The 43,460-nt window shown below is 37.2% G+C and carries 50 protein-coding genes, 2 tRNA genes, 1 pseudogene and 1 other annotated feature; of the genes and pseudogenes, 23 read left to right on the top strand and 30 right to left on the bottom strand.

Translation table 11 applies throughout. The features are described 5' to 3' along the window. Positions 1 to 60: 60 nt before the first annotated feature. From CY0110_RS20175 to CY0110_RS20160, 4 genes are all read left to right on the top strand, one after another. The gene (locus CY0110_RS20175; RefSeq protein WP_008277397.1) at positions 61 to 504 is read left to right on the top strand and encodes a DUF29 domain-containing protein; all 444 of its coding nucleotides are present in this window, start codon (positions 61 to 63) and stop codon (positions 502 to 504) included. Between the two features lie 85 nt (positions 505 to 589). Further along, positions 590 to 916, top strand: a complete 327-nt coding sequence (locus tag CY0110_RS20170; protein ID WP_035800142.1) for a DUF433 domain-containing protein — start codon at positions 590 to 592, stop codon at positions 914 to 916. 116 nt (positions 917 to 1,032) lie between these two features. Continuing rightward, on the top strand, positions 1,033 to 1,293 hold the full coding sequence (locus CY0110_RS20165) for a hypothetical protein (protein WP_008277395.1): 261 nt from the start codon (positions 1,033 to 1,035) through the stop codon (positions 1,291 to 1,293). After that, entirely contained in the window at positions 1,294 to 1,683 is a 390-nt protein-coding gene (locus tag CY0110_RS20160; protein WP_332306410.1) for a PIN domain-containing protein, read from the top strand. 24 nt (positions 1,684 to 1,707) lie between these two features. On the opposite strand, the gene CY0110_RS20155 is transcribed toward CY0110_RS20160, so the two are convergent. The 5 genes from CY0110_RS20155 to CY0110_RS20135 all read right to left on the bottom strand — a co-directional run bounded on the left by CY0110_RS20155 (position 1,708) and on the right by CY0110_RS20135 (position 5,772). After that, positions 1,708 to 3,411, bottom strand: coding sequence for a helicase HerA domain-containing protein (locus CY0110_RS20155; protein ID WP_008277393.1), 1,704 nt, complete (start codon positions 3,409 to 3,411; stop codon positions 1,708 to 1,710). 137 nt (positions 3,412 to 3,548) lie between these two features. Further along, complete coding sequence (locus CY0110_RS20150) at positions 3,549 to 3,785, bottom strand: hypothetical protein (protein ID WP_008277392.1); 237 nt, start codon at positions 3,783 to 3,785, stop codon at positions 3,549 to 3,551. A 95-nt stretch (positions 3,786 to 3,880) separates the two neighbouring features. Next, positions 3,881 to 4,741: a prephenate/arogenate dehydrogenase gene (locus tag CY0110_RS20145; RefSeq protein WP_008277391.1), complete on the bottom strand. Its 861-nt coding sequence runs from the start codon at positions 4,739 to 4,741 to the stop codon at positions 3,881 to 3,883. Between the two features lie 2 nt (positions 4,742 to 4,743). Then, a complete protein-coding gene (locus CY0110_RS31550; protein ID WP_008277390.1) occupies positions 4,744 to 4,875 on the bottom strand; it encodes a hypothetical protein in 132 nt (43 codons plus the stop codon). Positions 4,876 to 5,214: 339 nt separating this feature from the next. Then, entirely contained in the window at positions 5,215 to 5,772 is a 558-nt protein-coding gene (locus CY0110_RS20135) for a late competence development ComFB family protein (protein ID WP_008277389.1), read from the bottom strand. Between the two features lie 364 nt (positions 5,773 to 6,136). Here CY0110_RS20135 and proS point away from each other — a divergent pair, with 364 nt between their 5' ends. Then, a complete protein-coding gene (gene proS, locus CY0110_RS20130; RefSeq protein ID WP_035800131.1) occupies positions 6,137 to 7,948 on the top strand; it encodes a proline--tRNA ligase in 1,812 nt (603 codons plus the stop codon). A gap of 100 nt (positions 7,949 to 8,048) precedes the next feature. After that, positions 8,049 to 9,002, top strand: coding sequence for a spondin domain-containing protein (locus tag CY0110_RS20125; RefSeq protein ID WP_008277386.1), 954 nt, complete (start codon positions 8,049 to 8,051; stop codon positions 9,000 to 9,002). 44 nt (positions 9,003 to 9,046) lie between these two features. On the opposite strand, the gene CY0110_RS20120 is transcribed toward CY0110_RS20125, so the two are convergent. From CY0110_RS20120 to CY0110_RS20065, 12 genes are all read right to left on the bottom strand, one after another. Next, on the bottom strand, positions 9,047 to 10,417 hold the full coding sequence (locus CY0110_RS20120; RefSeq protein WP_008277385.1) for an alkaline phosphatase family protein: 1,371 nt from the start codon (positions 10,415 to 10,417) through the stop codon (positions 9,047 to 9,049). Positions 10,418 to 10,435: 18 nt separating this feature from the next. Beyond that, positions 10,436 to 11,665, bottom strand: coding sequence for a metabolite traffic protein EboE (gene eboE, locus CY0110_RS20115; protein WP_008277384.1), 1,230 nt, complete (start codon positions 11,663 to 11,665; stop codon positions 10,436 to 10,438). 6 nt (positions 11,666 to 11,671) lie between these two features. Beyond that, entirely contained in the window at positions 11,672 to 12,910 is a 1,239-nt protein-coding gene (locus tag CY0110_RS20110) for a 3-dehydroquinate synthase (protein WP_008277383.1), read from the bottom strand. 65 nt (positions 12,911 to 12,975) lie between these two features. Further along, on the bottom strand, positions 12,976 to 13,908 hold the full coding sequence (gene eboC, locus CY0110_RS20105) for a UbiA-like protein EboC (protein ID WP_008277382.1): 933 nt from the start codon (positions 13,906 to 13,908) through the stop codon (positions 12,976 to 12,978). Positions 13,909 to 13,943: 35 nt separating this feature from the next. Then, a complete protein-coding gene (locus tag CY0110_RS20100) occupies positions 13,944 to 14,870 on the bottom strand; it encodes a TatD family hydrolase (RefSeq protein WP_008277381.1) in 927 nt (308 codons plus the stop codon). Between the two features lie 212 nt (positions 14,871 to 15,082). After that, entirely contained in the window at positions 15,083 to 15,988 is a 906-nt protein-coding gene (locus CY0110_RS20095) for an EboA family metabolite traffic protein (protein ID WP_008277380.1), read from the bottom strand. 57 nt (positions 15,989 to 16,045) lie between these two features. Then, positions 16,046 to 16,468: a transmembrane 220 family protein gene (locus tag CY0110_RS20090; RefSeq protein ID WP_008277379.1), complete on the bottom strand. Its 423-nt coding sequence runs from the start codon at positions 16,466 to 16,468 to the stop codon at positions 16,046 to 16,048. 173 nt (positions 16,469 to 16,641) lie between these two features. Next, positions 16,642 to 17,454, bottom strand: coding sequence for a hypothetical protein (locus tag CY0110_RS20085; RefSeq protein ID WP_008277378.1), 813 nt, complete (start codon positions 17,452 to 17,454; stop codon positions 16,642 to 16,644). Positions 17,455 to 17,964: 510 nt separating this feature from the next. Next, complete coding sequence (gene trxA / locus CY0110_RS20080; RefSeq protein ID WP_008277377.1) at positions 17,965 to 18,285, bottom strand: thioredoxin; 321 nt, start codon at positions 18,283 to 18,285, stop codon at positions 17,965 to 17,967. A 350-nt stretch (positions 18,286 to 18,635) separates the two neighbouring features. Further along, positions 18,636 to 19,277: a hypothetical protein gene (locus CY0110_RS20075; protein ID WP_008277376.1), complete on the bottom strand. Its 642-nt coding sequence runs from the start codon at positions 19,275 to 19,277 to the stop codon at positions 18,636 to 18,638. Between the two features lie 58 nt (positions 19,278 to 19,335). Next, entirely contained in the window at positions 19,336 to 20,148 is an 813-nt protein-coding gene (locus CY0110_RS20070) for an alpha/beta fold hydrolase (protein ID WP_008277375.1), read from the bottom strand. A gap of 104 nt (positions 20,149 to 20,252) precedes the next feature. Next, entirely contained in the window at positions 20,253 to 20,663 is a 411-nt protein-coding gene (locus tag CY0110_RS20065) for a hypothetical protein (RefSeq protein WP_008277374.1), read from the bottom strand. A 94-nt stretch (positions 20,664 to 20,757) separates the two neighbouring features. Here CY0110_RS20065 and petN point away from each other — a divergent pair, with 94 nt between their 5' ends. The 3 genes from petN to CY0110_RS30485 all read left to right on the top strand — a co-directional run bounded on the left by petN (position 20,758) and on the right by CY0110_RS30485 (position 21,352). Beyond that, on the top strand, positions 20,758 to 20,847 hold the full coding sequence (petN, locus tag CY0110_RS20060; protein WP_008277373.1) for a cytochrome b6-f complex subunit PetN: 90 nt from the start codon (positions 20,758 to 20,760) through the stop codon (positions 20,845 to 20,847). 4 nt (positions 20,848 to 20,851) lie between these two features. Then, positions 20,852 to 20,995 carry a hypothetical protein gene (locus CY0110_RS30490; RefSeq protein ID WP_198139221.1) on the top strand — a complete coding sequence of 48 codons (144 nt, stop codon included), beginning with the start codon at positions 20,852 to 20,854 and terminating at the stop codon, positions 20,993 to 20,995. A gap of 213 nt (positions 20,996 to 21,208) precedes the next feature. Beyond that, positions 21,209 to 21,352 (top strand): hypothetical protein, encoded by a 144-nt coding sequence (locus CY0110_RS30485; RefSeq protein ID WP_198139219.1) that lies wholly within the window; start codon positions 21,209 to 21,211, stop codon positions 21,350 to 21,352. 329 nt (positions 21,353 to 21,681) lie between these two features. On the opposite strand, the gene glnA is transcribed toward CY0110_RS30485, so the two are convergent. Continuing rightward, positions 21,682 to 23,103 (bottom strand): type I glutamate--ammonia ligase, encoded by a 1,422-nt coding sequence (gene glnA / locus CY0110_RS20055; RefSeq protein ID WP_008277372.1) that lies wholly within the window; start codon positions 23,101 to 23,103, stop codon positions 21,682 to 21,684. Between the two features lie 361 nt (positions 23,104 to 23,464). On the opposite strand from glnA, the gene CY0110_RS20050 reads away from it, so the two are divergent. Next, positions 23,465 to 24,073, top strand: a complete 609-nt coding sequence (locus CY0110_RS20050) for a hypothetical protein (RefSeq protein ID WP_232285757.1) — start codon at positions 23,465 to 23,467, stop codon at positions 24,071 to 24,073. A 72-nt stretch (positions 24,074 to 24,145) separates the two neighbouring features. Next, a complete protein-coding gene (locus tag CY0110_RS20045) occupies positions 24,146 to 26,461 on the top strand; it encodes a WD40/YVTN/BNR-like repeat-containing protein (protein WP_008277370.1) in 2,316 nt (771 codons plus the stop codon). Between the two features lie 98 nt (positions 26,462 to 26,559). Here the strand turns inward: CY0110_RS20045 and CY0110_RS20040 are convergent, their stop codons facing one another. The 5 genes from CY0110_RS20040 to CY0110_RS20020 form a co-directional block, all read right to left on the bottom strand. After that, positions 26,560 to 28,152 carry a glycosyltransferase family 39 protein gene (locus CY0110_RS20040; RefSeq protein ID WP_008277369.1) on the bottom strand — a complete coding sequence of 531 codons (1,593 nt, stop codon included), beginning with the start codon at positions 28,150 to 28,152 and terminating at the stop codon, positions 26,560 to 26,562. A gap of 65 nt (positions 28,153 to 28,217) precedes the next feature. Then, on the bottom strand, positions 28,218 to 29,063 hold the full coding sequence (locus CY0110_RS20035; protein WP_008277368.1) for a sulfotransferase: 846 nt from the start codon (positions 29,061 to 29,063) through the stop codon (positions 28,218 to 28,220). Between the two features lie 54 nt (positions 29,064 to 29,117). After that, positions 29,118 to 30,143: a hypothetical protein gene (locus CY0110_RS20030; protein WP_008277367.1), complete on the bottom strand. Its 1,026-nt coding sequence runs from the start codon at positions 30,141 to 30,143 to the stop codon at positions 29,118 to 29,120. Positions 30,144 to 30,207: 64 nt separating this feature from the next. After that, the gene (locus CY0110_RS20025; RefSeq protein ID WP_008277366.1) at positions 30,208 to 30,537 is read right to left on the bottom strand and encodes an MBOAT family O-acyltransferase; all 330 of its coding nucleotides are present in this window, start codon (positions 30,535 to 30,537) and stop codon (positions 30,208 to 30,210) included. Positions 30,538 to 30,670: 133 nt separating this feature from the next. After that, positions 30,671 to 31,585, bottom strand: a complete 915-nt coding sequence (locus CY0110_RS20020) for a branched-chain amino acid transaminase (protein ID WP_008277365.1) — start codon at positions 31,583 to 31,585, stop codon at positions 30,671 to 30,673. Between the two features lie 302 nt (positions 31,586 to 31,887). Here CY0110_RS20020 and CY0110_RS20015 point away from each other — a divergent pair, with 302 nt between their 5' ends. From CY0110_RS20015 to rplL, 11 genes are all read left to right on the top strand, one after another. After that, positions 31,888 to 32,118 carry a DNA-directed RNA polymerase subunit omega gene (locus CY0110_RS20015; RefSeq protein ID WP_008277364.1) on the top strand — a complete coding sequence of 77 codons (231 nt, stop codon included), beginning with the start codon at positions 31,888 to 31,890 and terminating at the stop codon, positions 32,116 to 32,118. An 11-nt stretch (positions 32,119 to 32,129) separates the two neighbouring features. Beyond that, a complete protein-coding gene (locus tag CY0110_RS20010; protein WP_008277363.1) occupies positions 32,130 to 32,750 on the top strand; it encodes a hypothetical protein in 621 nt (206 codons plus the stop codon). A gap of 60 nt (positions 32,751 to 32,810) precedes the next feature. Further along, complete coding sequence (locus tag CY0110_RS20005; protein WP_008277362.1) at positions 32,811 to 33,299, top strand: hypothetical protein; 489 nt, start codon at positions 32,811 to 32,813, stop codon at positions 33,297 to 33,299. 50 nt (positions 33,300 to 33,349) lie between these two features. Beyond that, positions 33,350 to 33,718: a DUF1818 family protein gene (locus CY0110_RS20000; RefSeq protein WP_008277361.1), complete on the top strand. Its 369-nt coding sequence runs from the start codon at positions 33,350 to 33,352 to the stop codon at positions 33,716 to 33,718. A gap of 47 nt (positions 33,719 to 33,765) precedes the next feature. Beyond that, positions 33,766 to 33,839 (top strand) — tRNA-Pro (locus tag CY0110_RS19995). Between the two features lie 180 nt (positions 33,840 to 34,019). Continuing rightward, the gene (gene secE / locus CY0110_RS19990; RefSeq protein WP_008277360.1) at positions 34,020 to 34,247 is read left to right on the top strand and encodes a preprotein translocase subunit SecE; all 228 of its coding nucleotides are present in this window, start codon (positions 34,020 to 34,022) and stop codon (positions 34,245 to 34,247) included. After that, positions 34,247 to 34,867: a transcription termination/antitermination protein NusG gene (gene nusG, locus CY0110_RS19985; RefSeq protein ID WP_008277359.1), complete on the top strand. Its 621-nt coding sequence runs from the start codon at positions 34,247 to 34,249 to the stop codon at positions 34,865 to 34,867. The genes secE and nusG overlap by 1 nt, the downstream gene beginning before the upstream one ends. 2 nt (positions 34,868 to 34,869) lie before the next feature. After that, positions 34,870 to 35,295 carry a 50S ribosomal protein L11 gene (rplK, locus tag CY0110_RS19980; protein ID WP_008277358.1) on the top strand — a complete coding sequence of 142 codons (426 nt, stop codon included), beginning with the start codon at positions 34,870 to 34,872 and terminating at the stop codon, positions 35,293 to 35,295. A gap of 62 nt (positions 35,296 to 35,357) precedes the next feature. Next, entirely contained in the window at positions 35,358 to 36,077 is a 720-nt protein-coding gene (rplA, locus tag CY0110_RS19975) for a 50S ribosomal protein L1 (RefSeq protein ID WP_008277357.1), read from the top strand. 10 nt (positions 36,078 to 36,087) lie between these two features. Next, positions 36,088 to 36,215: a sequence feature (ribosomal protein L10 leader region), on the top strand. Between the two features lie 67 nt (positions 36,216 to 36,282). Then, positions 36,283 to 36,849, top strand: coding sequence for a 50S ribosomal protein L10 (gene rplJ / locus CY0110_RS19970; protein ID WP_008277356.1), 567 nt, complete (start codon positions 36,283 to 36,285; stop codon positions 36,847 to 36,849). A 74-nt stretch (positions 36,850 to 36,923) separates the two neighbouring features. Beyond that, positions 36,924 to 37,325 carry a 50S ribosomal protein L7/L12 gene (rplL, locus tag CY0110_RS19965; RefSeq protein ID WP_008277355.1) on the top strand — a complete coding sequence of 134 codons (402 nt, stop codon included), beginning with the start codon at positions 36,924 to 36,926 and terminating at the stop codon, positions 37,323 to 37,325. Positions 37,326 to 37,440: 115 nt separating this feature from the next. Here the strand turns inward: rplL and CY0110_RS19960 are convergent. The 4 genes from CY0110_RS19960 to CY0110_RS19950 form a co-directional block, all read right to left on the bottom strand. Next, positions 37,441 to 37,522: transfer RNA gene (locus CY0110_RS19960), tRNA-Leu, on the bottom strand. After that, positions 37,501 to 38,376 carry a M48 family metallopeptidase gene (locus tag CY0110_RS28790; protein ID WP_008277354.1) on the bottom strand — a complete coding sequence of 292 codons (876 nt, stop codon included), beginning with the start codon at positions 38,374 to 38,376 and terminating at the stop codon, positions 37,501 to 37,503. Before CY0110_RS28790 ends, CY0110_RS19960 begins: the two co-directional genes overlap by 22 nt. A 2-nt stretch (positions 38,377 to 38,378) precedes the next feature. Beyond that, positions 38,379 to 38,804, bottom strand: coding sequence for a tetratricopeptide repeat protein (locus CY0110_RS19955; protein WP_008277353.1), 426 nt, complete (start codon positions 38,802 to 38,804; stop codon positions 38,379 to 38,381). A 93-nt stretch (positions 38,805 to 38,897) separates the two neighbouring features. Continuing rightward, positions 38,898 to 39,254 carry a HesB/IscA family protein gene (locus tag CY0110_RS19950; protein ID WP_008277352.1) on the bottom strand — a complete coding sequence of 119 codons (357 nt, stop codon included), beginning with the start codon at positions 39,252 to 39,254 and terminating at the stop codon, positions 38,898 to 38,900. Between the two features lie 176 nt (positions 39,255 to 39,430). Here CY0110_RS19950 and CY0110_RS19945 point away from each other — a divergent pair, with 176 nt between their 5' ends. Beyond that, positions 39,431 to 40,600 (top strand): lipid-A-disaccharide synthase-related protein, encoded by a 1,170-nt coding sequence (locus tag CY0110_RS19945; protein ID WP_008277351.1) that lies wholly within the window; start codon positions 39,431 to 39,433, stop codon positions 40,598 to 40,600. Here the strand turns inward: CY0110_RS19945 and CY0110_RS28785 are convergent. The 3 genes and pseudogenes from CY0110_RS28785 to CY0110_RS19935 form a co-directional block, all read right to left on the bottom strand. After that, positions 40,565 to 40,759, bottom strand: a pseudogene (locus tag CY0110_RS28785) (transposase); the annotation flags it as partial. The gene CY0110_RS19945 and the pseudogene CY0110_RS28785 overlap by 36 nt on opposite strands. Before the next feature lie 127 nt (positions 40,760 to 40,886). Further along, entirely contained in the window at positions 40,887 to 41,336 is a 450-nt protein-coding gene (locus CY0110_RS19940; RefSeq protein ID WP_008277349.1) for a YlqD family protein, read from the bottom strand. Positions 41,337 to 41,371: 35 nt separating this feature from the next. Next, positions 41,372 to 43,288 carry an AMP-dependent synthetase/ligase gene (locus tag CY0110_RS19935; RefSeq protein ID WP_008277348.1) on the bottom strand — a complete coding sequence of 639 codons (1,917 nt, stop codon included), beginning with the start codon at positions 43,286 to 43,288 and terminating at the stop codon, positions 41,372 to 41,374. Positions 43,289 to 43,460: the final 172 nt, after the last annotated feature.

Genomic DNA, 43,460 nt, shown 5'->3' with positions numbered 1-43,460 from the left:
TTTTTGTTATAATTAATTAGGTGAATCATAATAAATTAGAAAAATAAAAGTAACCGACTTATGAAAACAAAAATCAAAACCCTTTATGAACAAGATTATTATCTTTGGTTAGAAGAAACCGCGAACCTGTTACGAAATAATCAATTAACTGATTTAGATATTCCTAACCTTCTTGAAGAAATTGAAGCAATGGGTAGAAGTGAAAAGCGATCGCTTTATAGTAATCTAAAAATTCTCCTGATGCACTTACTAAAATATCGTTATCAACCTGAAAAACGTTCTAATAGTTGGCGATATACCATAGAAGAACATCGTCAAAGAATTACAGAAGCATTTGAAGATAGTCCAAGTTTAAGAAGATATGCGTTAGAAATGTTTGATAAATGTTATCAAGATGCTAAAAAATTAGCCAGTAAAGAAACAGGTTTGTCTATAGAAGCATTTCCTAATAGTTCTCCGATTAATCTTGAGAAAACATTACACAGTGATTATTTACCTGAATAATAATTTTTTGGTTATTAAGATTACATATTTTTGCTGTATAATTATAAATAGGTACTATAAAAAAAGTTAGAAACCAATTATGACAATTAATTTAGAAAATTATTTTGATTTTTTGTCTAATGATGACATCAGAATAAAAGGCCATCGTATTGGAATTGAAGATGTCCTAAAATATTATTTACAAGGTTATTCTGCCGAGGAAATTATCAGTGAATTACCTACATTAAACTTAGAGAAAATTTATGCAACTTTAACCTATTATTATCAAAATAAACAGTATCTTGACAATTATTTACTACATTTAGAAGAAAAAAGAGAACAAAACTATCAAGAATGGTTAACTAAACCATCACCATTAATTGAACGCTTAAGAGAAGCTAAAGCCAATAAAAGATCAGAAAAATTAGTTTAATTGTGTACTATAATTTTATTATTATATAAAAAATAATTAGATTTAACAAATTTATCTAAACTAATATTAATATTGTTAAGTTAAAATTAAGATATTAGATTACAAAGATAAAGTTCATGAAAATTAATATTGAAATACCAAAAGAATTAGAGCAAGAGTTATCTCAAGAAGCATCCCAAATCAACTTATCCCTATCAGACTATGTTATACATCTTCTTTTAACTAGAAAAGTTTTAAATGAGACACCGAAAACAGGAAAAGACTTAATTGCTTATTGGCAACAAGAAGGTTTAATTAATTGTCGTTCTGATATTAAAAATAGTCAAGAATATGCACGTCAAATACGTTATGAAGCAGAACATCGTAACGAGATATAAATTAGTTCTATATATGTACTAGATACCGATATTTTAATTGATGTTCTTAGAGGTCATCAACCTGCAATTACATGGTTTACAACATTGCAAGATATCCCAAGTATTCCAGGTTTTGTCGTCATGGAACTTATTCAAAATGCAAAAAATAAACAACAAGTTAATCAAGTGTTTAAATTAATTTCACCATTATCAATTATCTGGTTAAATGAGAGTGATTGCAACCAAGCTTTATTAGATTTTAGTCAGTATCATTTATCTGATGGTGTTGGTTTACTAGATGCTTTAATTGCTCATTGTGTTATTAGTAATAACGGGACACTTTGTACTTTTAATGTTAAACATTATAGAGTTATTCCTAATCTAAAAATTATACAACCTTATACTCGTTAAAAATATTTTAGTTGTATTAAACAATTAAAATCCTAATTCTGCTCTTGCGGTTTCGGCTGCTGCAAACACTTCTTCATCAGGTAATTCAGACCAATCTGTTTCCCCGATTTCTGCATAGAATTGTTGATCATAAGCACGAGTTCTAATAACAACTGGCATCGGAACCGCATGACCTAAGATTAAAGCTTGTTGTTTAGAATCTAACTTTGCTAATACTGATCTTAAATTTTGTCCCCCAGAAACTCCCGTAAAAATAGCATCTATATCCTTTTCATCGTTTAATAAACAGGTGATTCTTGTCCCGACTTGTGACATCACTTCATTATCAATTCCTGATGGTCTTTGATCTACGATTAACAGGGTTACAAAATATTTTCGCATCTCCCTAGCAATGGTTCCAAAGATAGTTTGATGCACAATTTTAGAGTCTAAAAAGCGGTGTGCTTCTTCAATAGTAATCACTAATTGTCGAGGGCGATCGCTTGGACTTTTTGTTTGTAGAAATTTCTCAGCTTTCTTGACATAACTGCCATGAATGCGTCGAGTAATCATATTCGTTGCTAACATATAAGAAAGCATATTAGACTGTGAGCCAAACTCAATAACTACGTGCTTTCCTGCATCCAAAGACTCTAACACTTGATTAATATAATTATGAGGGCAAGCTGTGCGTAAATATTTTAAATTATCTAACCGCATCAACTTTCTTTGCAGAGACATAATTGAACCAGCATGACCCTGTTTTTCTTGACAAAATAGTTTAATATCTTCATTAGTCATGTTTAATAATTGCATAATCCATGACTTACCATATTCCGCTTCTAAAATGTTGGCATTATCTAAACTTGCCTCAGAAATTCCTAATTCATGACCCACTAAACGGATGTCTTCGATATCAATTTGATCGTAACTTAAATACAATTCTTGAGCATCACTTACCCCTCTTCTTTTAGTCGACTCAGGATCTAAAGTATAAATTTCTACCTGTCCAGGAAACAATTGACGCAACCCTTTAACGGTAGAAACTTCTTTCCCTTCTTTCATTGCTTCCCACCCATATTCTGAGTGCATATCAAACATTAAATTAACCGCAGCTTGCTTACGAATAATCCCAGAAATTAACAAGCGAGTTAAAAAAGATTTTCCCGTTCCTGACTTCCCAAAAACTCCATTACTTCGCTCAACAAACCGATCTAAATCAATACAAATGGGGACATCCATATCTAAGGGTTTTCCAATGGCAAAATTGCGCCGTGTGGGGTCATCTTCCCAACCAAAAACCGCGCGAAAATCTCTTTCTGACGCTTCATAAACTTGACTAAAATGAGTTGGTATGGTTTTGACGGGAAGGAGTTCGATATCTGCGTTGGTTTGCGCTTGAAACGATCCTAAAGAGGTATCTTCCGGTTGGGAAGGGTTATTTTCTTCTTCTTCTGTGGGGGTAAACATTAACATGGGTGCTAATTCTACGTTTCCATAGGTAGCACTTCCAGCTAACACATCTCGCATAAAAGTGTCTTGGAAACTGGGAGGGTTGGCTAAAATACGGGGGTTAGCAGTTCCTAAAGAAACATCCGTCAGCAAACAGAAAAACCGCGATCGCACCCCTTGTACAACCAAAAATTTTCCCACTCGCATTTGTTCGACGGACACATCAGAATGTAAGCGAACTTCTAACCCTTGTGAAAGGGAACCTTGAACAACCGCACCGAGGGGATGATCTGTCATCGTTAACAGTAACTCATACACTACATATAGGGTTATTACTGATCAGTACAACCCTAGGGGTATTGTATCGCAGAGAACAGGATTATTAATGAATAATGAAGAATTAACAATTAATAGTGAATTATGATTGACTCAGGTTACTTATGCTGATTTATACCTGAAGAAATAGCTTTTTTTTCAGCTTTTTTACTGATATTTTCCGTATTTAAGGTAAATTTATCTTTTTGACTACCTAACCAGCCTAAAACGACTGTTCCTAGGAGAAATGTTACCATTAGAGAGAAAAAGGTTGCATTAGCAGAAATTCCTAGACAAATTAAGCTAATATTGACAAAAATCTTTTGGGTGGAGTTAATACTGGTTTTGTTATTCATTAAGAGTATAATTTTGTTTAAAATATATCCGATTATATACGCACTTAAGTATTTTTGCGGTAAACTTTTTGAAAAGATAAATAATTTTCTTAGAATTAGATAAACGGCGATCTCGAAGAGATCCGCCAAGCGTTACGCTCCTTTTTTGTCATTATCAGTAATTGTTCTAAGGAGTCCCATTGTTCGGTATTAATGTCTTCAATAACCTCATCGAGTTGCTGACGATAACCTTGTAAAGCTTTGAGTAAAGCAGTTTTATTGTATTGAGCCATCATTAACCCTAATTCGGGGTTGCCTCCGCCGACACGACTGGTATCTCTAAACCCGGAACTGGCTAATTGTTGAGCTAAGTTTAATACTGTTGTCTCTTTTTCTCCTAAACAAGCAGCAATTAAACTAGCACTAATCATCACGGGTAAATGGGAAATCCAAGCGACTGCTTGATCGTGATTTTCTGGGGAGCAAGTATAAACTTTTGAGCCTAAAGATTGAACTAAATTTTCTAAAATTTTGATGCTAGTTTTTGGAGTTTTTTCTGTGGGAGTAATGACATAAGGAGCATTTTTAAATAAGTTTTTTTGTGCTGCTTCAATTCCTTGCTCAGCCGTTCCGGCCATGGGATGTCCCCCAACAAAATTAGACCACAAAGGCTCACATTCTTTGACAATAGCTGTTTTAACTGATCCCACATCAGTAATAATAACCTCTGGTCGTAAATTAAAAGTTAACTGTTTCAAGGTTTGATAAATTAAGCCAATGGGAGTACAAAGAAAAATAATATCTACAGTTGATAAAGAATTTATATGAATACTTGCGTGATCAACCACTCCCCTTTCTATTGCTCGCTGACAGGTGCTTTCTTTACGAGAAACACCATAAATAATATGTCCGCGATCGCGTAAATCAAATCCTAGGGAACCCCCAATTAATCCTAAACCAATAATTCCGATTTTCATGTTTAATATTCTCTCATCTGATAATCTTTACAATTAATCGCTTCTTCTGTATTAGCTTGAAAAGGATTGACTGGACATTTTAGACGATAATTATTGGTGAAATATTGGCAATGACTACAAGGAATTTCGTGCATTTTTTTTGCTCTTTTTATAACATCAGCGATTATTCCTATCACACTACTCCCTAACATTATAATAAAAACCCAGGCTATTACGAAACATAGGGGAATGATTAACGGTTGTATAAGGTCAATGAAGCGTACAATTAATGATAACACTTGATTATTTAATCCTCTTCATTTCTATAACTATCTACAGTTTCAACATTAACATTTTTTCTACTGTATCAAGTTAAGAAAATCTGGAGAATTATTATTTTTATAATTAACTGGTAGGTAGAAGATATAGTTTGAAAATTTATGTTTACTCAGCCTACCAGTACCCAGAGTTAAAACTTCTATTCTTTTCTATTCCTAACATTCAAATAAATTAGGATTCTTAGAGAAGTCTTCATTTAGCTGCTTTGAAACATAGGCTAATGATTCAAATCCTGAAGGAATTATTTCTCTTTTTTTTGTTTTTTCTTTATTGATTAATGGATAAAGCAAGGTATATAATTCATTCCAAGAAAGCTCTTTGTGATTGGGAATTATTTTCTTGAATTTTAGAAGATTTTCTATCTTTTTTAAAGCTATTTTTGCTAGTTCATGCTGAGTATAGGTTTCTGAAATAAGGGGAACAGATTTTTTAATTGGATCTCTTTCAATGGCAGCTAAAGCACGACGAACTGCTGAGACGATTTGTGATTTATATTTTCGTTGTCCTGTCCGTTTTTGATACTCTTTTCCGATAGCACTAGAGGCATAAAGAGGAGGTAAACGATTAAGCGCATAGGTAGCTACTTCAACCTTATTGATATAATTTTGGAGTTTTTGGGGATAAATTTTTAGTTGATTTTCAATTTCTTCTTGAACTAATAATTCCATAATATTTACATGAATTTCAGCCCGATTATCTAGAGTAGTTTTCATGAGTTGCTCCTCAAAATAAAAATGATAAACAATCCTAAACTCTCAGTTAGTTTCTAACAAAGTAGAAACTAAACTAAAAATAACTTTAAAAAATAAAACAGCCTTAAAAATACGGTTGTTAATTTTTTTTTGTTTTGTACTTTCCATAATTATACGCAAGAAATCAAAAATTGTCTAATAGTTTTTGAAGAAATTAACTTTACAAAATCTTGATAAAAATCTCCCTTAAGTTTATAAAATCTTTAAAAAAAATACGAGTTTTTACTGAATAACTAATAATCATCAGGATATAATTCTTAACAACTTGGTAGAAACCCCCAAAAAATGCGATAATAGCTATTCGGTAATTGCGAGGAAACCCCGAATGCGACTGTCTCAGATGCTCTTTGTCACCCTACGCGAAGATCCTGCCGAAGCAGAAATACCTAGTCATAAACTGCTATTGAGAGCGGGTTATATTCGTCGTATTGGTAGCGGTATTTATGCTTATTTACCTTTAATGTGGCGTGTATTGCAAAAGGTTTCTCAAATAGTACGAGAAGAAATGAACGCAGCAGGGGCCCAAGAATGTCTCTTACCTCAGTTGCAACCATCGGAGTTATGGAAAGAGTCAGGACGATGGGAAACTTATACTAAAGCAGAAGGAATTATGTTTTCCTTAATTGATCGCCAAGAAAGAGAATTAGGGTTAGGGCCAACCCACGAAGAAGTGATTACAACAGTGGCCAAAGATATGATCCGTTCCTATCGACAATTACCCGTTAATTTATATCAAATTCAAACAAAATTTAGGGATGAAATTCGCCCTCGGTTTGGTTTAATGCGCGGACGAGAATTTATCATGAAAGATGCCTATTCTTTCAACGAAAACGAGGCTAGTTTACAGAAAAGTTACGATGCAATGGATCAAGCTTATCGTAATATTATTAGTCGTTGTGGATTAGCTTATAGAGCCGTAGAAGCTGATTCTGGAGCCATTGGCGGATCAGCTTCCCAAGAATTTATGATCCTAGCAGAAGCAGGAGAAGACGAGGTTTTATATACAGAAGATGGTAAATATGCAGCTAATGTTGAAAAGGCTGTTTCTCTTCCAAAAGATGTCGAACAATCTCCTTTTACTACTTATGAAAAAAAAGAAACTCCCGATTGCAATACTATCGAAAAACTGTGTAAATTTTTAGAATGTTCTTCGACAAATATTGTTAAAAATGTTCTCTATGAAGCGGTTTATGATAATGGAAAAATACTATTGGTTTTAGTTAGTATTCGAGGCGATCAAGAAATTAATGAAGTCAAATTAAACAATGAATTAGTAAAAGTTGCAGATCAGTATCAAGCTACCACCTTATTAGCTTTAACAGTTCTTGATGAAAATGCTCAGAAAAAATGGACAAATAAACCCTTACCAATGGGTTATATTTCCCCTAATTTAGAAGATGAATATATTGCCTCTGGAGAATATATAGAAGGGAAGTTTTTAAGAATCGTTGATAAAACTGTTGTTGACTTAGAAAACTTTGTAACAGGAGCCGATGAAATCAATTATCATATAGTTGGAGGAAACTGGAACAAAGACTTTAAATTACCTCAATTAGTTTGTGATATTAGAACCGCAATGATCGGCGATCGCGCTATTCACGATCGCAGTCAAACCTTAGCCAGTGCAAGGGGGATTGAAGTGGGACATATTTTCCAATTAGGCACTAAATATTCTGAAGCAATGGGAGCAACCTTTACCGACGAAAATGGAGAAGAAAAACCTATTGTAATGGGATGTTACGGTGTAGGAGTGTCCCGTCTAGCGCAGGCTGCCGTCGAACAATCCTATGATAAAGATGGCATTATTTGGCCAGTCGCGATCGCTCCTTATCATGTGATTATTATTGTCCCGAATATTAAAGATAAAAATCAAATAGAAGTAGCAGAAAATCTCTACAATGAATTGAATAAAATCGGCATAGAAACAATGTTAGATGATCGGGATGAACGAGCAGGCGTTAAGTTTAAAGACGCTGATTTAATTGGTATTCCTTATCGGGTAGTGACAGGGCGATCCTTAAAAGCAGGTAAAGTTGAAGTTGTTACTAGAAAAAGCAAAGAATCACAAGAAATTGAAGTAACAAATTTGGTCGAAACTTTACACAATTGGGTAGAACAAGCAAAGGTTAACGATTAATAAAATTTAGATGAGAAAACTTTTTGCATTTTCTCAGGCAGTTCTCAGATAGTCTCACTAACTTGTTGGAAAGATTATCAACTCAATTGTGAATTCTGCCATGATTAATGTATCTACAAATAGTAAAGCATTGTTAACCTTTTTAACTCTTGGTTCCATTGCTACGACAGTATCAACAGCCGAAGCATTGACCCTGAAAGTTGAAATAGAAAATCTTGGCCCTGATGGTGGTGTTGCGCTGACCCCTGTTTGGGTTGGATTTCATGACGGTAGCTTTGATAGTTACAACGGGGGATTATCTTCACAACGTGGTTTAGAGCAAATTGCCGAAGATGGCAATCCTATGACCATATCCGAAGACTTCCTCGATAATTTGACCTATATTGATGATAATGGTACTCCTAGTGATTCTAGTGATGACATTAGTGGCATCTTTTCAACCAATCAAGTCGGAACTCGTGTCGATGGTTCTATTGGTGGAAGTCCTATAGCACCAGGAACTTCAGCGATGAATCTATTTGAAGTAACCCCCGATGATTCTAATCGTTACTTCTCCTATGTGTCGATGGTTCTTCCCTCTAGTGATTATTATGTCGCCAATGGTAATCCTTTAGCCCATAGTTTAACCACTTTATTTACAGGAGAAGAAACCTCAATTTCCTTTGAAATCGGACTTCCTGGAACTGTTGACGACGCAGGAACCGAAATCAATGATTTTGAAACCTCTGCTGGTAATGGGTTATTCGGAATTCCTGGGGGACAAACTGGAGGAAATCAGGGAGCGGATGAAAATGGAGTTAACACCACTGTTAGCGATCCTTTTGCCAATTTCCTCAATAGACCAGCTAATTTTGATATAGACTTTGCTAACCTAGATTTCAACAATGAGGATCTCTATCCCAATGGAATTGCTCGTGTCACTATTAGTGCAGTACCAGAAAACCCCGGACAAGAAATTGAGTCCGTTCCTGAATCATCCACTACTGTTGGTTTAATGGCGATCGCAGGATTATTTTTCTTTGGCAACGGTCTACGTCGTCGTCAAACTCACTAAGTTTCTTAACAAGATACAGAATAGAAGTCAACTTGAGTTGGCTTCTAGTTTAAATGATCAAGCATCAGTTGAAATACATCCACTGAGTTGATAGCCTCTTGTTCTAATAAGTGTGACTGATGGGTAATGAACACGGGACAATCTTGAGGAGACTGGGGTAGGTGTCCATGAGAACCCTTAACCAAATTAGCATCTAAAGGAATCACATCCATTAGATAGCGAAATCCTAATTTCTTCTGCAATAACTTTAAGGCAATTTTGCTCTGAGGAACGGGAATTTGAGGATCAATAAAGAGTTCTACAGGATCATAACCCGGTTTACGATGGATATCAACGGTTCTGGCAAAATCTGGGGCATATCTATCGTCTAACCAGTAATAATAAGTAAACCATGCCTCCGGTTTAGCCACCGCCACCAGTTCCCCTGCACGCTCATGATCGAGATGGTATTTTTGCTTACCCGTCTCATCCAGCACCCAATCAATGCCGTCTATCTCTTCTAACAAACCCTTTACCCTGGGTAATACTGTCGGTTCATTAACATAGACATGAGCGAGTTGATGATCAGCCACGGCAAACGCTTGACTTGCACCAGCATCAAGGAGTTCTAACCCCAACTCCTCACGAATCTGTAATAGTCCGGCTTCCCTCAAGATGCGGTTAATATGAATGGGTTTATTTACAGGGGTGATGCCATATTCAGAGAGAATAATCACCTGAACCCCTTTTTCTTCATAGAAATTGATCAATTCTCCACATAAAGTATCAATTTCTTGGAGATCCTGACTCACTTGTCCCACGTCACAGCCAATTTTTTGCAGACAATAATCGAGATGCGGTAAATAAATTAACGTTAAGGTAGGACTAACCCGATTTTCTACCCATTTCGCTGATTCAGCAATCCATTGACTAGATTCAACGGAGGTTGCTGGTCCCCAAAACTTAAACAAGGGAAACGATCCGAGTTCAGCCTGAAGTTGGGGGCGTAAATCGGCAGGTTGAGTGTAAATATCAGGAATTTTACGCCCATCGGCAGGATACATAGGACGAGGCGTTACTCCATAGTCCACCGTGGAGTACATATTGTACCACCAAAACAAATTAGCGCAGGTAAAGGAAGGATCGATTTTTCGGGCTACATCCCAAATTTTAGGAGCTTGTACCAGCTTATTAGACTGTCGCCAAAACTTAACTTCACATTCATCCCGAAAATACCAACCGTTGCCCACAATACCAGTTTTGTTCGGCCATTGTCCAGTTAAATAGGTACTTTGGGCGGTACAAGTAACGGCCGGGAGAACGGGTTTAATGGTCGCAACCTGTCCTTGGCTCATCCAACGTTTGAGGTTAGGGGTTTGTTCACTTATTAATCGTAAACTCAAACCAACCACATTGATAACAACTGTTCTTTTCATATTATTTAAACCAAAGTCTTATAAAGAGGCTAAAATCCATTCATATTCCCGTTTGATAGAGGTAAATATATCCAGTTTCATTTCTGGTGGCAAAACTTCCCAAGTGTAGGTTTCAATTTCGAGGTGGTTGCACTGGGGAGCTTGGGACAGTTGTTGAAGAATGTCAATAATATGATCTTGGGTAGAAGCAAACGGGGGATAGCGATCGATGAAAATGGGAACATGGAAATGGGTTCGCCATTCCGTTGCAGAGGTATTCATTAACTTAGGGAGCGCATCCTGAAGGTCTGGATAATGATGCAGTGTCCCAGATGACCCTTTTTCAATGACCTGATGGAGATACGTGGACTCAGCAAACGGTTTTAGGTGTTGTCTTAAAACTTTTCGCTGTGCTTGATCTGGGGGAATAGGAATACGAATGGCTGAACTGATTTGAAACTTACCAATGGCAATACCAGCCTTCTGAAACTTGGCTAAAGCGATCGCAGGATCTTCATATTCCACTGCAAAATGACAGGTATCATAACAGACTCGAATGTGTCGTCGGAGCCATGTCTCGGCTATGGTGCTTGTCACCCCATACTTTTGCTGGAGGTATCTTGGCCCTACCGATAAAAGCCAGTTTTGGAAAAAGGCGATCACTTCATCGGTGTTTTCAAGGAGCGCATCGGGTTCGGGTTCGAGATCCAAATGCAGCAGTTTTCCTGTCTCCTCTTCTACTTGAGCCATCTGTGCAGCCATTTCGGCTAATTGAAAGCTACTCCCCTCAAAAATCGTCGGAAGTTGATCGGGGTTAGACTGCCACCAAGGTTTATAGGATAAAGGCATGGTAGAAATGCCTCCATCTATGGCTTCTGGCAACAATTTTGCTAATATTTTCACCAAACTTTGAGTATAGGTCAAGCGATCGCCTTCGGACCAGTCGGGACGATAAACCTGATCTTTGACCACTTGACGATGAAAGCCACCGTAAGGAAATCCGTTTAAAGTAAAGACATAACAGTCTTCACTGGTTAACCAATACTTGAGTTGGTCTAAATTATCTTCCTGTAGTAGTTCCTCGCTTGCTGTACTGGCCAAACGGAGTCCAATGCCAAAAGGTGCATCGGGAGCCAGTTCGTTTTTGAGTTTTGGGATATAAGTTTTTAGGTTGTCAAAGACATTCTCCCAATCTTCTCCTGGGTGAATGTTACTGCAGTAGGTTAGATGATAAGGGCGATCGCCGTTTTTAGTTGGATGTATCAACATTTTCAGTTAAGACGATTTTAACGACAGAGTTTCTAAAATTGCGATCGCTTCTCGATAACGATCAAAACTAACATGGTGAACTTCTAACCCGGTACCGATGTCTTGAAGCAGCATCAACGTCAGTTCCCCTCCTAAATGTTCCTGAAATTCCTTTAACCCAGCAAACAAGGAGTCAGGATGATCAGGACGATCAAGATGTGTCGAAAGTTCTGGCACATAAAGGGCAAACCCCAGAGTTTTTAAAGTATGACAAATGCTTTCCCAGTCAGCTTTTGAGAGCAGTTGAGAGAGATAAGAATAAGTACAGTCGAGGGCAATGCCAATGGCTACAGCTTCCCCGTGACGGAGACTATAACGGGTGAGAGACTCTAAACGATGGGCTACCCAATGGCCAAAATCGAGAGGCCGAGATGATCCCATTTCAAACGGATCCCCTTGTCCTGCAATGTGAGCCATGTGTAGTTGGGCGCAGCGATAGATTAGCTGTTGCATCGGAGCCATAGCTCGATTAGCGATCGCTTTAGCTTGTGCCTCTATTTCCTCAAAAAAACCGGCATCCTTGATCAGAGCAACCTTAATCGCTTCAGCTACGCCACCCCGCCAGTCCCGATCATCGAGGGTTGTTAAAAAGGTGAAATCGTTTAACACCGCATAGGGTGGGGCAAAGGTTCCTAAAAAGTTCTTTTTGCCGAAGGTATTGACCCCATTCTTCACCCCTACCCCAGAGTCATTCTGAGCCAATACCGTTGTAGGAACCCGAATGAGACGAATACCTCGATGGGTGGTGGCCGCTACATAACCGACCAGATCCAGCATTGCACCTCCTCCGATGGCCACGACGTAAGAGTGACGACATAACCCTGTGCGATTCAGTTGGTTTTGTAAATATTTAATCAAAGCTGGTTCATTTTTGGCCGTTTCCCCACCAGGGACAACAATGGGAGCAGCCTTTAACTTGAGTAAGTTAGGGTGTTTTTGGCTATACTGCTCGATTTGGCCCGATAGATGAGGATGATGAGGGAGTAACCCCTCATCAACAATGACAACCAACTTTCTAGCACCTTTTTGACCATCCGCAGCAATCATTTCAGCAAACAGAGGATTGTTAGGGTGAAATAATTGTTCTGTAAAATAAACATCGTATTGAAACGTTACGGCAAACTGTTGTCGAATGGGTGAAGGAATATTGGATTTAAGGGACTGATTAATAGACGATTTAAAGGGTTTAGAAAAACTGGTGATCACAAGGAACCTCTAGGAAATTTAAGGAATACAGAAGTCAGAAGATAAATAGAAAAGAAGGGGATAAACTAGGTGACAGCAAATAAATTCCCTAAGAGACGGGATAGGATTAGAAGAAAGAGGACGGCTAAACCATAAATCCAGCCAGCAAAACCGGCAGCCACAGCAGAATCTAAAACAATTAAGGAAAGTACCCCCGATTTCACAGCTTTCTGCACTGTCATCGGACTGGGATCTTGGGCTGCTTTGATAAAAGCTGGTAACACCAACCAAGCAAACAACACAGCAAAAGGAAAACAATAACGCCAGTGGTAAACTTCTAGAGTTCCTAACCCTAAAACACCAAAGACCACCAGCAAAGCTAGGATAATAGCCAAGAGTCCTGTTGACTGTTTTCCCCCTTGCACTTCCCCCTGGCTAACTGCAGTGACGGCAGCAATATAAACAATAGGAATGAATACCAAAAACCATCGTTCCGATAGCATTGTCGGCATGACACTGATTCCCAGGAGTAGATTTCCTCCTCGGCATAAACCCATATTCAACGGTCCCAACCACTGATGATGCTTGCCGAAACCATCATAAATCAAGGCAGCCATAGCGACAGCGATCGCAATGACGGCACTAACTATCCCTACTTGGGCGGCCGCTAAAATACCTATCCCTAGTAATCCACTTCCTAAAATAATGGCTGCTCTCAAAGAAACATTACCCCTAGGCAGTGGACGTTCAGGCCGTTCAACCCGATCTAATTCCAGGTCAAAAACATCGTTAAAGACCACACCACCCCCATAAAGCCCACTGGTAGCAAGCAGTAACCAGAGCAAGGGGGTAAGTTCGTCGGTTGTCAAATTACCAGCCCAGACATCGGCCATAATACTCACTCCCCCAGCAGCAGCATAACCCACTAAAATATCTGCCCAAGCCGTCACAATATTAGCCGGTCGCATCAACTGTAAATAACCCCAGATCGAGGGTGACTTAATTGCTTGTGTTTGCATCATTAATTACCTCGCCTTTTCACTCCTGCCTTCTTTTAACGAATAATGATTGATTCTTGAAACGGTTTCTCTACCATAGGGGTTTGTCCTCGCAGCACTGAGTTACCCTCATAGAGTTGTCGCTGATCGATCGCCGTAGGTTCGAGCCAGTGTTCTTCTTTCATTTCTCCGCTTTGACCATAGGCTTTAAGGGCGTTGCCGTAACAAACTGCTTTGACCTGAGTTTCGGGAATATTGCTTTCTAACATCAGTTGAGCGGTTTTCGGAACAGCCAGAGGATCGCTCATTCCCCAGTCTGCTGCACTATCAATAATGATGCGATCGCTTCCATACTTCTTAACCAGTTCTACCATGCGCTCGTTGCCCATTTTTGTATTGGGATATATAGAAAAAGCACACCAGAAACCGCGATCAAGCACTTCGTCTACCGTTTCTTCATTAGCATGATCAATAATCACCTGCAACGGGTCTAACCCTTCGTCTAGACAAATATCCATGCTACGACTGGTTCCTTCTTTTTTGTTACGGTGAGGAGTGTGGACTAAAACCAGTTTGTCTAGTTCTTTGGCCAGTTTTAACTGGAGACGAAAATATTTTTCTTCGGCCTCGGTCATATCATCAAAGCCGACTTCTCCTAAGGCCACGACTCCTTCTTTGCAAGCATACAAAGGCAACAACTCCATCACCTGTTCGGCCAATGGTTCGTTATTGGCTTCTTTGGGGTTAATAGAAATGGTGCAGTAATGTCGAATGCCAAATTGTTCGGCTCGAAACCGTTCCCACCCAATCAAGCTATTAAAATAATCTTGAAAGGTTCCTACGTGGGTACGAGGTTGGCCCAGCCAAAATGAGGGTTCAATAATAGCAACTACTCCGTACTCTTTCATGACGAGATAGTCGTAAGTGGTACGTGAGGTCATGTGAATGTGGGGATCAATGACCATCATATTGTCGATTAGCATTGTATTTTCTCCAGTTTTATTATGAATCAGTTTTATAAGTAGTCGGACATGAACATAGTTAACTGTCTCAAGAAATGTAAATAACTTTTGAAAGCAAAAGGCAAATTAAAGCCCTGTTTCTCATTGTTTATACAGTTTCCCTGCTCCCTGCTCCCTTGCCCACTTCACAGTAACGTTTATTGTTGTCCTGATACTTATTGCTTGGGGCTTAATTAAAGATGGGTTCTACTAAAACCATCCCAGGTGAGTTGCCCCTGTTCAATTTCTTGTTTTATGGTGGGGACAATATTTAATAGGATTTGTGCCTCAGCAGAACCCCCAAAACAAGCCAAAGCAGCAGCTTGCTGCTCAAACCGTTCCCCTTCCTTGAGTACCTTTTCTAAGTCTGCAAGGATTTGACCTTCTGTAAATGAACCCATCCCTCGCCACAATTGGGGGTTAACGCTACGACCCGCAGACCATCGCTCATGGGCATAGTCAGAAAGCATTTTTGCTAATTTAGCATTGACACGGGAGTCCAGTCCTTGAATTTGACTGAGATGACTCTCCACAAACAAGGCTTTAAGAACCATTTGGTTCCAAGCTGCTTCTTCAAAATAGTCCGCCGGATAGGGATTGTGCAGTGCGATCGCATTGAAAACCGTTACCATATTGGTGCGTAGTCCTTCAATGGCTCTTGCTTTAAACTGTTCTGGATAGGGCAACACGGGAAGACTTTGATACAAGGCGATTTGTTCAGCCACATCCGCAGCCGAAAAGAGCTTTTCAACAGAAGCTAGATAATCATCAGCATCCTCTTTATGAAAATTCAGCAGTAAAAGGGTTCGCACTGTTTGATCCACAGTCCAATGCCCTGGCATCCATCCTGAGCGAAGTTGATGGGCTATGGCCAACTCCTCTTGGCTTAAACTTAAGTTGGCTTTACCTACTTGACGAGCCGTTTGACTAAACCCGATGAATAAGGTTTGTTGTGATTGGTTTTCTGACAACTTCTCTATTGTCCAATGCAGCCAAGTTAAGGCGGACTTATTTAACTGCTTTTCTAAGCAACTCTGAAGATAGTTAATAATGCTCTTGGTTTGTGGTGTTTTGGTAGGGTGTTGAATAGATGCAATCATAATGGTTTAAATTTGTGTAAAAAGTTATCAAGAAACAGAATGATTGTGTGATAATTTTCAATTCAGGATTTTTCTGGTCTTACCCCGTTGCCACCACAAGAAACCCACTGCAGCTAATGCAATCAGCGTTCCTAAAAATTCCCTAGTTAGTTCCACTTGGGGATTGACTGGGGACATACTATGATTGGCTATACTAAAACTTCCACTGGTTAGATTAGCCATAAAGCCAGGTATGGTAACACTTAATTGATAGGAACAAAAAAAAGCAAACAACAGATAGAGTAGTTTAGGAAAAAGCTTTCTTATGGCCAACCCAAACAGGAATGCCACCAGTCCATAAAATATCATCCACATCCATACATCCATAACGCTAGGATTGAAATAGACTTCAGCGTTATTGTCCTCATGCTGTAGCCAGGCAAAAATAACAAATGATATAACTCCAAAAGAGTTTAATACATTGAAAATTTTTCGATTCATAGGATTTCACTCTCTCACCACTGAATGGTTACCGATTTGGTAGAATTAAATTAATAGTTAAGATGCGCTCTTAGTAGAGTTCGGTTTAAGAAAGGGAGGAAATAGGAGAGAATTGTTACTCCAACCCCCACACCTTTGTCGTATAATTTTGTCTTATGGCGAACTCAAGTTACTTAAGAGCGTTTGCCTTTTTTTCTAAGAAGTGTCATTAAACCGAATGCAACTGTCGTACCAAGAACACCGGTAGGTTCAGGTACTGAGACTGTCTCAAAATCTAATTCTACAGAAATCGGATTTGCATTACCTTGTCTTAACCACATGGAATAGGTTCCCGCTTTTAAAGGAAGATCAAATCCTATTGCTCCTGCTTGCGAGTTTTGAGGTAAAGCTAAGTTAAGCAGGCTCTGTTCAAGTGTGGCTTGGTTCGGTAGCCCTGCATAAACACCTTCATCCACTTCTGCCTGAAAATAATCCTCGTCTATGCCACCATTTTCGGGTGTTAGATTAGATATTGCCATCTCTTCTAAAATTTTATTAGTGCCAACTTGGGTGCTTCTTAGATGGGACCAACCTAACAGTCCTGTGGCTTGGAATCCTGCTGGGTTACTATTAGGAAAGGTGAAGTCAAAAACATCTCCCTCTTTGATACCAATGAAAGCAATATCTTCAAAAGGGTCTACGACCCAGTCATTAAGAACGATCGCTTTTAAGGCCTGTCCTTTATCTACGGTAAAGGTAAAATAATCTAAACCGACTCCACCGTCGTTAAAGAATGAGGCTCTGAGGGTGTTTACCCCTGGTATTAATGAACCTAAGTCAGTTGGGTCTAACCGATCATCAGATAAGTCGTCATAACTCATACCACCTTCTTCATCATAAAAGCCAGGAGTAGGAGACATGGTAAACGCATTAGTTACACTGGGAAAACTGATAGCAACCATTCCTGTAGTAATTGCTAAAGAAAATGTCTTTAGTAAGTGTTTCACGATACAAAATCTCCAAAAAGTGAATAATTGGTGAATAAATTGTTTGTATCTTAGAAAATTTTTCGTGAATTATCCACCTCAGTAACATTAAAAAAATATAAATGACATTATGTCAAATTTAGACATATAAAAATAATATTTGCTTATTGGTGAGTAACAAAAAAGCTGTAAAATCCTATTATATTGCTATTATCAGGGTTTACTTATAAAATAATCATTTATAATAAACTATAATCATCTATCGATAAAATAGATAATACAAGTAACTATTATCATATTTTTATGACAATAGTTTAACTACTTTCTTTCTTGTACAAAAATTAGTTAATATGGTATTTGAAAATTTAGTTTCTTAACTAATTATTAACCTGAGTTCGGATTGATGGTGATAAACAATGGGTAAATTTACAGTCAATCCTCATAGATTATTGAATATCAATGATAGAAAAAGAAGAGCTTTAGGATAAATTTAATCCATCTCTTCTTTGAAAAAATAGATTTTAAAATTAATTAAAGATGCTTGTCAACAGCTTCTTTAAAAGTTTCATAACTCGCTTTACCTACCAGATGTTCAACCACTTCTCCCTTCTTGAAAATGAGAACAGCAGGAATACTTTTGATTCCATATTTTTTGGCATTTTCTTTGTTTTTATCAAGGTCTAGCTTAAATACATTGACCCTGCCTTCATATTCTTCTGCTAAGCGGTCAATTAAGGGACTGATGACACGACAAGGTCCGCACCAAGTTGCTGTATAATCAACCACCATTGTTTCTGAATCGGCTAACAATTGTTCAAAATTGTTATCTTCTATAAATGTAGCTGTTGTCATAATAAATCTCCTTAAATTAGAGTAGACTAAATTAAGAGAATTAAGCTTAATTAATTTTTTTCGTTTTGCCTAGGAAAATTTATCACATTTTTTAATACATAAATTTCCTAACAAGACTAAACCTAGTTTAAGACTGAATTTCATTGGGAAAGCTTGATATTCAAGAAAATAATCAATTTATTAACTAAAACTAAAAACTATCACGATAAAATTAGAATGACTTGGTAATCATAGCTTTCTTCTCTTATTTAATTTGTTTCTATATTACACCCTTTGAGCCACTATTCTAAACTTTAAGCACAATAAGGTAAATAAAAATACTACTTTAATTTCATAGTACGGCTGATTTATCACTTATTTTCAGGTAAAGAAGGGCGAAAAGATAAATAGATTAAAGTTCCTAATAAAGGAATTAAACTGACTGTCCAAAATAGGGCATCACTTTTTAGATTTCTTCGTAACATATCATCTTTAATAATAAAGGGAAAAATCAAACAAAGACAGAGTAAATCTAAACTCATCACATTAATAAATCGTCGAGTTTGCCATTCTTGAATAAAGTTTGACCAGTTACCAGTTATGAAACCCCAAGTAATAAAAACAATGAGAGCTATACTTAAAACAATATGGAGTAAACGGGAATCAGCTAGTTTAATCAGTAGGTTTTTTTCGCCACTAAACTTAGGATTAGGTTCCCGTAAAATTAAGTAAGGAATAACTGCAAAAGTCCCAACTGCTAAAGAAGCGATCGCAAACGGCCAAGCAACTATTTTTTGTTCCCTTCCATCAATAAACAAAAGATTAGCATAAATTACAGTAACCAGGCCAATGCTATTAAATACAGCAATAATTAAAGGATTAATATTGTCCCAATTTCCAGTTGATAAATTTTTGATCAATTCTATAGTATCTGGTTGACCAGGAGGTGCTAATAGAAAACCATAAATAATAAATCCTACCCACAGTAAACCAAGAAAAACTTTTGCGATCATTTTTATTCTCTGTTTTTAACTATTAAAATATAACATAACTTGACTTCAGAGTATTTTTTTAATTATAATTTCTATTTTCACTGAGCCATTGATCAATATCTTTTAAAACTTTTTCGGGTATTTCCCAAGGAAAAAGATGAGCATGATTAGGGTAACAAATATATTGAGAATTCCGTAAATGATTTGCTGTTTCTTTACTTGATTGTGCCGTGATGTGTCGATCTTCTGAACCAGCTAAAACTAAGCAAGGAATATCAATTTTATCTAATTCTTCAAGACGATTATATCTTGCTTTTAAAGCATTTGATAAAGCTTGATTAGCAGATTGAGATGTTTGTAAATAGGCTTTGACTCCATACTTTGCTAAATATTTATAAGCGATAGGAGTTTGTTGACCAATTAAATAACGAAATAAAGACTTTTTAGCAAAGGTATTAATATTCCATTGCCATCCAGGTTTCAGATAGTTTAAAATTCCTGCGATTCCTGCATAAACTAACTCTTGATTACTAACTTTAGGATGATTTCCATAGGGTCGTGCAGCAGAAGCAATTAACATCAAACCTGTAAATTTTTCGGGATATTGTAAAATTAATTCTAAGGCTAAAATTCCCCCTAAAGACCATCCTAATAAAAGACATTGCTCGATGTTAAAATCATCTAATAATTCCTTTAAATCAATCAGATGATCTTCCATTTCAAACTGTTTTCTATAACGACTGTTTCCATATCCTCGTAAGTCAGGAGATATGGTTAGAAACCGTTCAGAAAGATGATCCGTAAACACCGATAAACTATGACCAGAACCCGGATGACCATGTAAACATAAAATTGGATACCCTTGACCTTTAATAGTGATGTTAAGTTTCATTGAATAATTAATAATGAGTAATCAATAATTAAATAATTTAGGTTTTAAGTCTATTCTTTAAAAAAGAAAAATAATTTTTTCTTCTTTTTAAGAAACGATAATTATCAAGAAAACAATTTAATCCAACCCCGATTAAAAGCAAACTCTAAACAAACACGAGTAACCATAAAACAAATAATACTTTCTATTCCTAAGATAGCTAATTGTCCTAAATGATGGAAAATATCAGAAGACATTTCCACCGGAACCAACCCCCTAACTAACCCAAAGGCCAACACTGCACCATCTTTTAAATGACCATTCTGATCAGTGCGAATAATGTAACGATAAGTAACAGCAAAGAGAAACCCACTAATAAATGCGATCGCTACTTTAACCCCTAAACTAATGACATCAGCAACCGAAACATCCCAAGTGCTGTAATTAATGGCTAAGATGAAGACATAGGCTACTGTAAAAGCCATTCCCCCTAAATATCCTGCTTTGACCGACTCAATACGTTCTAAGTTTGACATTGTAATTGATTCTACTATCCACAACCTCACCAAATAGAAGTATCATAGTTTGTGTCGTTTTGATACTCACGTCATTTTACAGACATAAATCGCTATGGATATTTTAGCTCTCGGTTGGGTTAGCGTGTTAGCTTTATTCACTTGGTCTATTGCTATGGTTGTCTGGGGACGTAACGGTTTCTAGCACTGTGGAAACATCTTATTTGCTCAATATACTCTTTCTCACTGGCTTTGTGTTACTCATTTTGGTCAGTGGGGGGATACTCTACCTAACAACCGTAGAATGGCGCGATCGCCGTCGTCAAGACCGAGATAAAAAAAGCAGACGCTAAACCCTGGAGGGGACAAATATTGTCCTCTCTCCTTTTTTTAGTTATCAGTCATCAGTTGTCAGTTAAATTTATTGGTTACTGTTCACTGTACATTCACCCAGATAGGTGAGTGTGAACCCCTAACATGGATGAAGTAATCACCCAAGGCTCAGAGGTATTCTAGTAAATGTAGAAGGCACAGAAAATTGAAAGCCACTACAGGAGTGTGAAACCATGTCGATTAAAAAAATAGCATTTGACACAGTTGTTATTGTTGCGTTCTTAATGGGGACAGGTTTCCTTTTTAACTATATCTTGGGAACTTCCTTCTCTAATCCTCTCGTCAGTAATACTATTACTACAGAAGAACAAGCTTAAGTGCTGTCACGAGTTGATGATTAAATATTAGAAATCGCTTCAGATTAACCTTGCTAGTTCACCCAAATAGATGAAGACCACAACAACATAATCATGGGATATTAAGAACAGCAAGAACAAAAGTTTTCCCTACATCGAGATTTCCTCCTCAGATGTACCAGATGACCTCCTCCACCCTAATACTAGGGTGGTTTTTATTTTTTATGAGATAATTTAAACTGGCTACATAAAAGGACGCTCACGTTATATTACTGTGGCACAATAACTTAAATAACTAAAAAAAACGCCACCATAGTGGTGGCAACATTAACTAAATAATGACGTTAATTCTAAACATCGTAGTACAAAGCAAACTCATAAGGATGAGGCCGTAAACGCATAGGATTAACTTCATTATCGAGTTTATATTCAATCCAATTCTCGATAAAGTCGTCTGTAAAGACACCGCCATCAGTCAAGAAAGCATGATCTTGTTCTAAGCTTTCTAATGCTTGTTCAAGAGAACCAGGAGTAGAAGGAATTTTACTTAATTCTTCAGGAGACAAATCGTAGATATCTACGTCTAAAGATTCTCCTGGATCAATTTCATTCTTGATACCATCGATCCCTGCACAAAGCATAGCAGCAAACGCTAAATAGGGATTAGAAGTGGCATCAGGACAACGGAATTCTAAGCGTTTTGCTTTAGGATTAGGACCAGATAAAGGAATACGCACTGAAGCTGAACGGTTTCCTTGAGAATAAGCAAGGTTAACAGGCGCTTCAAACCCAGGAACGAGACGTTTGTAAGAGTTTGTGGTGGGGTTAGTAAAAGCTAATAAAGCAGGAGCGTGTTTTAAAATGCCACCAATGTAATTTAAGGCTAATTTACTTAAGTTGGCATAACCGTCACCCCAGAATAGGGGTTCTCCTCCTTTCCAAATGGACTGGTGGACGTGCATTCCTGACCCATTATCGTTGAATAAAGGCTTGGGCATAAATGTTACGGTTTTACCATATTTTTTAGCCACATTTTTAATGACATATTTGTAAGTCATCAAATAATCAGCGGCTTCAATTAACTTGGCAAAACGGAATCCTAATTCATTTTGTCCTCCAGTTGCTACTTCATGGTGATGCTTCTCGATCGGAACCCCACATTCGGCCATCGTTAGCAGCATTTCTGTCCGCATATCTTGAACGGTATCCGTGGGAGCAACGGGAAAATATCCTTGTTTATAACCGGGTTTATAACCTAAGTTTCCGCCTTCTTCTTCTCTGCCGGTATTCCAACGACCTTCTACACTATCAACGTAATAGTAGCCTTTGTTCTCGGTTTGATCAAAGCGAACGTCATCAAACACGAAAAACTCTGCTTCAGGACCAAAATAGGCAGTGTCACCGATACCTGTTGTTTTGAGATACTCTACGGCTTTACCAGCAATAGTACGAGGGTCACGCTCATACCATTCCCCAGTACGAGGCTCTTTAATGCCACAAATCATACTTAAGGTAGGTTCTTCATAGAAAGGGTCGATCCAAGCCGTTTTGGGGTCAGGAACCATACACATATCAGATTCGTTGATAGCTTTCCATCCCCGAATACTCGAACCGTCGAAAGGAACCCCATCGACAAATGAACTCTCATCAATTTGATTGTAGTAGAAAGAACAATGTTGCCAAATCCCTGGTAGATCAATGAATTTGAGGTCAATAATTTTGATGTTGTTGTCCTGAATCATTTTCAAGACTTCTTGGGGCGTTTGGGCCATGAAAGACTCCTTGGGGTTTCAATATATATATCACTTCTGAAGTATTGATAGTAAAGATAGGCTTTATTTCATTTTGTATAATTTGATACTGTTTAGTCTGATTAAACCTGTAAATAATACTAAGTTTTAGGATCGGTAAGCTACAAGTCCGAAAAATGACTTTGATATGTGAAGAATTGTATCAAGCCATTCAAGAAAAAGTAGTTTAATTCAACTAGATTAAGGATATAGTAAACATCAGCATACGTTTATTTAGGCATCCTCGGTAATGCAAGTCTCATTGCGATCCAAACCCATTTTTGATCTATTATCCAGTCTTTCCTCAAGTGGACTTAGGTACAGCAGGATCAAGGTCATTCCTTTGTTACTCCGCAAACAACCACGCAAAATCCTACTGTGGTCATCGGGATCAATGGGAACAACCCTCATGTTAGCTTGGAATCCTAAACTGGTAGGCGCGACTTTAATCGGTATTGGATTAATGAGGTTCGTCTATTGGGTTCAGACCACTAACTGGCCAAATCGCTGGTTATACTGGTATAAATTTTTTAATGGTTCTCAAGGAAAATTAGCGATCGCGGTAGTTACTGGCGGTTTTGGGACAATCAGCAGTTATATGGCTCTTTATATCTGGTCTAATGCCGAAAATCAGTGGTTAGCTACTGCATTAATTTTGCAAGGTTTCGGAACTTTTTTAACCTTAGGGTTATTAGCATGGCAAATGTTTGATTTACCCAGAACAAAACAGGAACATCAATATCAAGAATGGGTGTCACAGTTAAGCGATGTTAATGACTTAAAGCGATTAATGGCTGTGGAAAATTTGTCTAATCTTTTACAACAACAAAAATTAACCCCAACTCAAAACCAACAACTTTCAAACTATTTTCACCTAATGTTAAATCAAGAAAAAAATATAATGATTCGTCAAGCTATATTAAAAGGTTGTCAATTCTCAACACAGATGTAATGATTAAATTAATCTGCCATCAATCTCAAATATATGCTTAAGCTTAATAAAGTCATAAGATTAACCTTTCTAATGATTTTGGTTATCTTCTTTAGCTTATCCTCCTCTTTGATTAATCTTCCTGTGGCCTTGAGTCATCGTCCTCATGATGTTGTTGATCAAGTAGAATTATCTTCAAATTATGATGATAACAAAACTGTATTTATTGTGGTTCGCGGGAATTTATTTAAGTCTGAAGATGGGGGAAAAACTTGGCAAAGATTATGGGAAGGATTAGATAATATCGATAATTTGGTTACGCTAAGTGTCTCGGCTAACAATGATAATGTTATATTTACCTCTTCTTTATATTCTGGTATTTATAAGTCCGAAGATGGTGGCCAATCTTGGCTAAAAGCTAATGAAGGATTAAATATAAAAAATACTAAAATTGATCTATTAGAAATTTCTCCTAATTCTGATAATTTTGTTTTAGCAGCGGACAGTGAGAAAGGTATTTATAAGTCGGAAGATAGGGGACAAAGTTGGAGTCAAATTTTCCAAAATGACGAACAAACAAAAATAACTAAAATTGCCTTTATTAAAGATCAACCAGAAACAATTTTAATGGCAGATAGTGTTGGAAATATAAGGATTTCAAATAACGAAGGAGAGAGTTGGGAGACTTTATTAACCCTAAATAACAATAGTAAAATCACAGCGTTACAAGTTTCTCCAAATTTTATAACAGATAAAACTATCTGGGTCGGGACAGAAAAAAACGGAGTTTACATCATTGCTGATGGAAAAATAAAAGAAGAATTAAAAAGTAAAAAAGTAGCAGATAAATTTATTCGAGATATTGCTTTCTCTACTAATTATGATACAGACTCTACTCTATTTATCTCTACCTGGAATAATGGGGTTTTTCGTTCAAGGGATGGGGGAAAAAGTTGGACAAATTTTAAAAAAGGATTAACAAAATCAGAACAAGCAGATGAGAAACAATTTAACGCACCTCATTTTGATGAGATTAGACTATCCAATAATTTTGAACAAGATAATACCCTCTTTCTTGCTGGTTTTGATGGTATTTTTAAATCAACTGATGAAGGAGAAACCTGGCAAAATCTCAATAGTTTATCTTCTCGTATTGTAATTGGTCTTGATGTTTCTCCTAATTATGAAAATGATTCCACCATTGCTGTTATTGATTATGTTGGACAAGCTCATATTAGTTACGATCAAGGCCAGTCTTGGTCTGCTATGCGAGCAGGTTTAGAATTACCTAATTTCACTAAAAGTCTTCGTGTCCCTACAGATGATCCAAGACGTTTTTTTGATATTGCTTTTTCTCCTAATTATGCAGAGGATCAAATACTTTTCTTAGGATTATTAAGAGACTATATACTTAAGTCTTCTGATCAAGGAAAAAACTGGAAAATTATTAATTTACCTAACGTCCCTAAAAGCTTTGTAAGAGGGACATTTTTGGCAATTTCTCCTAAGATTTCTGAAGATAATACCGTTTATGTCGCTACTAACGCAGGAACCCTTTATAAATCTGTTGATAAAGGTGAAAATTTTTCAATTTTAACTGAACTAAAAAAAAGGATTACATCCCTAATTATTTCTCCAAATTTTGCGTCAGATAAAACTCTTTATGCAGCTACTTTTGAAGGTATTTATAAAAGTGAAGATGAAGGGGTAAGTTGGCAACTTATCACTCAAGCAGAATCTTCTCAAGATTTAGTATGGTGGGGATTAGCAATTTCTCCTAATTATCAAGAAGATCAAACCTTAATTGCTGGGAGTAGTAACGGTGCATTTAAAACAACAGATGCAGGAAAAAGTTGGATTAAAATTAATGGTTTACCTTATGATAACAATAATCAAGTTACTGAGGTAGCTATATCACCTAACTATAAAAACGATGAGACTTTTATGGTAACTCTTCTAGGAGAAGGAACCTTTAAGACAGTAGATGGTGGTCAAACTTTTTCATTAATAGATGATGAACAAATTTATTTATCAAGAATTAATACAGTTCCTTCTGCGTCTATTCCTATTCAATTTTCTCCATCTTATGGTACTGATAACACAATTTATGGTTTTGGATCGGCTGAACCTGAAATTTATAAGTCCACTGATAGCGGAAATAGTTGGAAAGTTATTCCTATTTCTAGTTCCGACAAAAGTTTAGTGGATTATATTAACTACATTCCATTTATCATTTATGCTGACCGTGTTCATTTGTTTAAACTCCTTGTTGCTCTATTAATTGCTGTGATCAGTTATCTAATTTTAGGATATATTAAGTTGAATAAGAAAAGAAGATTAAACCACTTAGTTATTAGGTTAGGAGCTACTTTTCTTATATTTATTATCTCCATAATATTAATGTACTGATATAAATTTTTGTTGTCTCTAACTAAAAAATACTACATTTTATTAATGTGAGAGATGCTAGATAAATGAAAAAGTCCAACAATAATTATAATTAGTTTTTACTTTCTCTCGATTACCCATAGCCAAGGATCATTAGATTCATAAGCAGCTTGGACTTGATAATTCTTTTTTTCTTCAAACTGCTCTTTTAAATTTTTTGAAGGTTTATATAAAAAGTAATTTTTAAAATTGTCGGGTAATTCTTTTTGATTATATTGTTTAACCAATTGATATTGAATATCAGGAGAAAGACTATAACTTAAGGTCATTATTTGATCCCATTTTTCATCACTAATAACTAAAGAATTAGACGTTTTATTAATGATTGGTAAAATTTCAGGATTTTGATAATAGCGAGAAGGATCGTTATTCCACCAAAATGCTTGAGAAGAAGCGTAAAATGAAGATACTAAACCAACAAAACAAATGCAAATAGTCATTATTTGCAGTAATTTTTGTTTCCACGCTGAGATAGTATTTTTGAGTCCTGTTGCTAAACAATAGGCAACGGATATTTGTAACCCTAAATAAGATGGTAAAAGATATCTAGCTGTTCCAGAACGTCTACCTCCTAAAATAATATCAGCTAAAATCAAGGGAAAAGCTGTACTTGCAATCCACAAGAGAATAAATAACCAAGTTGATTTTGATGAGTTTTTACAGAGAAAATAAACTGAATAACCAACCAAAAAACTAACAGGAATAACAGCTATTAAATAAATAAACGGATGTTGAGACAGGTAGCTAAAAGGTGCATTTAATAACTCAAAATCCACAAAAGTACGAGTTATATTACGCAACCAATTAAATATTAATTCAATCAATCCATTTTCATAATTATTACTTGACCAACTTGTTCTTCCTTTAATTTGATGATACCTAATAACAATAATGGCTAACCAAGGAGAAAAACCTAATATCCCTATTATTAAAGACATTAGATATTTTTTAACTATTTGATTAAATTTCGATTTTTCTCTCAAAAAAACATAGACTCCCTGGCCTAAATTCAAAAATAACGAAAAAGGAGAGGTATAAAGTCCTAAAACAATAGTTAAAGCATACATTCTCCAGTTCCATTTATTATTAAGTCTCAAAGAACGTAAAAGCATCCAATTAGACAATAAGCTTGTTAATAACCATAAACTATAGGGTCGCGCTTCTTGAGAATAAACCACATAGAAAGGAGAAACAGCTAATAAGGCCATGGATAACCATGCAACCATATTTGATTCAAACAATTCTTTACAGAATAAATATAAAACGAAGCAAGAAATGATACTAAATATTGCTGAGAGACTTCTTGTAATAGTCACTGAGTTACCAAATAAACTGACCCACAGTTTAACAAGTAAAAAATATAAAGGTGGCAATTGTGCTTCTTCTTTAGCTAATCCATAAACTGTTCCTATGGGGTTATTAAAAAAACGAGTTTGCTGATATTTCTGTAAATCTTCTGAACTGAGAACACTACCATCATACAAATTTTTAATGACCTCTTCTTCTGTATAGCCAGACACTCTTAAAGAAGTAAAAACTTCATCTTTCCAGTAAACTCTATTATCTAAATTAGTTAATCTAACTATAATCCCTAATATGATAATGAAAATAATAATAGTTTTAAACAGTTTTTTTGATAAATTAGTTGTCATTGTAAATATAACGGTATTTATCTATAGGATAAAAAATAAAACAATACGCAATTAGTAATGGGATTTTATGAATGATTGATTATCTGACAATATTGGTGTAAAATTTCATAACAATCATTATAACTCTTTATTCCTTTCTCTAGTAGATTAGGTGAGATAGAAAAGTTAAGTGGTCTTGGCTTTCTGATAATACGACCTGAACGAATATTCTCTTTAAAGTCTCCTATATGACGCTTTCCTGTTGTGTTTAATACTTGATAGTTTTCTGAAAAACTTTCACGGGTTTTTAAGAAATTTTGTAAGGAGTCAAACACGGGTTCAGTATCATTAATTAGTTGCTCATAATTTAGAAGAAAACTTCGCTGTTTGTCATTAATAAGTTGAGCATATTCTGATAAACTTAACAAGCGTTGAGTATAGTAAGTCACTGCATCTTCTTGGGTCCAATGAGGTTTATGATCTAACATACTCATTAAACTTCTTTGAGGTTCTCTAATCAAAAAAATAAAATAAAAATTATTCTTTTTTAAAAGATTCTTGTTTAACAATTTTTTATCATGTAAAAGCTTATCTAAAAGATAAGTATGATTCATCCGTAATTTACCTAAGTCTTTCAAATTAGTAAATTCTTGATTATGAACATATATTTTATACATTAATGATTTTAAATCAGCTTCTGACTCATACTGAATATGACTCTCACCATAACCTTTAATAGCTGGATTGGAAATTAAAATATGAGTCAGTAAAGACGATCCAGAGCGCATATGACTTAAAATGAAAAGAACTTTATAAGGCTCCTTTTTCATAAAAACTTGATCAGGATAATTACTCTTACTAATTCTATAATGATAATATCGATAAATAAGATCGTTTTTAAGATGTCTAATAGATTCTCGTAAAGTGGTCATTGTTTAATTCAATTTTTAATAATGAGTAGTGGTCAATTATAACAATAATAATTGTCATAATGAAACAGAATTATTATCTAACAGCTCTTGCCAAGGCTCTAGCACTAGATCATAATAACCTGCTTGTTCTAAAGGATATTTTCCCTGTTCAATTAGTTTAATTAGTTGAGGAAGAGCTTCTATAAATTCTGCTGTATGTTTTGGTGGGTGAATTGTCCATGCTTGGGTAGAAGACAAGTTTGCTCTCACAAAATTTGTTTCGGATAATTTCTTGCTAGTCATGGGTTCAAAAGACTCGATTGCACCTTTAACCAAACCTTTCGTTTTGCGTAGTTTCCTTTCAACTTTAGCAGCTAAAAACTGTAAAGGTTGTGGTAAATATCGTGACCATAAAGGAGGATATTTCCACATGAGAGGAATAGGAGACAATAAAGCAAATCGTTTTCTATCAACTAAATAGGCTCTCATACTAAAAAATTTATGACCATAAAAACCCCTATTATCTTTATAGAAATTAGGTGCATGAATAACTTTTCCTTCTGGATGAGGTGGACCACAAAAAGGGCGAATAGTAGCAATATTTGGCACAGAATTCATCAACTTGATCGCTTCTGTAATCCAATCAAATCCTGGCTCTTGATGTAAGAGCATATCAGCATCAAAATGTAAGTAATAATCACTTTTTGCTGCTTCAATACAGTACAAAGAAGCATAAACCGTTGACCCTTTCCAGTTATGGGTATGATGGAGCATTTTGGGAGCTTGTTCAAGTCCAAAATACTTTTCATAAATGGTTTTAATGAGCTTCGGATCATAATCAATTTTCGCCACCCTGTCCATGATTCCTTCATTGATCAAAGTTTGACAAGCTTGGTCTAATTCTTCCTGACTTCCTGTATCATATCGATAACGTTTGTCCCCCATAAGCGGTGCTGTATCCATCGCTAAAACTCGCTCAATAAAAGGATAATTACAAGAACGAACTAAATGAGGAATGGTCTGTAACATATAAGGAACATCTGTCCTTGCTACAAGAATCCATAATGATACAGGGGGTTTAATCAGTTTATTGCTATTCATTTGATACTTAATAATCTAGGGTTGGTTTTGGAATATTTCTAAATAACTTTGTGAATAATATTGATCAGCTAATTCCTGTATCATCTAAACAAAAATAGTATTTAAAGTAACCAATACAAGCTAAATTAGCAACAATTTTTATGAAGAATAATCGAGAGGATAGGATTTTATTTTTTACTTCTTTATTAATAACATTTCCAATAAAATAGTTGAAGATAACGCAGCCAATAATTAAGAAGAGATATTTAGGATTCCAGCATCCATAAAAAAAGAAAGAAGCAGTAACTAACCAACCAACAGATAAGACAGAACTTTTAAAACGACTTAAGATAAAACATCTTAAAAGGACAATACATAAAAATATAAAAATAAATTCATAACAATTAAATAACATAGTCTTAATAAATTTTGGCTAGATTACTTACTAAACCTAACTAAATCACCATAATGGCAAAAGTTAATGCTACTCTAGCATAAAATGTACAACAGTGTTACTGTAGAATCCACGAAATCAAGAGTAATCAAATTTAAGGTAAATCAACTACATAGACCCAATCTGCATACTGTGGATCTTTATTTTCAGTAATAGCAAATAACTTATCTCTTAACTTCTCAGTAATGGGACGATGAGAAGATAGTTTAAAGGTTTCAATTTGTTTAACTGGAGCTATTTTTGCTGCAGTTCCACATAAAAATACTTCATCAGCAATAAATAATTCTGATTTATCAATAGGTCGCTCAATAGTAGGAATATCTAAATTTCTAGCCAATGTTAAAATACTATCTCTTGTAATTCCTTCTAAGATATCTTGTTCAAATCCAGGGGTAATTAATTTACTATTTCTGACAATAAAAATATTCATCCCAGTGGCTTCACAAACCTTTCCTTGGGAGTTCATTAAAATAGCTTCATCAAACCCTGATTCTACTGCTTCAGTTTTCGCTAAAGCAGAGGTAATATAAGCAGCACTAATTTTGCCTCTCAAGGGAAAACTGCGATCTTCTTGACGAGTCCAAGAACTAATACGGCAACTAATACCATCAGGAGAAAGATAGTCTCCCATCTCTAAACCATAAACAAAAAAGTTTTTTTCAATGTTATGAAGTCTTGGGGCAATTCCTAATCCTGAACTATAAACTAAAGGACGAATATAAAATGATTGAGTTGGCTTATTTTTCTGAACAAAATCAATAATAATTTGTTGCAGTTTCTCCGGAGATAACTCATAGTTAAGAAACTTAGCACTTTGAGAAAGACGCTGACAATGACGGTTTAAACGAAACAGTAAGATTTGTTTTGGATTTTCAGGGTTGGGAATTCCACGCATTCCGCCAAAAGCTGCTGTCCCATAATGTAGGGCATGGGTTGCTATAGAAAGCTTAGCATTTTCAAAAGGGACAAATTCGTTCTCAAAATAAGCAATTGGCAAAAAAGTGTGCATTTTATATTCCGTTATCCTTGCATTAGGTAAAATTGTCCTGATATCTAAGACTTTGCTCTTAGTTAACGTTTGACTCCAATTAAATAACCGATTAGCCCATCTATTTTATGGGTTGAGGTCGATGATAATAATAATTGATGTGAGGTTAACTCGTCAACTTAAGTTCATCTAATCAGTAATCAGCAACTGTCAACATTTTTAGTTAAAATAGTCGACACTTGTTGAACAATTGAGGAACCATCCCATTTCCCTTAATCTAAACAATTCTGTTAAGCTAAAAGTTTAGCCTCTATAAAGTCGTTATGCAAAAAAAACATACCTTTGATTCGTCTCAAGTCATGTATCGCGCTCAGGAGTTGCTGGATAAGGCATCTAACCGTTATCGTATCACAGTACAAGTAGCTAACAGAGCTAAACGTCGTCGCTATGAAGAATTTGATAGTATTGATGACCCTAACATGAAACCTGCGGTTCGTGCCATCATTGAAATGTCTGATGAATTAACACAACCAGAAATTATTAGTGATGTGTAAATAGGATAACCATGAAAAGGAAAACAATTGAACTATCCAAACAGCAACAGAAATGGTTAGGGGTTTTCCTTCTCAGTCTCAGTTTGAGTTGGGGAGTCGCACAACTTGAAATCAATTCTGTCACCGACTGGAGTTTAAAAGCTGTCAACGCTCAAATCTTGCGCCCTGAAGAAGCAGCAGCGATTATTTATCAAGAATTACCCTATCTTCCCCAGGAAAATCAATATCGGAGTGCTGAAACTGGAGAAATAGACTCAGAACATACGTTAATGAGTCGTTTTATCCGGTATCACAAAGATTTTCAACGGCGTTCTCCTCAATACAGTTTAGACTGGAAAGTAACCTTAGCCGATTATTTAGGGGTGAATCGGTCGATTAGAGAATCTAATTATCCAGGGTCTACTCTACAAACTAATCCCCTAACACAAGATATTGAGGTCATCCGTCAACTGAGTCGTCGTCAACGTCAACAGTTAGTTGATTTATTAGTCAAAATTTATAATCCTCAATCCCAAGCAACAACAAATAAACCAGTTCCACAGGAAGAACAAACGGAAGAAACATCAGAAGTTTCAACCCCTTCAACACCTAGTTTATCTGAACCAGGAGATGCTCAATTATTAGCCCCATAGGTTGAGGATAGGCAATTTTGAGAGACTGAGAGCAACTTTATAGATGCTGGACTTTTTAATATGATTACTTCTGGAGCTAAAACAACTAATAATGTTGTAATCTTAGAAACTCACGGTTATGAGCTTAAATTTTATTTTGATTTTTCTGAGAATATTGAAAATTATCTAGTCAAAACAGAAATTCAATTTCTTACAAAAGCCGAATTTTTACAGAGAGTTTTCGTAAAATCTCCTAAATTTATTATGCGTTTGGATGATTTAAACAGATTATCACAGTATTTAAAAGACCACATAAAAATCCTTGAAACTAACCCAGATCATGAATCATATACTTTTGTGGATTATAGTTTAACTTACCAAATCCAGGCTTTATGTGGAGAGGTTTCATCAAATATTAATGCAAGTTACTTTTCTATTTGTTCAATGGTCAATATTGGAAGAACAAATCCTTTAAATACCTCAACTTATGTTGGAGGAGAATCTACAATCAATTTTAATCAAGTAGAAAATTTTATTACTTCGTCAGAAACTCTCCTTTCTTCTCACTAGAAGAAAATACTTGCTTTAGTTAAGATAACTTTTTTACAGTATTGAAAACAATGAGCGATCGCATAATCAAAAAAGGTCAAGGGTGGCGAATAGGGTGGAAAAATGAAACAACTGACTATCCTGGGTTAATAGGGGGAGAAGATTGGGCGATAGAGTTGACAGAAACAGAATTTTCTGAATTTTGTCGCATTTTTGAACAATTAGCTATAACAATGACTTCGATGAAAGAAGAATTGATGGAAGAAGAGAAAATCGCTTGTGAAGTAGAAAGTGAATTATTGTGGTTAGAAGTCGAGGGATTTCCCCATGCTTACTCCTTACGGGTGATTTTAAATCAAGGTCGTCGCTGTGAAGGAAACTGGCCAGCAGAAGTTGTCAAGGAATTGTACCAAGAAATTCAAAAACTAAACACCTTTTAACTTGCTTTTTTACACAGAATAGGTATATAATTAGAATCTGTGAATATCGGGGCGTAGCGCAGCTTGGTAGCGCACTACTTTGGGGTAGTAGGGGTCGTGGGTTCAAATCCCGCCGCTCCGATTTATCGGAAAAACAAGAATAATTAATCTTGTCAACCGTTCTAATTTTAGTAGATTAGTAACAAAACACTATATTCTACGTTATACTGATAGTTCGAGTTCAACTGGATAGATTACCCAAATTATTAAAAATCCAGTGTAGTAACCAAACACTGTCGTTTTATGTTGAGAAGAGATCACCGTGGTTAGACAAGAAGGATCTAAAAAAGATACAAAGCAAGCGAAAGGTGAAACTAAAGCGAGTAACTTTGTCGTTGAGACTAAAGAGGAACTAGCCAAAGTTGTTTGGCCATCCAGACAGCAACTGTTAAGCGAATCTGCTGCAGTTATCTTAATGGTCAGCCTGGTAGCAACTGTGATTTATCTTGTAGATAACCTCTTTTCATGGGGATCAGGGAAGGTATTTTAATGAGTTTTGCTCACGATCACACATCTGAACCAGAACAACAGCAAGAAAAACCGAAACGCGCAGCCCGTTGGTATGCCGTTCAAGTGGCCTCTGGTTGTGAAAAGCGAGTCAAAAATAACTTAGAACAACGGATTCAAACCCTGGATGTAGCGGATCGGATTTTACAGATTCAGATTCCCAAAACACCAACGGTTAAAGTTCGTAAAGATGGAAGCCGTCAACAAGGGGAAGAAAAAGTCTTTCCTGGCTACGTTTTAGTCAAGATGATCATGGATGATGATGCTTGGTTAGTGGTTAAAAACACCCCCAACGTCATTAACTTCGTGGGATCAGAACAAAGACGAGCTTATGGTAGAGGCCGAGGCCACGTTAAACCCCTTCCCCTCAGTCCCTCAGAAGTAGAGAGAATCTTTCGGCAAGCAGAACAACCAGAACCCGTTGTTAAGATTGATATGGAAATCGGCGACAAAATTCTGGTACTCTCAGGACCATTTAAAGATTTTGAAGGGGAAGTGGTAGAAGTTAGTTCTGAGCGAAACAAACTCAGAGCCTTACTGTCCATTTTCGGGCGAGACACTCCAGTTGAACTCGAATTTAACCAAGTTGAGAAACAAAATTAGCGATGGCCAAGAAAGTTGTTGCCTTAATTAAACTAGCCCTTCCCGCTGGAAAGGCGAACCCAGCCCCTCCTGTCGGTCCTGCTTTAGGACAACACGGGGTAAATATTATGGCATTTTGTAAAGAATACAATGCCAAAACTTCCGATCAAGCAGGAATGGTTATTCCTGTAGAAATTTCAGTTTTTGAAGATCGCAGTTTTACCTTTGTCCTGAAAACGCCCCCTGCTTCTGTGTTAATCCGCAAAGCGGCCGGCATTGAAAAAGGATCAGCCCAACCTAATGCTCAAAAAGTTGGCAGTATCACTCGCGATCAACTCAAAGAAATTGCTCAAACCAAAATGCCTGACCTCAATGCCAATGACATTGACGCGGCCATGAACATTGTCGAAGGAACCGCCCGCAATATGGGTGTAACCATCAAAAATTAATTAACCATTAAATTCACCTAAGAGGGGAGAAGCCAAGCTTCGTTATGACCCCAGGAGAAACTATGCCTGTAAAACTCTCAAAACGAATCAAAGCAGCCTTAGAAAAAGTCGACCAAGATCGAGCTTATGAGCCGTTAGAAGCCTTAAAACTCCTCAAAGAAACGGCCACGGCTAAATTTGATGAATCAGCAGAAGCTCACATTCGTCTTGGTATCGATCCCAAATACACCGACCAACAATTACGGACAACCGTTTCTTTACCCAAAGGAACCGGTCAAGAAATCAGAGTTGCTGTCATTGCCAGAGGGGAAAAAGTTCAAGAAGCCAGTAATGCAGGGGCTGATGTTGTCGGTTCTGAAGAATTAATTGATGAAATCCAAAAAGGAATGATGGATTTCGAGGTATTAATTGCTACCCCTGATATGATGCCCAAAGTCGCTAAATTAGGACGTTTATTGGGTCCTCGTGGCTTGATGCCCTCACCCAAAGGGGGAACCGTTACCGCCGACCTTGAAACCGCCATTAACGAATTTAAAGCAGGGAAATTAGAATTTAGGGCTGACCGAACTGGCATCGTTCATGTTATGTTTGGAAAGGCATCATTTTCCCCCGAAGACTTGCTGGCTAATCTCAAAGCCTTACAAGAAACCATTGACAGACAACGCCCTTCTGGGGCAAAAGGCCGCTACTGGCGTAGTGTGTTTGTGTCTGCTTCTATGGGACCATCGATTCAAATCGATATTAGTGCCTTACGAGACTTAAAACTCGAAGGACAAGCCTAACAACTAAAAAAATAAACTTTGGTTTATACCGAAGACAGCAGGAGCAAAATTTGCTTAAATATCCTGCCGAGGTTGAAGCCTGAAGCCATAAAATCCAGAAAAATAGTAGGTTTTGCTTGCTATTTTTATGATGGGATTAGACTTCAGCCCCGGCAAAAAAGCTAGGGGTTTATTTTTTTCCCAAAATTAAGGAGGTGAGAGCAGAATGGGAAGAACCAGGGAAAATAAAGCAACGGTTATCGCCGATCTCAAAGAACTCTTGAGTGAGGCGCAATTAGGCATGGTTATTGACTATCAAGGTCTATCCGTTGCCGAAATTAGTGAACTGCGTAACCGCCTACGACCCAGTGGAGCTATCTGTAAGGTGACAAAAAACACCTTAATGGAACAAGCGATTACCGGGGACGAAGCATGGGAACCCATGACCAACTTTTTAAATGGGTCATCAGCCTTTGTTTTAGTCAAAGACGACGTAGGTAGCGCGGTTAGGGCTTATCAGTCCTTCAAAAAAGACACAAAAAAAACCGAGTTTCGCGGTGGTGTCATGCAAGGGCAAGCCCTAAATGAAGACCAGGTCAAGGCGATCGCTGATTTACCGTCAAAAGAAGAATTGATTGGCCAAGTAGCCGGAGCGATCAATTCCATCGCCACCAAGTTGGCCGTCGGAGTCAACGAAGTACCGACTTCTATAGGACGGGGTATCAACGACATCCCCAACTCTTTGGGGCGTGTTATGGCTGCCATGGCCGCTAGAGAAGAAGGGAATGGCTAAAGCTCATTCCCCGATCAGTTTATCTTGTTTGTCCAATTATCCACTTTTTTCATTCATTTTCAAGGAGTTAAATTATGTCTGCTGCAACTGATGAAATTCTCGAAAAGCTAAAATCTTTAACCCTCTTAGAAGCCTCTGAGTTGGTTACACAAATTGAAGAAGCCTTTGGTGTGAGTGCTTCTGCCCCTTCCGGTGGCATGATGATGATGGCCCCTGGTGCTGGTGCGCCTGGTGCTGCGGCCGCTGAACCTGAAGAAGAGAAAACTGAATTTGATGTCATTCTCGAAGACGTTCCTGGCGATAAGAAAATTGCTATTCTTAAAGTCGTTCGCGGTATCACCGGTTTAGGACTTAAAGAAGCTAAAGATATGGTTGAATCTACACCTAAGCCTATTAAAGAAGGTACAGGAAAAGAGGATGCCGAAGATATTAAGAAGAAACTCGAAGAAGCTGGTGCTAAAGTTACCGTCAAGTAACGCTTGACACACAGTTATCGACCTAAAAAATGACCTCGGCTTCTTAAAAGTCGAGGTTTCTTATCAGATACCAATTAGCTACGAATTTTGCGTAACTAATAGTCTGAAAACCTGATGGGCAGAGGGGGACTCGAACCCCCATGACCGAAGCCGCCACATTTTGAGTGTGGTGCGTCTACCAATTTCGCCATCCGCCCTTGGTCGTAGCCTTTTGATTATACTCTGTTTTGCCTATTTCTATCAAGTGGTGATAATCTTGAGAACTAGCCCAGCGATCGATTTCCTTAGCTCGTAAAACTGGCACTGGATGGGTGAGTTGTTCCGTTTGTGCCTGTTTTAACATTTCTCCTAAAGCAGTGTTGCTAATGTCTTCATAATCGCGGGCTTGTTGGATAAATGCCTCTAGGTTCAACTGAGGGGCAATGGTGGGGGAACCCCCGGCCAATTTCATGAGAATAGACATGATCACTTTGGGATCTTGTGCCACCAATAAAGCAGCGCGATCGCAACTAAATTCAGCACAGCGTACCCATTGTAACATTTGGGATTGTAAAGATTGAGCGATCGCTGTTCCCCAGGTGGGCAGTAAACTCGCTCCTAAAACCATAATGTTCGCTAAAGTAAGATAAACCCCATGTTCACATTTAAGGTGTCCTAACTCGTGGGCCATGACCCCTTGTATTTCTTCTGGGGTCAACATTTCCACAAGAGATGTATGCAACACCATGAAGGGTTGTTTTCCTTGCATAGCGAAGGTGTAGGCGTTAGGGACAGGGTTTTGTTGTAAATAGAGTTGCGGGGGTTCTAAATCGAGAACTCTAGCTGCTTCGACTAATAATTTATGGAGATGGGGTAATTGTTTTTCACTCACTAGCACCGAAGAAGCAATGTTATTGAGATAGAAAAACTGTTCGGCCACAGAACCCAGTAAACTCCTAACGATTATATCTAAGCCAGGGAGTTGTTTTAAGGTGGTGGTGGCTTCTAAATCTAAAGGATGACGAAAATCATCTGCTTTTAATCCTATTAACTGGGTTTTTGATAATTGCATTGTTATTCAGGGGATACTAACCATTTTTTCACACGCTGGAGACTTTTCCAGTCTGGTTTACGGCTTAATCCATCTTCTATGTTTTCCATGATATCTTGATGGATTTCTTCATCAAGAGACATCATCTGTTTGGCCGCATCGACGTGATCCCGCACTCCTTTTGCGCCGGTATCTAACATAGCTAAGGCTAAGTTAATCCGAGCTTGAGGCGGTCTATTATCGATTTTAACGCTTTTTTTAGCAGCTTTGAGAGCTAACTCTGGTTTATCCGCTAACAGATATAACCAAGCCAAACAGGCCCAAGCGGTAGGGTTTTTGGGGGCGCGATCGCAGATTTGTTTGAAATGAGGGATCAAAGTATCAAGGGATTCACCTTGTTGATAACGTTCTAAACCTTGCTCAAAGGCAGTTGCAACAGTTTCAGTCATGGTTAATTGTTAGAAGAAAGAGCATTATGACGATAAAAAGAGACAGAAACTAGATTTCTGCCCCAATTATTTACCATACAATATATTTCCTTATTAAACACCAAAGGACTTACCACAGCCACAGGTTTGGTTAGCGTTGGGGTTCGTGAACTCAAACCCCCCCCCGATCATAGCGTTACTATAATCGAGAACGAGGCCATAGAGATAGAGAAGACTTTTGCGATCGCAGATAATTTGAAAGCCATCATAGTCAAACACTTCGTCTTGTTCGCCTATATTACTAGGGTCATCAAAGTCCATCATATAAGACATTCCGGAACATCCTCCCTGACGAACCCCAACACGCAAACACAGGTCTTTTCCCTGTTGTTCCCGTAACATTAAAACGTGCTTAAGGGCTGTTTCGGTAAGTTGAATTCCTTTGGCGGGGGTTTGAGTGGCTTGTGTCATCGGTTGTGGTGACTCCTAAAAGCTACAATAATTTTCAACCTTTTTCTATTTTAGGACAACCTTCCCCTTGTTAACCTATTATTTAAGAAATCATTACGCTTTACCGTTACCTATGTTTACCATAGAGCAGTAATTATTCATTATCAATTATTAATTAAATCACAATTATTAATTAAATGAAAAAAGAAGTCTTATTTATGAGTAACGGCCATGGAGAAGACCTTAACAGTCGTCTAATTCTCCAAGAATTACAGAAAATTGCCCCTCATATTACCATCACAGCCATGCCTTTAGTGGGAGAAGGCAATGCTTATCGTTCTCTCAATTTACCTTTAATCGGACAACCTAAAAATTTACCGTCTGGGGGAATTTTTTATATGAACCCCTTAACTTTATTAAAAGATGTGTCCGCCGGATTAATTGGTTTAACGTTATATCAAATTCGTACCCTTTTAAAATATTGTTCTGGTTATCATTTAATTGTTGCGGTTGGGGATATTTTTCCTGTCACCATGGCCTATATTACGGGTCGTCCTTTTGTTGCTTTTTTAGTATCCACTTCTAGTTTTTATGAAGGGAAATTACTGCTTCCTTGGTTAACTCGATGGTGTTTGCGATCGCCTAGTTGTTTAGCTATCTTCACTAGAGATGCTTTTACTGCAAAAGATTTACAGCAACAAGGATTTAAAAAAGCTTATTTTTTAGGCTATCCTATCATGGATATTTTAACGCCAACGGGAACAAATTTACATCTTGATAATGATATTCCGACTATTGCTTTATTACCTGGAAGTCGTCTTCCTGAAGCTCTAGAAAATTTAAGATTATTGTTAAAGGTATGTGAATCTCTTGCTATTTTAGAAAGAGTACAATTTCGAGTTGCTTTGGTTCAAGCTATTAACGAAACAGATTTAAAAAGGTTAGCTGCGAAATTAGGATGGCAATATCAAACTTTGGGAATATTAATCAAAGATACTATTAGAATTGAATGTTATTATCAGGCTTTTTCTGATATTATCAATTCTTGTGATTTAGCGATTGGAATGGCAGGAACCGCCGTAGAACAAGCAGTGGGATTAGGTAAACCTGTGATTCAATTGCCTGGAAAAGGTCCACAATTTACGTATGCTTTTGCAGAAGCGCAAATGAGATTATTAGGAATATCGGTTAAAACCATCGGAAAAAGTTATAAAAATCCTCATCTTTTTACTGAAGCAGCCAAAACCATTCAAGCTATTTTAAAAGATGAAACTTACTTAAAAAGTTGTCAAAAAAATGGACAAGAAAGAGTAGGAAAACCAGGAGGTTCTCTAAATATTGCCAAAGCGATCGCTCACTTTTTGTAAAGTTTTTTGAGCTAAGAATTTTTCTCTTATATTGTTAAAGTCTTTAAATCCATAACTTTGACGAATAATTCGTTTAATTTTATTGTTGAATCCTTCCATGACACAACTGGTAGTTCCGCTAATAAAATAATGACAAATTTCTTGAAGATATTTGTTGAGGGTATTAACGACCCCTCACTCATTCGGTGTATCCCTTATACAGCATACGTTATGGGGTTGTCTCAAAAGGAAATTTCAGCTATTGGGCAAAAAAGGCCACGTGCTCAAAGCAACGTGGCTATATTAATTAAATTTCTCCGCGTATTTCTTCAATTACGCCGTCACGAATGACAATTTCTACATTTAATTTTTTCACTAAATTGTCTCCTTTTTCGACACGGAAAAAGCTTTCCATTTGTCCTTGAACCACTTCCTGTTCGAGTTCGACGGTTTGCACTTGTTGCATTTGTTGTAGGAATTGATTTTTTCTTTCTAAAAACTCACTTTTTTTCTGATTAACCTGTAATTGAATATTATCAATTTGTTGAGTTGTTTGCGCACCTGGAGGAGAAACACTTTGTTTTTGAATCTCAGAAATTGCTCTTTGTCCTTGCATTTCAATTTGTTGCATTTGGTTGTCAAGCTGACTAATTTGTGCCTGCAGTTGTTGCTGCATTTCTTCTTTCCAGCGAGTGGTAACGATCACTTTTAAATTGACTGGCCGTTTCAATAATAAACTGGTGTTTGCGTCTTCCATGAATGTTTTCTCCGTTGACTAACTTTTTCTAATGATTAAGATTCAAACATCCCGTCGATCATACCCTGATATCGTTCTGTGACCACAGGCCGTTTTATTTTTAGGGTTTGGGTCATCATACCATTTTCAACGGAAAAGGGTTCTAATATCAGTTCAAAGGCTTTAATTTGGTCATCTGCACGGTATCCGGGACGGTTTTTGACTTCTCGGTTCAGTTCTTGTTTGAATAAGTCTTGAACGGGTTTTCCGTAGAGATCGCTATTAACGATCGCTTCTCTGCTTGCATCTTCAGGGGGAAAGGTTAAGTTAAGTTGTTGATTTTTGTCCCATGTTTGCAATGCGTCTAAATTCGGTACAATTAAGGCTCCTAAGGCTTTTTGATCTTGACCCACTAACATCATTTGGTCAATATAAGGACTTCTAATGCAAGCATCTTCGATGGGTTGGGGTTCAATATTTTCGCCGTTACTCAAGACAATAGTATCTTTGGCTCGTCCGGTAATGACCAGATCATTCATCGGGGTTATCCATCCTAAGTCCCCACTATCAAACCATCCTTCGGGATTGATCGCTTTAGCAGTAGCTTCAGGTTTTTTATAGTATCCTTGCATAATTTGGGGGCCACGAAGGAGAACGACTCCTTTTTTGCCTTGGGAAAGGGGTTCACGGGTATCGAGATCAACGATCTTAATTTCTGTTTTGGGGATGGGTTGGCCGGAGGAACCTCGTAAGTTATGACTGTGGGTGCGTGCATTGGTGACGGGAGCGGTTTCAGTGAGGCCGTAACCGACTAAGACGGGGACGTTGATGATCTCGTAAAAGTCGTCTAAATGTTTCGCCAAAGACCCCCCACCACTGACTAGAGTTTCAAAATTACCCCCTAAACCCTCTCGAATTTTCTTGTAAACTAATTTATCCCCTAAACTGTGTAAAGGAGCTAATAAAGACGCTTTTAGTCGGGCTATCGACCTTTCTATGGCCGACGCATCGAAGTGTTCTAAACTCATGTTATTGGCGATGCGTCTGGATAGGATAAAGGTTCGGGAAATATTGAAGAAGAATTCTACTATTTTTTGTTGGGTAGGACTTTGTTCTCTGAATTGCTTCTGTATTCCTTCGTAGAGGGAGTCCCAAAGACGAGGAACTCCCACCATGTGATGAGGTTTAAACTTCTTGAGATCGGTCTTAAAGTTGCGGATATTGGTGTAAATGAGGGTACATCCTTGAGAAAGTAAAAAATATTCTCCACTGCGTTCGTAAGCGTGCCAAGAGGGTAAAATACTGAGAACTTTGTCTCCTGGTTGGGGTTGGATAACTGCATTAAGATTTCTAACTTGATGCAATAAGTTACCATGAGACAACATTGCACCTTTGGGTTGTCCGGTGGTTCCTGATGTATAAATTAAGGTGGCTAGATCATCCTCATCTTTTGTAATAGGGTTTAGGCTATGTTTTGCTCCTTCTTCCATCAGTTGAGTGTAGTTTAAGGTTTTGATGGTATCGTCTGCTTTGGGGGTTTCGTCGCTGAGTAAAATAATTAATTGTAGGGGTATTTCGTCACAAAAAGAACGTATCTTATCTAAGGTTTTTTGATTTTCTACGATGAGAGCATTACTATCACTATCTCTTAAAATATAGGCTATTTCGTTTTTATCTGCTTGTGCTGACCGCACTGCATTAGCTGCACCCGCTAACATTGACCCTTGATCAGCAATAAACCAACGGGGACTATTATCAGCAATGAGACTAATTTTATCATCTGGGGTAACGCCCAATGCTTGCAGTCCAGAGGCAAATTGTTTGATTTGTTGGTATAACTGAGCAAAAGTGAGTTTAACTTCCGGTTTGCTGTGGGGATCGTGAAGTGCAAGGATGTCGGGAAATTTTTTAGCAGCGATCGCCCATACATCATGTAAGGCCGTTAGGTTAGCATATTCGGTAATAGTTGTCATAGCATTAATATTAGTAATGGTTTTACCCTATAGACTAGCTAATCATGGGGTGATTGTTCCCATGTTAGGGGTTTATTGCTATGTTTTGAAGGAGAATAGTGACAGTTTTTTTAGTGAACTGATTAATTAATTGGATATATTTGTCATGATTTTGGCAATATTCTTTTTTAGT

The sequence above is a fragment of the Crocosphaera chwakensis CCY0110 genome (genome assembly GCF_000169335.1).
Classification (GTDB): Bacteria; Cyanobacteriota; Cyanobacteriia; order Cyanobacteriales; family Microcystaceae; genus Crocosphaera; species Crocosphaera chwakensis.
This window is presented reverse-complemented; position numbering and strand designations above follow the sequence as displayed.

What these genes read in the sequence shown, in the direction of transcription:
- CY0110_RS20010 (WP_008277363.1), top strand. Translation starts at nt 32,130, where the DNA reads ATGAAAAGGAAAACAATTGAACTATCCAAACAGCAACAGAAATGGTTA.
- CY0110_RS19935 (WP_008277348.1), bottom strand. Translation starts at nt 43,288, where the DNA reads ATGACAACTATTACCGAATATGCTAACCTAACGGCCTTACATGATGTA.
- CY0110_RS20005 (WP_008277362.1), top strand. Translation starts at nt 32,811, where the DNA reads ATGATTACTTCTGGAGCTAAAACAACTAATAATGTTGTAATCTTAGAA.
- CY0110_RS19945 (WP_008277351.1), top strand. Translation starts at nt 39,431, where the DNA reads ATGAAAAAAGAAGTCTTATTTATGAGTAACGGCCATGGAGAAGACCTT.
- CY0110_RS20095 (WP_008277380.1), bottom strand. Translation starts at nt 15,988, where the DNA reads ATGATTGCATCTATTCAACACCCTACCAAAACACCACAAACCAAGAGC.
- CY0110_RS20150 (WP_008277392.1), bottom strand. Translation starts at nt 3,785, where the DNA reads ATGAATAACAAAACCAGTATTAACTCCACCCAAAAGATTTTTGTCAAT.
- CY0110_RS20155 (WP_008277393.1), bottom strand. Translation starts at nt 3,411, where the DNA reads ATGACAGATCATCCCCTCGGTGCGGTTGTTCAAGGTTCCCTTTCACAA.
- CY0110_RS20000 (WP_008277361.1), top strand. Translation starts at nt 33,350, where the DNA reads ATGAGCGATCGCATAATCAAAAAAGGTCAAGGGTGGCGAATAGGGTGG.
- CY0110_RS20125 (WP_008277386.1), top strand. Translation starts at nt 8,049, where the DNA reads ATGATTAATGTATCTACAAATAGTAAAGCATTGTTAACCTTTTTAACT.
- CY0110_RS20135 (WP_008277389.1), bottom strand. Translation starts at nt 5,772, where the DNA reads ATGAAAACTACTCTAGATAATCGGGCTGAAATTCATGTAAATATTATG.
- proS (WP_035800131.1), top strand. Translation starts at nt 6,137, where the DNA reads ATGCGACTGTCTCAGATGCTCTTTGTCACCCTACGCGAAGATCCTGCC.
- CY0110_RS20075 (WP_008277376.1), bottom strand. Translation starts at nt 19,277, where the DNA reads ATGATCGCAAAAGTTTTTCTTGGTTTACTGTGGGTAGGATTTATTATT.
- CY0110_RS20015 (WP_008277364.1), top strand. Translation starts at nt 31,888, where the DNA reads ATGCAAAAAAAACATACCTTTGATTCGTCTCAAGTCATGTATCGCGCT.
- petN (WP_008277373.1), top strand. Translation starts at nt 20,758, where the DNA reads ATGGATATTTTAGCTCTCGGTTGGGTTAGCGTGTTAGCTTTATTCACT.
- rplJ (WP_008277356.1), top strand. Translation starts at nt 36,283, where the DNA reads ATGGGAAGAACCAGGGAAAATAAAGCAACGGTTATCGCCGATCTCAAA.
- CY0110_RS20165 (WP_008277395.1), top strand. Translation starts at nt 1,033, where the DNA reads ATGAAAATTAATATTGAAATACCAAAAGAATTAGAGCAAGAGTTATCT.
- CY0110_RS19955 (WP_008277353.1), bottom strand. Translation starts at nt 38,804, where the DNA reads ATGACTGAAACTGTTGCAACTGCCTTTGAGCAAGGTTTAGAACGTTAT.
- CY0110_RS28790 (WP_008277354.1), bottom strand. Translation starts at nt 38,376, where the DNA reads ATGCAATTATCAAAAACCCAGTTAATAGGATTAAAAGCAGATGATTTT.
- rplA (WP_008277357.1), top strand. Translation starts at nt 35,358, where the DNA reads ATGCCTGTAAAACTCTCAAAACGAATCAAAGCAGCCTTAGAAAAAGTC.
- CY0110_RS20040 (WP_008277369.1), bottom strand. Translation starts at nt 28,152, where the DNA reads ATGACAACTAATTTATCAAAAAAACTGTTTAAAACTATTATTATTTTC.
- CY0110_RS20035 (WP_008277368.1), bottom strand. Translation starts at nt 29,063, where the DNA reads ATGACCACTTTACGAGAATCTATTAGACATCTTAAAAACGATCTTATT.
- trxA (WP_008277377.1), bottom strand. Translation starts at nt 18,285, where the DNA reads ATGACAACAGCTACATTTATAGAAGATAACAATTTTGAACAATTGTTA.
- eboE (WP_008277384.1), bottom strand. Translation starts at nt 11,665, where the DNA reads ATGTTGATACATCCAACTAAAAACGGCGATCGCCCTTATCATCTAACC.
- CY0110_RS20065 (WP_008277374.1), bottom strand. Translation starts at nt 20,663, where the DNA reads ATGTCAAACTTAGAACGTATTGAGTCGGTCAAAGCAGGATATTTAGGG.
- CY0110_RS20045 (WP_008277370.1), top strand. Translation starts at nt 24,146, where the DNA reads ATGATTTTGGTTATCTTCTTTAGCTTATCCTCCTCTTTGATTAATCTT.
- CY0110_RS20120 (WP_008277385.1), bottom strand. Translation starts at nt 10,417, where the DNA reads ATGAAAAGAACAGTTGTTATCAATGTGGTTGGTTTGAGTTTACGATTA.
- CY0110_RS20090 (WP_008277379.1), bottom strand. Translation starts at nt 16,468, where the DNA reads ATGAATCGAAAAATTTTCAATGTATTAAACTCTTTTGGAGTTATATCA.
- CY0110_RS19940 (WP_008277349.1), bottom strand. Translation starts at nt 41,336, where the DNA reads ATGGAAGACGCAAACACCAGTTTATTATTGAAACGGCCAGTCAATTTA.
- glnA (WP_008277372.1), bottom strand. Translation starts at nt 23,103, where the DNA reads ATGGCCCAAACGCCCCAAGAAGTCTTGAAAATGATTCAGGACAACAAC.
- eboC (WP_008277382.1), bottom strand. Translation starts at nt 13,908, where the DNA reads ATGCAAACACAAGCAATTAAGTCACCCTCGATCTGGGGTTATTTACAG.
- CY0110_RS20020 (WP_008277365.1), bottom strand. Translation starts at nt 31,585, where the DNA reads ATGCACACTTTTTTGCCAATTGCTTATTTTGAGAACGAATTTGTCCCT.
- CY0110_RS20025 (WP_008277366.1), bottom strand. Translation starts at nt 30,537, where the DNA reads ATGTTATTTAATTGTTATGAATTTATTTTTATATTTTTATGTATTGTC.
- CY0110_RS20145 (WP_008277391.1), bottom strand. Translation starts at nt 4,741, where the DNA reads ATGAAAATCGGAATTATTGGTTTAGGATTAATTGGGGGTTCCCTAGGA.
- CY0110_RS20030 (WP_008277367.1), bottom strand. Translation starts at nt 30,143, where the DNA reads ATGAATAGCAATAAACTGATTAAACCCCCTGTATCATTATGGATTCTT.
- CY0110_RS20100 (WP_008277381.1), bottom strand. Translation starts at nt 14,870, where the DNA reads ATGCTAATCGACAATATGATGGTCATTGATCCCCACATTCACATGACC.
- CY0110_RS31550 (WP_008277390.1), bottom strand. Translation starts at nt 4,875, where the DNA reads ATGCACGAAATTCCTTGTAGTCATTGCCAATATTTCACCAATAATTAT.
- CY0110_RS20175 (WP_008277397.1), top strand. Translation starts at nt 61, where the DNA reads ATGAAAACAAAAATCAAAACCCTTTATGAACAAGATTATTATCTTTGG.
- rplK (WP_008277358.1), top strand. Translation starts at nt 34,870, where the DNA reads ATGGCCAAGAAAGTTGTTGCCTTAATTAAACTAGCCCTTCCCGCTGGA.
- nusG (WP_008277359.1), top strand. Translation starts at nt 34,247, where the DNA reads ATGAGTTTTGCTCACGATCACACATCTGAACCAGAACAACAGCAAGAA.
- CY0110_RS20070 (WP_008277375.1), bottom strand. Translation starts at nt 20,148, where the DNA reads ATGAAACTTAACATCACTATTAAAGGTCAAGGGTATCCAATTTTATGT.
- CY0110_RS19950 (WP_008277352.1), bottom strand. Translation starts at nt 39,254, where the DNA reads ATGACACAAGCCACTCAAACCCCCGCCAAAGGAATTCAACTTACCGAA.
- CY0110_RS30485 (WP_198139219.1), top strand. Translation starts at nt 21,209, where the DNA reads ATGTCGATTAAAAAAATAGCATTTGACACAGTTGTTATTGTTGCGTTC.
- rplL (WP_008277355.1), top strand. Translation starts at nt 36,924, where the DNA reads ATGTCTGCTGCAACTGATGAAATTCTCGAAAAGCTAAAATCTTTAACC.